The organism is Actibacterium sp. XHP0104 (assembly GCF_025751515.1).
GTDB lineage: Bacteria > Pseudomonadota > Alphaproteobacteria > Rhodobacterales > Rhodobacteraceae > Actibacterium_D.
Map to the genome: position 1 here is coordinate 54,914 of NZ_JAOWLE010000005.1, position 55,084 is coordinate 109,997.

56 protein-coding genes (2 of these 56 cut by a window edge) are annotated in these 55,084 nt (G+C 64.3%); 30 read left to right on the forward strand and 26 right to left on the reverse strand.

All coding sequences use genetic code 11. From position 1 onward, the window contains the following. Positions 1-98, forward strand: the end of a protein-coding gene (locus OE856_RS09305; protein WP_263715813.1) for a hypothetical protein. The gene continues 718 nt to the left of window position 1, outside the view; 98 of the gene's 816 nt are visible here — the last part of the coding sequence; the start codon falls outside the window, past its left edge; it ends in the stop codon at positions 96-98. Here OE856_RS09305 and OE856_RS09310 read toward each other — a convergent pair whose 3' ends face one another. Together OE856_RS09310 and OE856_RS09315 are read right to left on the reverse strand one after the other, a co-directional pair. Continuing rightward, positions 99-1,466, reverse strand: a complete 1,368-nt coding sequence (locus OE856_RS09310; RefSeq protein WP_263715814.1) for a phosphomannomutase — start codon at positions 1,464-1,466, stop codon at positions 99-101. An 84-nt stretch (positions 1,467-1,550) separates the two neighbouring features. Next, complete coding sequence (locus OE856_RS09315) at positions 1,551-2,306, reverse strand: metallophosphoesterase family protein (RefSeq protein WP_263715815.1); 756 nt, start codon at positions 2,304-2,306, stop codon at positions 1,551-1,553. 145 nt (positions 2,307-2,451) lie between these two features. On the opposite strand from OE856_RS09315, the gene OE856_RS09320 reads away from it, so the two are divergent. From OE856_RS09320 to OE856_RS09340, 5 genes are all read left to right on the forward strand, one after another. Then, complete coding sequence (locus OE856_RS09320) at positions 2,452-3,618, forward strand: nucleotide sugar dehydrogenase (RefSeq protein WP_263715816.1); 1,167 nt, start codon at positions 2,452-2,454, stop codon at positions 3,616-3,618. Further along, positions 3,618-4,628, forward strand: a complete 1,011-nt coding sequence (locus tag OE856_RS09325) for an NAD-dependent epimerase/dehydratase family protein (protein ID WP_263715817.1) — start codon at positions 3,618-3,620, stop codon at positions 4,626-4,628. The genes OE856_RS09320 and OE856_RS09325 overlap by 1 nt, the downstream gene beginning before the upstream one ends. 87 nt (positions 4,629-4,715) lie before the next feature. Then, positions 4,716-6,185 (forward strand): mannose-1-phosphate guanylyltransferase/mannose-6-phosphate isomerase, encoded by a 1,470-nt coding sequence (locus OE856_RS09330; RefSeq protein WP_263715818.1) that lies wholly within the window; start codon positions 4,716-4,718, stop codon positions 6,183-6,185. A 52-nt stretch (positions 6,186-6,237) separates the two neighbouring features. After that, the gene (locus tag OE856_RS09335; RefSeq protein ID WP_263715819.1) at positions 6,238-7,428 is read left to right on the forward strand and encodes an AMP-binding protein; all 1,191 of its coding nucleotides are present in this window, start codon (positions 6,238-6,240) and stop codon (positions 7,426-7,428) included. Beyond that, complete coding sequence (locus tag OE856_RS09340) at positions 7,425-8,519, forward strand: thiolase family protein (protein ID WP_263715820.1); 1,095 nt, start codon at positions 7,425-7,427, stop codon at positions 8,517-8,519. Before OE856_RS09335 ends, OE856_RS09340 begins: the two co-directional genes overlap by 4 nt. On the opposite strand, the gene OE856_RS09345 is transcribed toward OE856_RS09340, so the two are convergent. From OE856_RS09345 to OE856_RS09365, 5 genes are all read right to left on the reverse strand, one after another. Continuing rightward, positions 8,516-9,061 (reverse strand): biotin transporter BioY, encoded by a 546-nt coding sequence (locus tag OE856_RS09345; RefSeq protein ID WP_263715821.1) that lies wholly within the window; start codon positions 9,059-9,061, stop codon positions 8,516-8,518. The two genes, OE856_RS09340 and OE856_RS09345, sit on opposite strands and share 4 nt — an antisense overlap. Position 9,062: 1 nt before the next feature. Further along, positions 9,063-9,677 carry an energy-coupling factor transporter transmembrane component T family protein gene (locus OE856_RS09350; protein ID WP_263715822.1) on the reverse strand — a complete coding sequence of 205 codons (615 nt, stop codon included), beginning with the start codon at positions 9,675-9,677 and terminating at the stop codon, positions 9,063-9,065. Beyond that, positions 9,652-10,383, reverse strand: coding sequence for an energy-coupling factor ABC transporter ATP-binding protein (locus OE856_RS09355; protein WP_263715823.1), 732 nt, complete (start codon positions 10,381-10,383; stop codon positions 9,652-9,654). Before OE856_RS09355 ends, OE856_RS09350 begins: the two co-directional genes overlap by 26 nt. Before the next feature lie 94 nt (positions 10,384-10,477). Next, a complete protein-coding gene (gene dnaE, locus OE856_RS09360) occupies positions 10,478-13,978 on the reverse strand; it encodes a DNA polymerase III subunit alpha (protein WP_263715824.1) in 3,501 nt (1,166 codons plus the stop codon). 38 nt (positions 13,979-14,016) lie between these two features. Beyond that, positions 14,017-14,826, reverse strand: a complete 810-nt coding sequence (locus OE856_RS09365; RefSeq protein WP_263715825.1) for a DUF6544 family protein — start codon at positions 14,824-14,826, stop codon at positions 14,017-14,019. Between the two features lie 232 nt (positions 14,827-15,058). Between OE856_RS09365 and xdhA the strand changes: the two genes are divergently transcribed. The 7 genes from xdhA to OE856_RS09400 are packed head-to-tail and all read left to right on the forward strand — an operon-like array spanning position 15,059 to position 24,310. Continuing rightward, positions 15,059-16,441, forward strand: a complete 1,383-nt coding sequence (gene xdhA / locus OE856_RS09370; RefSeq protein ID WP_263715826.1) for a xanthine dehydrogenase small subunit — start codon at positions 15,059-15,061, stop codon at positions 16,439-16,441. After that, positions 16,438-18,711 (forward strand): xanthine dehydrogenase molybdopterin binding subunit, encoded by a 2,274-nt coding sequence (gene xdhB / locus OE856_RS09375; protein ID WP_263715827.1) that lies wholly within the window; start codon positions 16,438-16,440, stop codon positions 18,709-18,711. The genes xdhA and xdhB overlap by 4 nt, the downstream gene beginning before the upstream one ends. Then, positions 18,708-19,655 carry a xanthine dehydrogenase accessory protein XdhC gene (gene xdhC / locus OE856_RS09380; RefSeq protein ID WP_263715828.1) on the forward strand — a complete coding sequence of 316 codons (948 nt, stop codon included), beginning with the start codon at positions 18,708-18,710 and terminating at the stop codon, positions 19,653-19,655. Before xdhB ends, xdhC begins: the two co-directional genes overlap by 4 nt. Beyond that, entirely contained in the window at positions 19,652-21,172 is a 1,521-nt protein-coding gene (locus OE856_RS09385; protein ID WP_263715829.1) for an ABC transporter ATP-binding protein, read from the forward strand. The genes xdhC and OE856_RS09385 overlap by 4 nt, the downstream gene beginning before the upstream one ends. After that, positions 21,159-22,244: an ABC transporter permease gene (locus tag OE856_RS09390; protein ID WP_263715830.1), complete on the forward strand. Its 1,086-nt coding sequence runs from the start codon at positions 21,159-21,161 to the stop codon at positions 22,242-22,244. The genes OE856_RS09385 and OE856_RS09390 overlap by 14 nt, the downstream gene beginning before the upstream one ends. After that, positions 22,244-23,176: an ABC transporter permease gene (locus OE856_RS09395; RefSeq protein ID WP_263715831.1), complete on the forward strand. Its 933-nt coding sequence runs from the start codon at positions 22,244-22,246 to the stop codon at positions 23,174-23,176. Before OE856_RS09390 ends, OE856_RS09395 begins: the two co-directional genes overlap by 1 nt. 54 nt (positions 23,177-23,230) lie before the next feature. Beyond that, positions 23,231-24,310 carry a BMP family ABC transporter substrate-binding protein gene (locus OE856_RS09400; RefSeq protein ID WP_263715832.1) on the forward strand — a complete coding sequence of 360 codons (1,080 nt, stop codon included), beginning with the start codon at positions 23,231-23,233 and terminating at the stop codon, positions 24,308-24,310. A 52-nt stretch (positions 24,311-24,362) separates the two neighbouring features. On the opposite strand, the gene OE856_RS09405 is transcribed toward OE856_RS09400, so the two are convergent. Beyond that, positions 24,363-24,779, reverse strand: coding sequence for a CBS domain-containing protein (locus OE856_RS09405; protein WP_263715833.1), 417 nt, complete (start codon positions 24,777-24,779; stop codon positions 24,363-24,365). Positions 24,780-24,901: 122 nt separating this feature from the next. Between OE856_RS09405 and OE856_RS09410 the strand changes: the two genes are divergently transcribed. After that, complete coding sequence (locus OE856_RS09410; protein ID WP_263715834.1) at positions 24,902-25,240, forward strand: carboxymuconolactone decarboxylase family protein; 339 nt, start codon at positions 24,902-24,904, stop codon at positions 25,238-25,240. Between the two features lie 148 nt (positions 25,241-25,388). On the opposite strand, the gene OE856_RS09415 is transcribed toward OE856_RS09410, so the two are convergent. Continuing rightward, on the reverse strand, positions 25,389-27,878 hold the full coding sequence (locus OE856_RS09415) for a GcvT family protein (RefSeq protein ID WP_263715835.1): 2,490 nt from the start codon (positions 27,876-27,878) through the stop codon (positions 25,389-25,391). Between the two features lie 107 nt (positions 27,879-27,985). Beyond that, positions 27,986-28,972 (reverse strand): 2-hydroxyacid dehydrogenase, encoded by a 987-nt coding sequence (locus tag OE856_RS09420; protein ID WP_263715836.1) that lies wholly within the window; start codon positions 28,970-28,972, stop codon positions 27,986-27,988. A gap of 144 nt (positions 28,973-29,116) precedes the next feature. On the opposite strand from OE856_RS09420, the gene OE856_RS09425 reads away from it, so the two are divergent. Together OE856_RS09425 and OE856_RS09430 are read left to right on the forward strand one after the other, a co-directional pair. Beyond that, the gene (locus OE856_RS09425; RefSeq protein WP_166499719.1) at positions 29,117-29,581 is read left to right on the forward strand and encodes an SH3 domain-containing protein; all 465 of its coding nucleotides are present in this window, start codon (positions 29,117-29,119) and stop codon (positions 29,579-29,581) included. Between the two features lie 64 nt (positions 29,582-29,645). Next, the gene (locus OE856_RS09430) at positions 29,646-30,524 is read left to right on the forward strand and encodes a cation diffusion facilitator family transporter (protein WP_263715837.1); all 879 of its coding nucleotides are present in this window, start codon (positions 29,646-29,648) and stop codon (positions 30,522-30,524) included. Between the two features lie 6 nt (positions 30,525-30,530). Here the strand turns inward: OE856_RS09430 and OE856_RS09435 are convergent, their stop codons facing one another. Next, positions 30,531-31,031 (reverse strand): Lrp/AsnC family transcriptional regulator, encoded by a 501-nt coding sequence (locus OE856_RS09435; protein ID WP_263715838.1) that lies wholly within the window; start codon positions 31,029-31,031, stop codon positions 30,531-30,533. Positions 31,032-31,205: 174 nt separating this feature from the next. Between OE856_RS09435 and trxB the strand changes: the two genes are divergently transcribed. Both trxB and OE856_RS09445 read left to right on the forward strand, forming a co-directional pair. Then, the gene (gene trxB / locus OE856_RS09440; RefSeq protein ID WP_263715839.1) at positions 31,206-32,147 is read left to right on the forward strand and encodes a thioredoxin-disulfide reductase; all 942 of its coding nucleotides are present in this window, start codon (positions 31,206-31,208) and stop codon (positions 32,145-32,147) included. A gap of 202 nt (positions 32,148-32,349) precedes the next feature. Further along, positions 32,350-34,068, forward strand: a complete 1,719-nt coding sequence (locus tag OE856_RS09445; protein ID WP_263715840.1) for a bifunctional sulfate adenylyltransferase/adenylylsulfate kinase — start codon at positions 32,350-32,352, stop codon at positions 34,066-34,068. Between the two features lie 67 nt (positions 34,069-34,135). Here OE856_RS09445 and OE856_RS09450 read toward each other — a convergent pair whose 3' ends face one another. Both OE856_RS09450 and OE856_RS09455 read right to left on the reverse strand, forming a co-directional pair. Beyond that, entirely contained in the window at positions 34,136-34,363 is a 228-nt protein-coding gene (locus tag OE856_RS09450) for a DUF1150 domain-containing protein (RefSeq protein WP_263715841.1), read from the reverse strand. Positions 34,364-34,382: 19 nt separating this feature from the next. Continuing rightward, complete coding sequence (locus OE856_RS09455; RefSeq protein WP_263715842.1) at positions 34,383-34,796, reverse strand: Hsp20 family protein; 414 nt, start codon at positions 34,794-34,796, stop codon at positions 34,383-34,385. Between the two features lie 164 nt (positions 34,797-34,960). On the opposite strand from OE856_RS09455, the gene OE856_RS09460 reads away from it, so the two are divergent. Genes OE856_RS09460 through OE856_RS09470 form a run of 3 tightly spaced genes read left to right on the forward strand, consistent with a single transcriptional unit; the run spans position 34,961 to position 36,789 of the window. Continuing rightward, positions 34,961-35,182, forward strand: a complete 222-nt coding sequence (locus OE856_RS09460) for a YdcH family protein (protein ID WP_263715843.1) — start codon at positions 34,961-34,963, stop codon at positions 35,180-35,182. A 46-nt stretch (positions 35,183-35,228) separates the two neighbouring features. Further along, a complete protein-coding gene (gene purE / locus OE856_RS09465; RefSeq protein ID WP_263715844.1) occupies positions 35,229-35,717 on the forward strand; it encodes a 5-(carboxyamino)imidazole ribonucleotide mutase in 489 nt (162 codons plus the stop codon). Next, on the forward strand, positions 35,710-36,789 hold the full coding sequence (locus OE856_RS09470; RefSeq protein WP_263715845.1) for a 5-(carboxyamino)imidazole ribonucleotide synthase: 1,080 nt from the start codon (positions 35,710-35,712) through the stop codon (positions 36,787-36,789). Before purE ends, OE856_RS09470 begins: the two co-directional genes overlap by 8 nt. Here OE856_RS09470 and OE856_RS09475 read toward each other — a convergent pair. Then, entirely contained in the window at positions 36,786-37,616 is an 831-nt protein-coding gene (locus OE856_RS09475; protein ID WP_263715846.1) for a DMT family transporter, read from the reverse strand. The genes OE856_RS09470 and OE856_RS09475 overlap by 4 nt on opposite strands. Before the next feature lie 45 nt (positions 37,617-37,661). Further along, positions 37,662-38,462: an alpha/beta fold hydrolase gene (locus OE856_RS09480; protein ID WP_318527634.1), complete on the reverse strand. Its 801-nt coding sequence runs from the start codon at positions 38,460-38,462 to the stop codon at positions 37,662-37,664. Between OE856_RS09480 and OE856_RS09485 the strand changes: the two genes are divergently transcribed. After that, positions 38,461-38,913, forward strand: coding sequence for an NUDIX domain-containing protein (locus OE856_RS09485; protein WP_263715847.1), 453 nt, complete (start codon positions 38,461-38,463; stop codon positions 38,911-38,913). The genes OE856_RS09480 and OE856_RS09485 overlap by 2 nt on opposite strands. Before the next feature lie 57 nt (positions 38,914-38,970). On the opposite strand, the gene groL is transcribed toward OE856_RS09485, so the two are convergent. The 3 genes from groL to OE856_RS09500 all read right to left on the reverse strand — a co-directional run bounded on the left by groL (position 38,971) and on the right by OE856_RS09500 (position 41,812). Next, complete coding sequence (groL, locus tag OE856_RS09490) at positions 38,971-40,611, reverse strand: chaperonin GroEL (protein WP_263715848.1); 1,641 nt, start codon at positions 40,609-40,611, stop codon at positions 38,971-38,973. A gap of 47 nt (positions 40,612-40,658) precedes the next feature. Next, the gene (locus tag OE856_RS09495; protein WP_263715849.1) at positions 40,659-40,946 is read right to left on the reverse strand and encodes a co-chaperone GroES; all 288 of its coding nucleotides are present in this window, start codon (positions 40,944-40,946) and stop codon (positions 40,659-40,661) included. Between the two features lie 173 nt (positions 40,947-41,119). Then, on the reverse strand, positions 41,120-41,812 hold the full coding sequence (locus OE856_RS09500) for a DUF2161 domain-containing phosphodiesterase (protein ID WP_263715850.1): 693 nt from the start codon (positions 41,810-41,812) through the stop codon (positions 41,120-41,122). Between the two features lie 156 nt (positions 41,813-41,968). Between OE856_RS09500 and OE856_RS09505 the strand changes: the two genes are divergently transcribed. The 6 genes from OE856_RS09505 to OE856_RS09530 all read left to right on the forward strand — a co-directional run bounded on the left by OE856_RS09505 (position 41,969) and on the right by OE856_RS09530 (position 46,302). Beyond that, the gene (locus OE856_RS09505; RefSeq protein WP_263715851.1) at positions 41,969-42,889 is read left to right on the forward strand and encodes a manganese-dependent inorganic pyrophosphatase; all 921 of its coding nucleotides are present in this window, start codon (positions 41,969-41,971) and stop codon (positions 42,887-42,889) included. A gap of 63 nt (positions 42,890-42,952) precedes the next feature. After that, positions 42,953-43,315, forward strand: a complete 363-nt coding sequence (locus OE856_RS09510) for a DUF1294 domain-containing protein (protein WP_263715852.1) — start codon at positions 42,953-42,955, stop codon at positions 43,313-43,315. 106 nt (positions 43,316-43,421) lie between these two features. Beyond that, complete coding sequence (locus OE856_RS09515; protein ID WP_263715853.1) at positions 43,422-44,294, forward strand: TIGR01459 family HAD-type hydrolase; 873 nt, start codon at positions 43,422-43,424, stop codon at positions 44,292-44,294. Between the two features lie 122 nt (positions 44,295-44,416). Further along, positions 44,417-44,857 (forward strand): MaoC family dehydratase, encoded by a 441-nt coding sequence (locus tag OE856_RS09520; protein ID WP_263715854.1) that lies wholly within the window; start codon positions 44,417-44,419, stop codon positions 44,855-44,857. Between the two features lie 36 nt (positions 44,858-44,893). Next, positions 44,894-45,832, forward strand: a complete 939-nt coding sequence (locus OE856_RS09525) for a bifunctional riboflavin kinase/FAD synthetase (protein WP_263715855.1) — start codon at positions 44,894-44,896, stop codon at positions 45,830-45,832. Next, positions 45,829-46,302, forward strand: coding sequence for a YcgN family cysteine cluster protein (locus tag OE856_RS09530; protein WP_263715856.1), 474 nt, complete (start codon positions 45,829-45,831; stop codon positions 46,300-46,302). Before OE856_RS09525 ends, OE856_RS09530 begins: the two co-directional genes overlap by 4 nt. Here OE856_RS09530 and OE856_RS09535 read toward each other — a convergent pair. Next, entirely contained in the window at positions 46,299-46,898 is a 600-nt protein-coding gene (locus OE856_RS09535) for a 2-hydroxychromene-2-carboxylate isomerase (RefSeq protein WP_263715857.1), read from the reverse strand. The genes OE856_RS09530 and OE856_RS09535 overlap by 4 nt on opposite strands. Before the next feature lie 104 nt (positions 46,899-47,002). On the opposite strand from OE856_RS09535, the gene OE856_RS09540 reads away from it, so the two are divergent. Then, the gene (locus tag OE856_RS09540) at positions 47,003-48,025 is read left to right on the forward strand and encodes a ribose-phosphate pyrophosphokinase (RefSeq protein ID WP_263715858.1); all 1,023 of its coding nucleotides are present in this window, start codon (positions 47,003-47,005) and stop codon (positions 48,023-48,025) included. Positions 48,026-48,030: 5 nt separating this feature from the next. On the opposite strand, the gene OE856_RS09545 is transcribed toward OE856_RS09540, so the two are convergent. The 7 genes from OE856_RS09545 to OE856_RS09575 form a co-directional block, all read right to left on the reverse strand. Further along, positions 48,031-48,378 carry an H-type lectin domain-containing protein gene (locus tag OE856_RS09545; protein WP_263715859.1) on the reverse strand — a complete coding sequence of 116 codons (348 nt, stop codon included), beginning with the start codon at positions 48,376-48,378 and terminating at the stop codon, positions 48,031-48,033. A gap of 113 nt (positions 48,379-48,491) precedes the next feature. Continuing rightward, positions 48,492-48,887 (reverse strand): F0F1 ATP synthase subunit epsilon, encoded by a 396-nt coding sequence (locus tag OE856_RS09550; protein WP_263715860.1) that lies wholly within the window; start codon positions 48,885-48,887, stop codon positions 48,492-48,494. A gap of 10 nt (positions 48,888-48,897) precedes the next feature. Beyond that, positions 48,898-50,322 (reverse strand): F0F1 ATP synthase subunit beta, encoded by a 1,425-nt coding sequence (atpD, locus tag OE856_RS09555; protein ID WP_263715861.1) that lies wholly within the window; start codon positions 50,320-50,322, stop codon positions 48,898-48,900. An 18-nt stretch (positions 50,323-50,340) separates the two neighbouring features. Then, positions 50,341-51,213 (reverse strand): F0F1 ATP synthase subunit gamma, encoded by an 873-nt coding sequence (locus tag OE856_RS09560; protein ID WP_263715862.1) that lies wholly within the window; start codon positions 51,211-51,213, stop codon positions 50,341-50,343. A 21-nt stretch (positions 51,214-51,234) separates the two neighbouring features. After that, the gene (gene atpA / locus OE856_RS09565; protein ID WP_263715863.1) at positions 51,235-52,773 is read right to left on the reverse strand and encodes a F0F1 ATP synthase subunit alpha; all 1,539 of its coding nucleotides are present in this window, start codon (positions 52,771-52,773) and stop codon (positions 51,235-51,237) included. Continuing rightward, positions 52,774-53,334, reverse strand: a complete 561-nt coding sequence (locus tag OE856_RS09570) for a F0F1 ATP synthase subunit delta (RefSeq protein WP_263715864.1) — start codon at positions 53,332-53,334, stop codon at positions 52,774-52,776. A 225-nt stretch (positions 53,335-53,559) separates the two neighbouring features. Next, positions 53,560-54,324 carry a class I SAM-dependent methyltransferase gene (locus tag OE856_RS09575; protein ID WP_263715865.1) on the reverse strand — a complete coding sequence of 255 codons (765 nt, stop codon included), beginning with the start codon at positions 54,322-54,324 and terminating at the stop codon, positions 53,560-53,562. Between the two features lie 62 nt (positions 54,325-54,386). On the opposite strand from OE856_RS09575, the gene gloB reads away from it, so the two are divergent. Further along, positions 54,387-55,084, forward strand: partial view of a hydroxyacylglutathione hydrolase gene (gene gloB / locus OE856_RS09580; RefSeq protein WP_263715866.1) — the 5' portion only. Its footprint extends 70 nt past the window's final position; only the first 698 of its 768 coding nucleotides appear in the window; it begins with the start codon at positions 54,387-54,389; its stop codon lies beyond the right edge, outside the window.

A 55,084-nucleotide genomic window follows, 5' to 3' on the forward strand; every position in this document is an offset into this window, starting at 1 on the left:
TGCGGTTTTACGGCATGGTGGTGACGCCCACCGACGCCGATGCCCAGCGCCAGACGATCACCACCCATCTGGGCGGCAAGGTCGGGCTGGTGCTGTAATCAGGCGCTTGCGATAAGGGCCTCGAACTCGGCCAGCTTTGCGGCCACGAGGCCCCTATCGCCCCGCGCCTCGATATTGAGCCGCAACAGTGGCTCGGTATTCGATTTGCGCAGGTTCATCCGCCAGTCATCGAATGACAGAGACAGGCCATCCAGCCGGTCGATATCGCGGGCGTGGGCGGCATATTGGTCCTCGACCGCGCGGATCACCGCGTCGGCGTCGGCCACACGGAAATTGATCTCGCCCGATGAGGGGAAATTGCGCTGCATCTCGCCCACCAGCGCCGACAGGGGCAGGCCGGTCGACGACATCCGTTGCACCACCTTGACCCACGGGATCATGCCGCTGTCGCAGAACATGAAGTCGCGGAAATAGTGATGCGCCGACATCTCGCCGCCATAAAGCGCGTCTTCGGCACGCATGGTCTGCTTGACGAAGGCATGGCCGGTTTTCGACACCACCGCCTGACCACCCGCGGCTGCCACAACGGCCTGAGTATTCCACTGCACGCGCGGGTCATGCACGATTTTGGCGCCGGGGTGATCCTCGAGGAACGCGGCCGCCAGCAGCCCCACCACATATTCACCGTCGATAAAGGCGCCGGTTTCGTCGAACAGGAAGCAGCGGTCGAAATCACCGTCCCAGGCCACGCCCAGATCGGCGCCGTGGTCGCGCACGGCCTGCGCCGTGACGGGGCGGTTCTCCACCAAAAGCGGGTTCGGAATGCCGTTGGGAAAGCTGCCATCGGGGTCGTGATGCATACGGATAAAGGTCAGCGGCGCGCCTTGGTGTTCCAGCTCGGCGGCGATGGCGTCAAAGGCGGGGCCGGCGATGCCGTTGCCGGCATTGACCAGCACCTTGAGCGGGCGCAGACCCGCCGGGTCGCAAAACCCGGCCACGTGGCGGGCATAGGCGGCACGGGTGGCGTCCATCTCGTAGCCGCCCGGCGTCGCGGCTGGGGCCAGGTTGTCATCTTCGGCGGCGGCGCGGATCGCGGCCAGCTCGGTCGCGGGGTCGAGCGGACGGCTGCCCTCGCCCACGAATTTCATGCCGTTATAGTCGATCGGGTTGTGGCTGGCCGTCACCTCAACACCGCCGACGGCGCCCAGATGGGCGGTGGCGAAATAGACCTCTTCGGTGCCCGCATCGCCGATGTCGATCACGTCGCCGCCTTGGGCGCGGATGCCCTCGGTCAGCGCCAGCGCCAGCTCGGGCGAGGTCGCCCGGCAATCGCGCCCGACCACGTATTTGCCCGGACCCAGCACATGGGCAAAGCCCCGCCCGATACGCCGCGCGATATCGGCATCAAGGTTCACGCCGATCTGGCCGCGCACGTCATAGCCTTTGAAACAGGTCAGGGGCTGCATGAGATACCTTTCACACTGAGATCACCGGTTGTTCGGGCGCGACTGTAAAAGCCGCGCGGCCCAAGTTCTACAACCGAATTGCGCCTAAAGAAACGTGGCGCCACCGGGGGTGACATGCACCGCCGTCAGCCGCCCTGTCGCATAGGCGCCGGTGTCGATGGCGACACGGCCCTGATCGGCGCCGGGCTCGTCGGTGATGGTGTGGCCATGCACCACCCAGCGGCCATCCTGCCGGGGCAGGCGCAGGAAATCGGGGTGGCCCCAGGTCAGGGCGCGGTCGGTCTGCTGATCCATCGGCAGGGCCGGGTCTGCGCCCGCATGCACCACCGACACATTGCCCGAATGCCAGGCGCGCGGCAGCGATTGCAACCAGCCCAGCGCCCCCTCGCCCAGCGCGGCACGCAGATCATGCGCGGCGTCGCGCAGGGCCTCGGGGGTAGCGCGCTCATTCACCCAGCCCAGGCCGAAACTGGACAGCGTCGCCGCCCCGCCATAGCGCAGCCAATAGGCGCCGTATTTCTCGGGGTCACCCAGAAACAGCAGCAGCATTTCCTCGTGATTGCCGCGCAGGCAGGTGACCTGCGCCGGGCGGCTTTGCTGCATGTCTTGCAGGCGGGCCAAAACCTGGGCGCTATAGGCCCCGCGATCGACATAGTCGCCCACGAACACCAGCGGCGCCTGCCGATCATGTGCGGCAAGGCGATCCAGCAGCCCCGCCAACAGGTCGTCACAGCCGTGGATATCGCCCACCGCCACGAAGGGCGCTTCGGGCGATAGCGGCGCATCCCCGAAATCGGGTGGCGCGGCGGTCGGGCGAAACAGTCGTGTCAGGCGCTTCATGCGGTTTTCCGGTGTTGCTTGCTTAGGTTTAGGCCGCAAAGCCGCGCAGCACCAGACGTTTGCGCGGTTGCAAATACGCCTGCGCACGGCCTACAACCGGTGCATCGGGCGGCGTGCCGCCAGTTGGTTCAGACAGGTGACAGGCATGAAAATCGCGGTTTCGGGTATCGGCTATGTGGGCCTGTCGAACGCCGTCTTGCTGGCGCAACGCAACGAGGTTGTCGCGCTGGATATCTCGGCCCGGCGGGTCGAGATGCTGAACGCGCGCCAAAGCCCGATCATCGACCCCGAGATCGAAGACTTTCTGGCCAACCGCAAGCTGAACCTGCGCGCCACGCAGGACAAGGCCGAGGCCTATGCCGGCGCCGATTTCGTCATCGTGTCGACCCCTACCAACTATGACCCGCGCACCAACCATTTCGACACCTCTTCGGTCGAGGCGGTGATCGCGGATGTGACCGAGATCAACCCCGATGCGGTGATCGTGATCAAATCGACCATCCCCGTGGGCTATACCCGCCGTATCAGCGCCGAGACCGGCAATGACAACATCATCTTCTCGCCCGAGTTTCTGCGCGAAGGCCGGGCGCTTTATGACAACCTGCACCCCTCGCGCATCGTGGTGGGGGAACGGTCACGGCGGGCCGAAACCTTTGCCCGGCTGCTGCAAGAGGGCGCCGCGAAAGCCGATGTGCCGGTGCTGTTCACCGACCCGTCCGAGGCCGAGGCGATCAAGCTGTTCTCGAACACCTACCTTGCCATGCGCGTCGCCTATTTCAACGAGCTCGACACCTATGCCCAGGTGCATGGCATGAACACCCGCCAGATCATCGAGGGCGTCGGGTTAGACCCCCGGATCGGCAGCCATTACAACAACCCGTCCTTCGGCTATGGCGGCTATTGCCTGCCCAAGGACACCAAGCAGCTGCTGGCCAATTACGACCAGGTGCCCCAGACCCTGATCCGCGCCATTGTCGATGCCAACAGCACCCGCAAGGATTTCATCGCCGACAGCATCATTGCCCGCAATCCGGGCACGGTGGGCATCTATCGCCTGACGATGAAGGCCGGCAGCGACAATTTCCGGCAAAGCTCGATCCAGGGGATCATGAAGCGGATCAAGGCCAAGGGCATCGAGGTGATCGTCTACGAGCCCAACCTTGACGCGCCCGATTTCTTCAAATCGCCGGTGGTCAATGACCTGGCGGCCTTCAAGGCCCAGGCCGATGTGATCGTCGCCAACCGCGCCACGCCGGAACTGGACGATGTGATCGACAAGATCTTTACCCGCGACCTGTTCGGAGCAGACTGATGCGCACCGCCCTTGTCACCGGATCGGCCGGATTCATCGGGTACTTCCTGTGCAAACGCCTGTTGGATGACGGGTTTCGCGTCATCGGCCTGGATGCGATGACCGATTACTACGAGGTCGCGCTGAAGGAACGCCGCCAGCAGATGCTGCTGCAATCGCCGCAGTTCTGCGCGGTGAACGACCGGGTGGAAACGCCGGGCCTGCTGATGGATCTGTTTGCCACTGAGCAGCCCGACGTGGTGATCCATCTCGCCGCGCAGGCGGGGGTGCGCTATTCGATCGAGAACCCCCGGTCTTACCTCGAAAGCAACATCATCGGCACGTTCGAGCTGTTAGAGGCCGCGCGGGCCTATCCGCCGCAGCACATGCTGCTGGCCTCGACCAGCTCGGCCTATGGCGCGAATGACCAGATGCCCTATGCCGAGACCGACCGCGCCGACCACCAGATGTCATTCTACGCGGCGACCAAGAAATCGACCGAGAACATGGCGCATTCCTATGCCCATCTCTTTGACCTGCCGATCACCATGTTCCGGTTCTTTACGGTCTACGGTCCCTGGGGCCGGCCCGACATGGCGCTGTTCAAGTTCACCAAGGCCATCCTCAATGGCCAGCCGATCGACGTGTATAACCACGGCGATATGCGCCGCGACTTCACCTATATCGACGATCTGGTGCAGGGCATCCGCCTGCTGATCGACACGGTGCCCGAACGGCCCGAGGGCGGCGAGGTTCCGCCCGGCGACAGCCTGTCACCCGTCGCGCCCTGGCGGGTGGTGAATATCGGCAACGCGCAGCCCGTGCAGCTGACCGATTTCATCGCCGCAATCGAGGCCGCGACCGGCCTGCCCGCCCAGCGCAACCTGATGCCGATGCAGCCCGGCGATGTGCCCGCCACCTGGGCCGATACCGCTCTTCTGGAACGGCTGACCGGCTATGCCCCGCAAACGCCCGTGCCGCAGGGCGTCGCGCGGTTCGTGGAATGGTATCGCGACTATTACCGGGTGTAAGCGCCATGTTTTCTTGCGGCTTTGGTCCGATTGGCGCCGCAAATCGCCTGCATCCTTTGCCAGCCCGTTACCATGGGCTAATTATAAATGGGCCTTGTGACCAGTTTCGTTGAGGACAAACAGTTGAGCATCACCCCCGTTCTTCTTGCCGGTGGCTCCGGCACCCGCCTGTGGCCGCTGTCACGCAAGAGCTACCCCAAGCAGTTCTCGCGCCTGATGGGCAAGGAGACCCTGTTCCAGGGCTCGGCCCGGCGCCTGTCGGGGGGTGAGGGCGCGCTGAAATTCGCTGCACCGGTGACGCTGACAAACTCTGATTTCCGGTTCATCGTGACCGAGCAGCTGGCCGAGGCCGGGATCGACCCCGGCGCCATCCTGATCGAGCCCGAAGGCCGCAACACCGCCCCCGCCGTTCTGGCTGCGGCGCTCTATGTCGCGAAGACCAACCCCGAGGCGGTGCTGCTGGTCGCGCCCTCGGATCATGTCATTCCCGACACCGACGCCTTTCTAGCCGCTGTGAAACAGGGGCTGGGCGCGGTCGCCAATGGCGATCTGGTGACATTCGGCATCACGCCCGACCGGCCCGAAACCGGGTATGGCTATCTGGAACTGACCGCCCTGCCCAAGGGCGACGGCGCGCCGGTGAAACTGTCGAAATTCGTCGAAAAGCCCGACGCCGACACCGCCGCCAAGATGCTGGCCGCGGGCAACTACCTGTGGAACGCGGGCATCTTCCTGTTCCGCGCCGCTGACATCATCAGCGCCTTTGAGAAACACGCCCCCGGCCTGATGGTGCCTGTCGCCGCCGCCGTGGACGAGGCCAAGACCGATCTGGGCTTTCTGCGCCTGGCGCCCGAACCCTGGGCACGGGCCCAGGATATCTCGATCGACTATGCGGTGATGGAACGCGCCGACAACCTGTCGGTCGTGCCCTTCAGCGGCGCGTGGTCCGATCTGGGCGGCTGGGACGCGGTCTGGCGCGAAAGCGGTCAGACCAGCACCGGCGTCGCCCTGTCGGGCGAAGCGACCGAGATCGACTGTGCCAACAGCCTGCTGCGATCGGAAAGCGGCACGCAGCAGATCGTCGGCATCGGGCTGAAGAATATCATGGCCATCGCCATGCCCGACGCCGTGCTGATCGCCGATATGAGCCGCGCGCAGGACGTGAAAAAGGCCGTTGATGCGCTTAAGGCCAAGGGGGCCATTCAGGCCACGGCCTTCCCCAAGGATCACCGCCCCTGGGGCTGGTTCGAAAGCCTTGTGGTTGGCGGACGGTTCCAGGTGAAACGCATTCTGGTGCATCCGGGCGCGTCACTCAGCCTGCAAAGCCACTTCCACCGCTCTGAGCATTGGATCGTGGTCGAGGGCACGGCCAAGGTCACCATCAACGACGATGTGCGGCTGGTTGCGGAAAATGAATCCGTCTACATCCCGCTGGGCGCCAAGCACCGGATGGAAAACCCCGGCAAGGTGCCGATGGTGCTGATCGAGGTGCAGACCGGCGCCTATGTCGGCGAGGATGACATCGTGCGCTACGAGGATGTCTACGCCCGCGGCTGATGCTTTCGTTTGCCGCCCCGCCGCGCTAATGCTGGGCGGCAAGGGGGATCGCGTGACATCTGACAGGTTCACATATGACGGGCGCGCCGGCATCACGGTGGGCGGCGTGGCGCTGGATCAGGCCGGGCTGGGCGCCGATCCGGTGAGGGTGCTGTTACAGGCGCTGACGACTGGCCACAGCTTTCGCGCCTCGACCGATCCCGCCACGCCGATCACCGTTCTCGCGCCCTTTGCCGACAGCCCCGATTTCCAGTGCCAAAGCTCTGGCAGCAGCGGCCGCGCCAAAACCATCCGGCGCACGCAGGCCTCGTGGGTCCGCAGTTTCGAGCAAACCGCCCAAAGGTTCGGCATTGGCCCTGCCGATATCGTCGCTGTTCCCGGCACGCTGACGCATTCGCTGGCGCTTTACGGGCTGGTCGAAGCGCTGCACCTGGGCGCGCGGGCCGAGCTGCTGTTCCCCCTGCGCCCCGACAGGCAGTGGCGTCGGATGCACGAGGCGGGGGTGAGCGTCCTTTATGCCACGCCGACCCAGCTGCGGCTGATGCTGGTGGGCGATGCGCCCGCCCTGCCCGCGTTGCGCCATGTGTTCTGCGGCGGTGGCAAGCTTGACCCCGAGTGCCGCGCCGATCTGGCCCGCCACGCGCCCGATGCGCAGATCCTTGAATTCTATGGCGCGACCGAAACCAGTTTCATCACCATGGCCGATGCCGACACGCCCGAAGGCTCTGTCGGGCGGCCCTATCCCGGCGTCGAGATGCAGATCCGCGATGCGGATGCGGGCGGCGTGGGCGAGATCTGGCTGCGCAGCCCCTATCTCTTTTCCGGCTATGCCACGGGCAGCTCTGCCGACACCCGCTGGGATGACAGGTTTCTCAGCATCGGCGAGATGGGCTATCTTGATGCGCAGGGCAATCTTTTCCTGAAGGGCCGCAAGAACCGCATGGTCACCGTCGCCGATCACAACGTCTTCCCCGAGGATATCGAGGCCGTTCTGATCGCCACCAGCGGTCGGCTGAGCGCCGCCATCCCGGTGCCTGATGCACAGCGCGGCCATGCCATCGTGGCGGTGATCGCGGGGGCGGCGGATGACGCGCTGCCCGCACGCCTGCGTCAGGCCTGTTCCCGGGCGCTGGGCCCGCATGCCGCGCCCCGCCGGGTGCTGTTTGCCGATCCGTTCCCGCTGTTGCCCGCCGGTAAACCCGACCTTGTGGCGCTGCGCGAGTTCGCACTGGGGGTCGCATGAGCAGCCATATCATCGCCGCCCGCCGCACCGCCGTCGCCCCCCGTGGCGGCGCCTTTGCCGCGTTGCAGCCGCATGAGCTGACCGCGCCGGTGATCAAAGCTCTGTTGGCCGATGCGGGTCTGCCCGCCGATCAGGTTGACGAGATCATCGCCGCCAACGCCATGGGGCCGGGCGGCAACGTGGCGCGGGTTGCGGCGCTGGCGGCGGGCCTGCCTGAACGGGTTGCCGGGTTGACCATCGACCGGCAATGCGTCGGCGGGCTGGATGCGCTGATCCTGGCCGATGCGATGATCCGCGCCAGGCAGGCCGAGGTGGTGATCGCCGGCGGGGTCGAAAGTTATTCGCGCCGGCCCCATCGCCTGCACACCCATGCCGATGGCCGCGCGCCCACGCCCTATGACCAGGCCCCCTTTACGCCTTGGCCCGACCGCGACCCGGCCATGGCCGATGCCGCGCAGGCCTTGGCCGACCGGCTGGGCATCGACCGTGCCGCGCAAGATGACTGGGCCGTCGAAAGCCACCGCAAGGCCCGCTCCGCGCAGCCGATGCGTGAAATCGTGCCGCTGGCGGGGCTGTCGCACGACGCCTTTACCCGCAGCCTGTCGCCCGCCCTTTGCGCCCGCGCCACGGTGGTCAGCGGAACGATCACCAGCGCCAACAGCGCCGTGGCGGCGGATGCAGCGGCATTCTGTCTGGTGGTGTCAGACCGGGTGGCGGCGCGCCTGGGCAAGCCGGGTCTGCGCATCGGCGCCGGGCGCAGCATCGGCGGCGACCCGACCCTGCCGGGCCTTGCGCCGGTTGCGGTCATTCAATCGGTTTTGGAACACGAAGGGCTGGCCCCCACCGATCTGGCCCGCGCCGAGATCATGGAGGCCTATGCCGTGCAGGCCATCGCCTGTGTGCAGGGGGCGAACCTGCCTGCCGCCATCGTCAACCCCGGCGGCGGGGCGTTGGCCCGAGGCCACCCCATCGGGGCCTCGGGCGCTGTTCTTGCGGTGCGCCTGTTTCACGACCTGCGCCCCGGCGAGGCGGGTCTGGCCGCCATTGCCGCCGCGGGCGGGCTGGGCACCGCGCTGGTGTTGCGGGCCTAGGCGCGCGACAGCACGTAGGCCGGGCGCGCCTTGGCCAGCGCCGCCGTCAGCATGCCAGCGATCGCGGCTTTCAACACGTCACCCGGAATGAAGGCCGTGACCAGCATCGCGGCCTCGGACAGAGATTTGTCCAGCGTGACCGACATGCCCACGATGCCAAAGGCATACATTACAATAATACCACCGATGACCGAGGCGATACCCGCCGCGAGAGCCAGCGGCGCGCCGCGCCATTTCTCGGTGATCAGGCCAGTGACAAAGGCCGCGACCGGGAAACCGATCAGAAAGCCTGCGGTGGGCGAGGCGAACAGGCCCAGGCCACCACGGCCACCAGCCAAGAGCGGCAGGCCGAGCGCCACCAGCAGCAGGAACAACAGCACCGCCAGCGCGCCACGGCGCGCGCCCAGAACGGTGCCACATAGCATGACACCCAGGCTTTGCGCTGTGATCGGCACGCCAAAGGCCAGCGTGATTTTAGGGATCAGCCCCAGCGCCGCGATCAACGCGGCGTAAAGGGCGATATGAGCGACATTCTTTTCCATGTCAGGACTCCATAACATTTTGCAGACCACCGCGTGCGCGCAGCGCATCGGCAACATGGTCCGCGTCATCCATTGCGAGGATTGTAAACGGTAGTATGATACGCCATCCTGGCGTACGGCCCGAGCGCGCGCGCCAGGCCTGGGTGAGGGTCGTTCCTTTGTCGATCAGCACGGGGGTGAACCGGATCACCAGCGCAATCGCCAGCTCCAGCGCCTGCGTTTTCACCCCAAAGCGGCGCAGCGGCGAGGCCAGCCAGCGCACAACGGCGATCATGTCATCAAGTCGGGTGGTCATCGTGACCAGGTTGGCAAAGGCCACAGCACTGACCAGGCGCAGCGCAATCACCGCACCCTGCACCGGCGTTCCGGTCAGCCCGTGCCACACCACGATCAGCGCCAGAAACGGCCACAGCATCCGCAGGCGCCGCAGGCCGGTCAGCAAGAACACCCGCCCCGGCAGGGCATAAATCCCGCCGATCCCGGCCAGCACGGCCAGATGCACCCAGATATCCTGCACGCGGAACAGCACCACGGTGACAACGCACAGCGCCGCCAGCTTGGCCCCGGCGGGCCAGTCATGCGCCCGGGTCTTAACCGGCGAGGTCAGAGATATCATCGCCCCCTCCGATCCGCGTCATTTCCTGCGTGAACCTTTCTAGCACATCTGCCGCCGGTCCGTCGTGACGCAATTGCCCCTGGTCCAGCCACAGCACCCGGTCATAGCCGGCCAGATCCTGCGGATCATGGGTGACATGCACCAGCACCGCCTGCGAGCGGCCCAGATAGCGCGACAGTTGCATCCGGGTCGGAATGTCCAGCCCGGCAAAGGGTTCATCAAGGATCAGCACCTGCGGGCGCATCGCCAGAATGGCCATCAGGCAGACCAGCTGGCGCTGGCCCTGTGACAGGGTCTGGATCGAGGCATCATACCAATGCGCCTTGCCGAACCCGTCGAGCGTGGTGCGCACCTCGGCGTCGGCGACATCCTTGGCCCGGCCCTGCTGGCGCAGACCGAATGCCAGTTCCTCGGCCACGGTGGGAAAGATGATCTGGTGGTCGGGGTTTTGAAACAGGATGCCCACGGCGCCCAGAGCCGCCTTGCGGTCGCGCGCCACATCGACGCCCGCCACCCGAACCGAACCTGCGGACGGCGTGATCAGCCCCGCCATCAGCCGCGCCAGGGTCGACTTGCCAGAGCCGTTGCGCCCGATCACGCCCAGCCGCGCCTCATCGGTGCGAAAGCTGACGCCCGACAGGATCGGCTTGTGCTCGATCACACAATCCAGGGCATCGACCTCGATCTGGGCGGTGGGGTTGGTCATGGGCGGCGGCGCGGTTCCGAATTTCGATCCGAACACCCATATCGCAGTTGCAGAAAGATGAGAAGATGCCGAATAGGACGCGCACTGATCCAGGTCAGATCTCTTCGACCTGCACCACGCCGGGCAGCGACTTGATCGCGCTTTTGATCTGGGGGTTCACCGGGAAAGGCTCGGGCAGGTCCAGCGACACCTCGCCCGGCAGGTCGGGCGCCATCAGGCAGAACTGCACCGGGCCGCGCCCGCGAATGCGGATCTCGGCCTTGGCGCGTTCCAGAACGGCGGCCACGGCTGGCACGGCCTGGGGCGCGTCGATGAACACCTTCAGCCCCATGTCACCGGCATCCGCGATCTCTTCATCAATGGGGCGCACCGACTGGGCCAGCAGCTTCAGCTGATCGGATTCCAGCTCTGCCTTGACGGTCAGAACAACGTTCGCGCCGGTTTCCAGATGCTCGCGCGCCTTTTCCAGAACGTCCGAGAAAATGGTGATTTCGTAAAGGCCGGTGGGGTCGGACAGCTGGGCAAAGGCGAACCGGTTGCCGCGCGCCGACTTGCGTTCCTGCCGCCCGGCGACCGAGCCGGCCAGCTTGGCGATAAAGGGCCCCGCCTGCGCCTTTTGCGCGACCTCTTCCAGGGTCATCACCCTCTTGCGCTTCAGCGCGGCCATGTAGTCATCCAGCGGGTGGCCCGACAGGTAGAAACCGATCGCCTTGTGTTCTTCGGCCAGACGCTCATTGGGCAGCCAGTCACCCACGGCCGACAGGCGCGGCTCTGGCAGGTCATCGCCGGCCTCGCCGAACAGCGATACCTGGTTGCTGGCGCGCTGGTCGTGGATGGCCGCCGAATAGGCCACCAGCGCATCCAGACTGTCGAACACGCGATGGCGGTTGGCGTCGAGTTGATCGAACGCCCCGGCGCGGGCCAGCATTTCCATGGGGCGCTTGCCGATGCGTTTCAGATCGACCCGGCGGGCGAAATCGTAAAGCGTGGCAAAGGGTTTGCCGTCGCGCCCCTCCTCGATCAGCTTCATCGCCTCGGCGCCGACGTTTTTCAGCGCGCCCAAGCCGTAAACCAGCTTGCCGTCCTGCACCTTGAACCGCGCGTCCGAACGGTTGACGCATGGCGGCACGATTTCCAGATCCAGCCCGCGCCGCACTTCCTCGGCATAGACCGACAGCTTGTCGGTCAGGTGGATATCGCAGTTCATTACCCCGGCCATGAACTCGACCGGGTGGTTGGCCTTTAGCCAGGCGGTCTGATAGCTAACCACCGCATAGGCGGCGGCGTGCGATTTATTGAAACCGTAGTTGGCGAATTTTTCCAGAAGGTCGAAAACCTCGGAGGCCTTTTTCTTGTCGACCCCGTTGGCCGCCGCGCCCTTTTCGAACTTGGGGCGCTCGGCATCCATGGCCTCTTTGATCTTTTTGCCCATGGCGCGGCGCAGCAGGTCGGCGCCGCCCAGCGTATAGCCGGCCATTTCCTGCGCGATCTGCATCACCTGTTCCTGATAGACGATGATGCCCTGGGTTTCCTCAAGGATATGGTCGATCAGCGGGTGAACGGATTCGCGTTCCTTGACGCCGTTCTTGACCTGACAGTAGGTCGGAATGTTTTCCATCGGGCCGGGACGATAGAGCGCCACCAGCGCCACGATATCCTCGATACAGGTGGGCTTCATCTGGCGCAGGGCATCCATCATGCCCGTGCTTTCCACCTGGAACACGGCGACCGTTTTCGCACTGGCGTAGAGTTTATAGGTCGGCTCGTCATCCAGCGGGATATGACCGATATCGTTCTCGGCCCCCGGCGCGGGTTGATAAAGCTGCCGGCCATCGGCGGCCATGTGCAGATCGCGCCCCTGGGCATGGATCTGTTCGATCGCGCCCTGAATGACGGTCAGGGTTTTGAGGCCCAGAAAGTCGAATTTCACCAGCCCCGCCTGTTCGACCCATTTCATGTTGAACTGGGTCGCGGGCATGTCGGACCGCGGATCCTGGTAAAGCGGCACCAGCGCATCCAGCGGCCGGTCGCCGATCACCACGCCCGCCGCGTGGGTCGAGGCGTTGCGCAACAGGCCCTCGATCTGCTGGCCGTAATTCAACAGGCGGTCGACCACCTCTTCGGCGCGGGCCTCTTCGCGCAGGCGCGGCTCGTCGATCAGGGCCTGAGCGATCGACACGGGCTTGACCCCTTCGACCGGGATCAGTTTTGACAGGCGATCCACCTGCCCATAGGGCATCTGCAACACCCGGCCCACATCGCGCACGGCGGCCTTGGACAACAGCGCGCCAAAGGTGATGATCTGCCCCACCTTGTCGCGGCCATATTTCTCTTGAACGTAGCGGATCACCTCTTCGCGGCGGTCCATGCAAAAATCGATGTCAAAGTCGGGCATCGACACGCGTTCGGGGTTGAGGAACCGCTCGAACAGCAGGCTGTAGCGCAGCGGATCAAGGTCGGTGATAGTCAGCGCATAGGCCACCAGGCTGCCCGCGCCCGAGCCCCGCCCCGGCCCCACCGGGATGTCGTGATCCTTGCCCCATTTGATAAAGTCGGCAACGATCAGGAAATAGCCGGGAAAGCCCATGCCCTCGATAATGCCCAGCTCGAAATCAAGCCGCTGCTGGTATTCCGCGACGGGCACCGCGTGGGGGATCACGGCCAGCCGCGCCTTTAGCCCCTCATTGGCCTGACGGCGCAGCTCCTCGACCTCGTCATCGGCGAATTTCGGCAGGATCGGGTCGCGGCGATAGGCCATGAAGGCGCAGCGCCGCGCGATTTCAACGGTGTTTTCCAGCGCCTCGGGCAGGTCGGCGAACAGCGTCGCCATTTCCTCGGGCGTCTTGAAATAGTGCTGCGGGGTCAGCCGGCGGCGCGGGGCGGATTGGTCGACATAGGCGCCCTCGGCGATGCAGATCAGCGCATCGTGGGCCTCGAACATGTCGGATTTGGGGAAATAGACATCGTTGGTGGCCACCAGCGGCAGGTTCATCGCATAGGCCATTTCCACATGGCCGCGCTCTGTCTGGGCCTCGGCCTCGGGCAGGCCGTTTTCGCCGGGGTGACGTTGCAGTTCGACATACAGGCGGTCGGGGTAGATCTGCGCCAGCCGGGTCATCAGCGCCTCGGCCTTGGGGCGCTGACCGGCGCGCAGCAGCCGCCCGATGGGGCCGTCCGGCCCGCCCGACAGGCAGATCAGCCCGTCGGAATACTGCGCCAGCTCATCCACCGAAACCTTGGGCAGCTCACCCCCCGCATCGACATAGAGGCAGGTGTTCAGCTTCATCAGGTTTTCATAGCCGGCCTCGTTCTGGGCCAGCAGCACCAGACCCGCCGCCGGGCGCGGTTTCTCGCCCGGCTGGGGCGGGTCGTAATCGACATCGACCTGGCAGCCGATGATCGGCTGCACGCCCGCGCCCGAGGCGGTGACGGAAAACTCCAGCGCGGCGAACAGGTTATTCTTGTCGGTGACGGCCACGGCGGGCATGCCGGCGGCCTTGCACATGTCGGGCAGCTTTTTCACCCGCATCGCGCCTTCCAGCAGCGAATACTCGGTGTGCACGCGAAGGTGGATGAATCGGGGCTGGCTGCTCATGCCGGGCATCCTAGTCAGGGCGCCGCGGGTCGGAAAGACTAATTAGCGCAGCGTTCCAGCCGCAGATCCAGGATCGTGCCGTCGAAATAGACCTCGAACCCGTCGTCATAGACATAGCCCACCTGCCCGCGTGTCGGGATGCGACGCGGCCCGATCTTGCGGTAATCCGAGAACAGCCCGCGCCAGTCGCGCAGCACCATCTTGTCCCCCTCGACGGCGGGGCGGTCCTGGGCGCTGATCTCGGTGATGTCGCCCGCCGCGTCAAAGCCCAGCACCACCCTCGCCACGCCGCCCGATGTGGCAAGCGAGGCGGCGACGTGGCTGTCATCGACCTGTTCCCAGGCAATATCGGCGTTCAGCATGATCGCATCCGGCATCCAGGGCAGTTCGGCCAGATAGCGCATGGCCTCGGACAGGTTGGTCTGATCTCCGTGCGCCTCGGCCACCTGCACCAGGCCAAAGACCCAGACATCCAGCACACCGGTGCCTTCGGCATAGCGATCGATCACCCGGAGCAGAGGCAGCCCGCCCAGGGTTCCACGCGCCGACCAGACGAAACCGGGCGCGCCCAGCGTCATGCGCTGGCTGGCCTGCACGCGGCTGAACGCCCCGCCCGGCGTCTTGCGCAGCGCACCAACCTGCGTCAGCCGCTGAGCGCACAGCCCCGCCTGCCCCGCGCCATTGCGGCGGGCAAAACGTTCGACGATGGGGGGAAGATCAGTGCGAAGCGCGGCTATGGGGGTCGGCAGTGCCGCCTCCATTCCGGCAACCGAGCGCGACAACCGCCCATTTCCGACTGCGATTGCGCCACCGGCCAGCAGCGCCAGAACCAAAATTACCAGACCCATTACCCTAACCATGCCCCCAGCATGGCAGATTCTCGCGAAACTACCAAATGCGGCATGTGCAATTTTTTTGACCAATCGGTGAAAAATGGATTACGCTCTTGCTCACGATCCTTGCCAAAGGGCGCAGGCCCGGCTTTGCTGATCGCCAGAATATAAACCCCGCGCGCCTTCTACGCCGCATCGAGGGCGCATCGCGGGGCAACAGGACGGTAAGGCGGCGGGTAGCGCGCGAATGGAGATCGCGTTTCTTCTGAACGGAGAACAGGTGCGCATCACGGATGCCGCGCCGACGGTGACGCTGCTGGACTGGCTGCGCGAGACGCGCGGGCTAACCGGCACCAAGGAAGGCTGTGCCGAGGGCGATTGCGGCGCCTGCACGGTGATGGTCGCGCATCAGCCCGGCACCGAGAAGGGCGCGCAGGCGATCAATGCCTGCATCACCTTCCTGCCGCAGGTTCACGGGCTGGCCCTGCGCACGATCGAGGGCATCAGCGGCCCCGACGGCGCGCTGCACCCGATCCAACAGGCGATGGTCGATCATCACGGCTCGCAATGCGGGTTCTGCACGCCGGGCATCGTCAATTCGCTGGTCGCGGCGCAAATTCGCGGCGACCGCGGCTTTGATCGGGTGCTAGCGGGGAACCTCTGCCGCTGCACCGGCTATGCGCCGATCATCCGCGCGGCGGAAAGCGTGGGCGATGACATCGAGGATATTCCCCACTGGCTGCACGAATTTCCCGACGATGATCTGGGCGGCTCGCTGACTATCGCGCCCGAAAGCGCGGATGCGCTGGCAGACTGGTATGCCGCCAACCCCGATGCCACGCTGATTGCGGGTGCCACGGATGTGGGGCTGTGGGTGACCAAGGGGCTGCGCGAGCTGCCGCAGGTCTGTTTCCTGCATCGCTGCCGGGATCTGCAAAGGATCGAACAGACCGACGCGGGCCTGCGGATCGGCGCGGGTGTTACCATCGAGGAATTGCGACTGGCGATGGCGGGCCGTTTCCCGTCTTTCGCTGCCATGCTGGCCCGGTTCGCCAGCCAGCAGGTGCGCAGCACCGCCACGATCGGCGGCAATATCGCCAATGGCTCGCCTATCGGCGACGCCCCGCCCGCGCTGATCGCGCTGAACGCCCGGCTGCACCTGCGCAAGGGTGACGCGCGGCGCGAGATCGCACTGGAAGATTTCTTTATCGACTACGGCAAGCAAGACCGCGAACCGGGCGAGTTCGTCGAGGCCGTGACCATCCCCGATCAGCCCGACCGGCTGCGGTGCTACAAGCTGTCGAAACGGTTCGATCAGGATATCTCAGCCGTCTGCGGCTGTTTCAACGTCACCGTCGAAAACGGCGCCGTCACCGCGGCCCGCATCGCCTTTGGCGGCATGGCGGGCACCCCGAAACGGGCCAGCGCCGTCGAGGCCGCCCTGACCGGCCAGCCCTGGGGCGCCGGCACCATCGCCGCCGCCGCACAAGCGTGGGAGGCCGATTTCAAACCGATGACCGATATGCGCGCCAGCGCCAAATACCGGCTGGACGCCGCCCGCAACATGCTGACGCGCTATTACCTCGAGGACATGGGCAAACCCGTCAACGTGCAAGAGGTGCGGGCATGAGCGTGACCAAACCCCTGCCCCATGACGCCGCGCCGCTGCATGTCACCGGCCAGGCGCGCTATGTCGATGACATCCCGGCCCCTGCGAACACGGTTCATTTGGCCTTTGGCCTGTCGGAGATTGCCCATGGCAGCATCACCGACATGGACCTGTCCGCCGTCCGCGCCACGCCCGGCGTAATCGCCGTGCTGGGGCCGGATGATTTCGACGAGATGCCCGATTGCTCGCCCTCGAACCATGACGAGCCGCTGCTGGCCACGGGCGACGTGCAGTATCTGGGCCAGCCGATTTTCCTTGTCGTGGCCGACAGCCATTTGGCCGCCCGCAAGGCCGCGCGACTGGGCAAGGTAACCTATCAGGAACTGCCTGCCCTTTTGACCATCGAAGACGCGCTGGATGCGCAGGAATGGTTCGAAGGCGGCCCGCGCATTTACGCGACCGGCGATGCGGCCACGGCGATTGACGGCGCGCGGCACGTGATCAGCGGCGTTCTGGAAATGGGCGGGCAAGAGCATTTCTACCTTGAAGGACAGGCCGCAATGGCCCTGCCGCATGAGGGTGGCGATGTGCTGGTGCACAGCTCGACCCAGCATCCCAGCGAGATCCAGCACAAGGTCGCCCACGCGCTGCACAAGCCGATGAACGCCGTTCGCGTCGAGGTGCGCCGCATGGGCGGCGGCTTTGGTGGCAAGGAAAGCCAGGGCAATGCTCTGGCCATCGCCTGCGCGGTTGTGGCCACCCGGCTGAACCGCCCAGCGCGGATGCGCTATGACCGCGACGACGACATGATGATCACCGGCAAGCGGCACGACTTCCGCATTGATTACCGCGTGGGCGTCGACGACATGGGCCGCATTCAAGGGATCGAGTTCAAGCAATATGCCCGTTGTGGCTGGTCGATGGACCTGTCGCTGCCAGTGGCCGACCGCGCCATGCTGCATTCGGACAACGCCTATTTCCTGCCTCACGCCCGGATAGAAAGCTATCGCCTGCGCACGCATACCCAATCGGCCACCGCGTTTCGCGGCTTTGGTGGCCCGCAGGGCGTGCTGGGGATCGAGCGGGTGATGGATCACATCGCCCATTACCTCGGCCGCGATCCGGTCGATGTGCGGCGCGACAATTTCTATCGCAACGGCCAGATTACCCCCTATCACCAGACGGTCGAAGACTTTGTTCTGCCCGAGATGCTGGAGGAACTGCTGGCCAGTTCCGACTATGCCGCGCGGCGCAAGGCGGTGGTAGAATGGAACGCGCAAAACCCGGTGCTGAAACGCGGCATTGCGCTGACCCCGGTGAAATTCGGCATCAGTTTCACGCTGACGCATCTCAACCAGGCGGGCGCGTTGGTGCATGTCTATCAGGATGGCTCGATCCACCTGAACCACGGCGGCACCGAGATGGGTCAGGGCCTGTTCCAGAAGGTCGCGCAAGTGGCCGCCAGCGCCTTTGGCGTGCCGCCCGAGATGGTCAAGATCACCGCGACCGATACGGCCAAGGTGCCCAATACCTCGGCCACGGCGGCGTCGTCGGGCAGCGATCTGAACGGCATGGCGGTCAAGGCGGCCTGCGATACGATCCGCGCCCGCATCGCCACGCATCTGGCCGACACCCACCAGACCGAACCGGCGCGCGTACATTTCGACGGCGGCAAGGTGTTTGTGGGCGATGACGAGATGACATTCGCCCAGGCCGCCGCCAGCGCTTACCTCGCGCGGGTCAGCCTGTCGTCGACCGGGTTTTATGCCACGCCCAAGCTGGAATGGGACCGCATCAAGGGCCGGGGGCGCCCGTTCTTCTATTTCGCCTATGGCGCCGCCGTGACCGAGGTGGTGATCGACACGCTGACAGGCGAAAACCGCATTCTGCGTACTGACATCCTGCATGACGCGGGCGCCTCGCTGAACCCGGCGCTGGATATCGGCCAGATCGAGGGCGGCTATGTGCAGGGCGCGGGCTGGCTGACGACCGAGGAACTGGTCTGGGATCACAAGGGCCGCCTGCGCACCCATGCGCCCTCGACCTACAAGATCCCCGCCTGTTCCGACCGGCCCGAGGTATTCAACGTCGCGCTCTGGTCGAAAGGCCGCAATGTCGAGGATACGATCTATCGATCAAAAGCCGTGGGAGAGCCGCCGTTCATGCTGGGCATTTCGGCGCTGATGGCCCTGTCGGACGCGGTATCGGCCTGTGGCCCGCTTTACCCCGCGCTGAATGCGCCGGCCACGGCCGAGAAGGTTTTGAAAGCCGTTCAAAAGGTGCGCGGATGAGTTTTGACCGCGATCATATCGCCCGCATGATTGCCGAATATGGCCCGGTGGCGCGGGTGGTCGTGGCCCGCGTCGAAGGCTCGGCCCCGCGCGAGGTTGGGGCGGCGATGCTGGTCTGGACCGACGGGCAGGACGGCACGATCGGTGGCGGCGCGCTGGAACTGCAAGCCACCCAAACCGCCCGCGCCCTGCTGGCGGGGGATCGTGCCGCGCGGCTGGACCTGATCCCGCTGGGGCCTGCTGTGGGGCAATGCTGCGGAGGGGCGGTCAGCCTTGTGACAGAGGTCTTTACCAAGGACCGGCTAAACGATCTGCACGGCGATCTCTTTGCCCGCCCCATCAATGGCCCCGCCGACCCGCCCCTGCCGGTGCAGCGTCTGTTGGCCACGGCCCGCAGCACCGGGCAGATGCCTGCACCGCAGTTGATACAGGGCTGGATGGTCGAACCCTTTGCCGCCCCGCGCAGCCATGTCTGGATCTGGGGGGCCGGGCATGTGGGCCGCGCGATCATGGGTGTGCTGGCTCCGCTGCCGGGTATGCAGATCACCTGGGTCGATACCGCCGCCGACCGGTTTCCCGCGCAGATGCCCGACAATGTCGACCGTCTGATCGCACCCAACCCCGCACAGGTCGCCCATTACGCCCCGCGCCAGGCGCAGCATCTGATCCTGACCTATTCTCACCCGATCGACCTGGCGATCTGCGATGCCCTGCTGCGGCATGACTTTGCCTTTGCCGGGCTGATCGGATCGCGCACCAAGCACGCCCGTTTCCGCCATCGCCTGGCGCAGCTGGGTCATGGGCCGCACCAGATCGCGCGCCTGACCTGCCCCATCGGGAACCCGGATCTTGGCAAGCATCCGCAGGCGATTGCCATTGGCGTCGCCGCACAAATTCTGCAACAAGAACAAGTGATAACAGCCAGAAGGGACGCGACCGGATGACGACACTTCTGAACATTGACGGGCTGACCAAGGCCTATCCGGGCGTTGTCGCGAATGACAACGTGTCGTTCTCGATCCAGCCGGGCGAGGTGCACGCGCTGTTGGGCGAAAACGGTGCGGGCAAATCGACGCTGGTGAAAATGATCTATGGGCTGGTGAAACCCGACAAGGGCCGCATGACCCTGCACGGCCAGCCCTATGAACCCGCCGAGCCGCGCGCGGCGCGGGCCGCCGGTGTGGCCATGGTGTTTCAGCATTTCAGCCTGTTCGATGCGCTGAACGTGGCCGAGAATATCGCGCTGGGCATGGAAAAGCCGCCCGCGATGCGTGACCTGGCCGCGCGTATCCGCGAGGTGTCGGAAAACTATGGCCTGCCGCTGGACCCGTCGCGCACGGTCGGCGACCTGTCGGCGGGCGAGCGGCAGCGGGTCGAGATCATCCGTTGCCTGCTGCAAGACCCCAAGCTGCTGATCATGGACGAGCCGACCAGCGTTCTGACCCCGCAAGAGGTTGAGATTCTGTTCAAGACCCTGCGCAAACTGTCGGCCGAGGGCACGGCGATTTTGTATATCAGCCACAAGCTGGAGGAGATCCGGACGCTCTGCGATGGGGCCACGATCCTGCGGCTGGGCAAGGTCGTTGACAGCTGCAACCCGCGCGAAAAATCCGCCTCTGAGCTGGCCGAGATGATGGTGGGCACCAAGCTGACCCCGCCGTCGCGCCCCGAGGCCGAGCCGGGCGAGGTGGTGCTGGAGGTGACGAACCTGTCGGTGAAATCGGCCAACCCGTTCGGCACGTCGCTGAAAGACATCTCGTTCACTGTGCGCGAGGGCGAGGTTCTGGGCATCGGCGGTGTCGCCGGCAACGGGCAGGATGAATTGCTGTCGGCCCTGTCGGGCGAAACGCTGGCGCCAAATGATGCGGTGCGGCTGCGCGGCGAAAGCATCGGCCATATGGGCCCCAACCCGCGCCGCCACATCGCCGTGCTGACCGCGCCCGAGGAACGCCTGGGCCACGCCGCCGCCCCTGACATGAGCCTGATCGAAAACGCCCTGCTGACCGGTGCGATCCGCCAGGGGCTGGTGCGCAACGGGTTCCTGAACTGGCCCGCGACACGGATCTTTGCCGAAAGCATCATCAAGCAGTTCGACGTGCGCACCCCCGGCGCGGGCAATGCGGCGCGGTCGCTGTCGGGCGGCAACCTGCAAAAATTCGTCATCGGTCGCGAGGTGCTGCAAAAACCCGAGGTTCTGGTGGTGAACCAGCCAACCTGGGGCGTCGATGCTTCGGCCGCGGCGGCGATCCGGCAATCCATCCTGGATCTGGCCGAAAACGGCACCGCTGTGATCGTCATCAGCCAGGACCTGGACGAGCTGATGGAAATATCCGACCGGTTCGCCGCGCTGAACGAGGGCCGCCTGTCGCCGCCCCGCCCGGCGCGCGGACTGACGATGGAGGAAATCGGTCTGATGATGGGCGGCGCCCACGATATGGAGGTCGCCCATGCTGAGGCTTGAAAAACGCCCCACCCCGTCGCGGTTCTGGACGGCGGCAACCCCGGTTCTGGCGGTGCTGCTGACGATGATCGCGGGCGGGCTGCTGTTCATGATTCTGGGCAAGGATCCGTTCGCCGCCATCCGCACGATTTTCTGGGATCCGCTGTTCAACGAGCAGTTCGCCAGCTATTCGCGCCCGCAGCTGTTGGTGAAATCGGGGCCGCTGATCCTGATCGCGATCGGGCTGTCGCTGGGCTTTCGCGCCGGTATCTGGAACATCGGCGCCGAGGGGCAATATATCATCGGCGCGCTGTGCGGCGCGGGGGTCGGCCTAGCCCTATACCCGATGGATGCGTGGTTCATCTTTCCGCTGATGGTGATTGCCGGGGCGCTGGGCGGGTTGCTTTGGGCGATGATCCCGGCGCTGCTCAAGACTCATTTTAGAACCAATGAGATCCTCGTGTCGCTGCTGTTGGTCTATGTGGCCGAGCAGCTGCTGGCCTCGATGGCGCTGGGGCTGATGCGCAACCCCGAGGGCGGAGGCTTTCCCGGCTCGCGCAACCTGCAACAATACCCGTCGGCCTCGAACCCCGAGCTGATCGCCGGCACCGGCATGCATTGGGGCATCGTCGCGGCATTCATCGCGGTGATTGCGTCCTATGTGCTGCTCAACCGGCATCTGCTGGGGTTCCAGATCCGCCTGACCGGTCAAAGCCCCCGTGCCGCGCGGTTCGCGGGCGTCAATCCGAATGCGTTGATCCTGTTCTGCCTGGGCACCTCGGGCGTTCTGGCCGGGCTGGCCGGGCTGTTCGAGATCGCGGGCCCTGCCGGGCAGGTCAGCATCGATTTCAACCAGGGCTACGGGTTCACGGCGATCATCGTGGCCTTTCTGGGCCGGCTCAACCCGATCGGCATCCTGCTGGCGGGGCTCTTGATGGGGCTGACCTATATCGGCGGCGACCTGGCGCAGTTCATGCTGGGCCTGCCCGCCGCAGCTATCCAGGCCTTTCAGGGGATGCTGCTGTTCTTCTTGCTGGGCGTGGATGTGCTTAGCAATTTCCGCATTCGCATTGGCAAGACGGAGGCCGCGTGATGGATCTTTCTGCAATCAATCCGCTGGTGCTGATCGCCTCGCTGATGGTGGCGTCGACGCCGATCCTGCTGGCGGCGCTGGGCGAGCTGGTCGTCGAAAAGGCCGGGGTGCTGAACCTGGGCGTCGAGGGCATGATGATCACCGGCGCCATCTGCGGCTTTGCCATCGCGGTGGAAACCGACAACCCGGCGCTGGGGTTCGTGGCGGCCATGGCAGGCGGCGCGATCCTGTCGCTGATATTCGGGGTCATGACGCAGGTACTGCTGTCGAACCAGGTGGCCAGCGGCCTTGCGCTGACGCTGTTCGGGCTGGGGCTGTCGGCGCTGATGGGTCAGGGCTATGTCGGCATCAAGCCACCCGCCACCCATGACCTGAATTTTGGGCCGCTGGCCGATATCCCGGTGCTGGGGCCGGTTCTCTTTAGCCATGACGCGGTGGTTTATATCTCGCTGGCGCTGGTGGTCGCGGTCTGGGCGGTGCTGAAGTTCACCCGGCTTGGCCTGATCCTGCGCGCCGTGGGGGAAAACCACGATGCCGCCCATGCGCTGGGCTATAAGGTCGTGCGCATCCGTATCCTGGCGATCATGTTCGGCGGCGCCTGCGCCGGGCTGGGCGGGGCCTATATCAGCCTGATCCGCGTGCCACAGTGGACAGAGGGCATGACCGCCGGCGCCGGCTGGATCGCCCTGGCCATCGTGGTCTTTGCCAGCTGGAAACCGGTGCGGGTGCTGATCGGCGCCTATCTCTTTGGCGGGATCACGGTGTTGCAGCTGAACCTGCAGGCCGCGGGCGTCGCCATTCCGGTCGAATACCTGTCCATGTCACCATACCTGATAACCATCCTTGTGCTGGTCATCATGTCCGCCGACCGGTCTCGCGCCGCGCTGAATGCGCCCGCGTCGCTGGGTCGCGTCTTCCATGCCTCGTCATGAGGTAATATCGTCAACCAAGGGCGCAAAGCCCACACTCAACACGGGAGCAACCATATGAAACGCAGAACCCTGCTTGCCGCATCCGTCGCGGCATTGGGTCTGGCCTCGGCCGGGGCCGCATTTGCCGCCGACAAGACCAAGGTCGGCTTTGTCTTTGTCGGACCCATCGGCGATGGCGGCTGGACCTATGAACACAACGAAGGCCGCCTGGCGGTCGAAGAACATTTCGGCGATGCCGTCGAGACCATCTATCAGGAAAGCGTGCCCGAGGGCGCCGACGCCGAGCGCGTGCTGACCCAGATGGCCCTGTCGGGTGCCGACCTGATTTTCACCACCTCGTTCGGCTATATGGATCCGACGCTGAACGTGGCCGCGAAATTCCCGGATGTGAAATTCGAGCACGCCACCGGCTATAAACGCGCCGATAACGTCAGCACCTACAGCGCCCGCTTCTACGAGGGCCGCGCCGTGCAGGGCACCATCGCCGGCCACATGACCAAATCGAACGTGGTGGGCTATATCGCCTCCTTCCCGATCCCCGAGGTCATCCGCGGCATCAACTCGGCCTATATCCACGCCAAGAAGGTGAACCCGGATGTCGAGTTCAAGGTGATCTGGGCCTATACTTGGTTCGACCCGGCGAAAGAGGCCGACGCCGCCAACGCGCTGATCGAACAGGGCGCCGACGTGATCTTGCAGCACACCGACTCGACCGCGCCGCAGGCGGCCGCCGAGAAGGCTGGCAACGTCATCACCTTTGGCCAGGCCTCGGATATGGGCGAATACGCCCCGATGCCGCGCGTCAGCTCGATCATCGACAACTGGGCGCCCTATTACATCGCCCGCACCCAGGCCGTGATCGACGGCAGCTGGACCTCGGTCGATACCTGGGATGGCATCGGCGCCGGGATGGTCGGCATCGGCGAAATCTCGTCGGCGGTGCCCGAGGATGTCAAAGCCGAGGCCCTGGCCCTCAAAGACGCCATCGCCAATGGCAGCTACCACCCGTTCACCGGCCCGCTGAAAAAGCAGGACGGCAGCGACTGGCTGGCCGAAGGTGAAACTGCCGATGACGGCACGCTGGCTGGCATGAACTTCTACGTCGAAGGCATCACCGGCGACATCCCGCAATAAGCGCGACGAAACCCCCGAAAGCCCCGCCCTGCGCGGGGCTTTTCTTATGCGGTCAGTGCGACAACTCCTGAAACCGCTCGAACATCATCCGGTAGTCCGCCGGGATCTCGCGCGCCGACAGAATGCCCACGGGCACACCGTCGTCCAGAACCGGCAAATGCCGGAACGACCCACCGATCCGGGCCGCAAGGGCATCGCTGAGCGCATCGTCGATATCGACCGACACCGGATCGCGCGTCATCACCTGCGCAACCGGCAACTCAGCCGCGTCCCGCCCCTCGGCCACAACGCGGCAAACCACGTCACGCTCGGTGAGAACACCCGCCAGCACCCCGCCCGGCCCCAGCACCAGAACCGCGCCGGTGGCATGCTCGGCCATCTGCCGGCAGGTTTCTGCCACGCTTGCATCCTCGGGCACCGAATAAAGCGGTCGCCCGGCCAGAATCTCACGAATGGATGTGATCAGCATGTCGCCCCCCTGCATGGCCAACCCCGAAAATATCGCGTTTCGCGCATGTGTATTTGACGCGGATCAAAGTCTGGCATTACACGAAGTGTTTTAGGCGAATGAGCACAGAACAGGAGACCCCCATGAGCTGGACCGACAAAAGCGCAGAAACCAAGAACCAACTGCGCGCGCTGAACAAATGCATCCCCGAGGCAACCAAGGGCTTTCAGATCCTCAGCAAAGGCGTCAAGGAGGGCGGCGTTCTCAGCTTCAAGGAAAAGGAATACGTGGCTCTGGGCATCGCCGTCGCCACCCGCTGCGACGCCTGCATCGTCCTGCATGTCGAGGCCCTGATCCGCGCCGGCGCCACCCGCGAAGAGGTCGGCGACGTGCTGGCCATGACCATCCAGATGGGCGGCGGCCCGGCCATGATGTATGCCGCCAAGGCGCTGGAGATCTTTGACGAGTTCAGCGCGGCCTGATCACATTGCGCGCGCTGTCGCGCGCAAGAGATACCTCCTCGCCTGCGGCTCGTCAGGGTGCCTCCGGCGGGGATATTTTCGCGAAGAAGAAACCCCCTTCTTTTTCGCATAAATATCCCGGGGTCCGGGGCAGAGCCCCGGCCCTGCCCTAACCGTCTACGCGAATGGTGGCGTTGCTGGGGTCATAGGGGCTGTCGTCGGTCACGGTGGCCGTCCACAACTGGTCGAACATCTTGACCTGCAACACGGTTCCCGGCGTCGCCAGATCGGGCCGCACATAGCCCATGCCGATGCTTTTACCGAACGCCACCGAATAGCCGCCCGAGGTCAGGCGCCCGACGCGGGCATCACCGTCATAAAGCGCCTCGCGCCCCCAAGGGTCGGCATCCGTAGGCCCGTCGATCAACAGCGTCACACAAGAGCTGCGGATGCCGGTGTCCTGCATCTCGGCCTTGCCGTGGAACTCTTTCGACAGGTCGACAAAGCGATCGAGCCCGGCCTCGAACGGGGTGGCATCGCGGCCCAGTTCGGTGCCGAAGGCGCGATAGGATTTTTCCTGACGCAGCCAGTTCTGCGCCCGGGCGCCGACCAGTTTCAGCCCGTGTGCCTCGCCTGCCTGCATCAGTTTGTCCCACAGGTAGGTCTGCATTTCGATCGGGTGGTGCAGCTCCCAGCCCAGCTCACCGGTATAGGCGACGCGGATCGCACGAACCGGGCACATGCCCAGTTCGATCTCGCGCATCGACAGCCAGGGGAAGCGTTTGTTCGACAGCGCTGTCTCGGGGTCGGCGTCGCGCACCAGCTCGCGCAGGATGGCGCGGCTGTTGGGGCCGGCGATGGCGAAGACGCCCCATTGGGTGGTGACGTCGTGGATGTCGATCCAGCCGAATTCGGCGCGTTTGTCCTCGGCCGCCTTGATCAGGTAGTCGTGGTCATAGGCCTGCCATGCGCCTGCCGACACGAGGTAGTATTCGCCCTCGGCCAGGCGCACGATGGTGTATTCGGTGCGGGTGGTCCCGGCCGAGCTAAGGGCGTAGGTCAGGTTGATCCGTCCGACCTTGGGCAGTTTGTTGGTGGTGAACCAGTCAAGGAAGGCCGTCGCCCCCGGCCCGCGCACCAGGTGTTTGGTGAATGCGGTCGCGTCGATCAGGCCGGCGGTTTCGCGGATGGCCTTTGCCTCGTCCACGGCATATTGCCACCAGCCGCCGCGGCGGAAACTGCGGGCGTCATGGTCGTTGAAGCCCTCAGGGGCGTAATAGTTCGGGCGTTCCCAGCCGTTGACCTGCCCGAACTGCGCGCCACGGGCTTTTTGCCGATCATAGGCGGGCGAGGTGCGCAGGGGCCGTGCGGCGGGGCGTTCCTCGTCGGGGTGGTGCAGGATATAGACGTGCTCGTAGGCCTCTTCGTTCTTGGCCACGGCATAGTCGGTGGTCATCCAGCCGCCGAACCGTTTCGGGTCAAGCGAGGCCATGTCGATCTCGGCCTCGCCCTGGGTCATCAGCTGCGCCAGGTAATAACCGGTGCCGCCCGCGGCGGTGATGCCAAAGCTAAAGCCCTCGGCCAGCCACATGTTGCGCAGGCCCGGCGCGGGGCCAAGCAGCGGGTTGCCGTCGGGCGTGTAGCAGATCGGGCCGTTGAAATCGTCCTTTAGCCCCACCGTTTCCGAGGACGGGATGCGATGGATCATCGACATGTATTCTTCTTCGATCCGCTCCAGATCAAGCGGGAAGAGATCGGCGCGAAAGCTGTCGGGCACGCCGTAGGCAAAGCGCGCGGGGGCGTTACGCTCATAGGGGCCAAGGATCCAGCCGCCGCGTTCCTCGCGCACATACCATTTGGCGTCAGCATCGCGCAGCACGGGATGTTCGGGGTTGCCCGCCTTGCGCCATGCGACCAGCGCCGGGTCGGGTTCGGTGACGATGAACTGGTGTTCCACCGGGATGGCCGGGGTCTTGAGACCCAGCATCCGCGCGGTGCGTTGCGAATGGTTGCCGGTGGCGGTGACGACATGTTCGGCGGTGATCACGACCTGTTCGTCCGAGGGCACGAGGTTGCCGCCCTTTTCCACCATCTTGGTGCAGGTCACGCGCCATTCCGACCCGGTCCATTCATAGGCATCGACCTGCCAGCGGCGTTCGATGGTCACGCCGAACTGGCGCGCGCCCTTGGCCATGGCCTGGGTCACATCGGCCGGGTTGATGTAGCCATCGGTGGGGTGATAGATCGCGCCCTTCAGATCCTCGGTGCGGACCAGCGGCCAGCGGTCCTTGATCTGCGCCGGGGTCATCCATTCATAGGGCACGCCGCAGGTTTCGGCGGTGCTGGCGTACAGCATGTATTCGTCCATGCGATCCTGCGTCTGGGCCATGCGCAGGTTGCCGACGATGGAAAAGCCGGGGTTCAGGCCGGTTTCGGCCTCGAGCGTCTTATAGAACTTGATCGAGTAGTCGTGGATATGCGTCGTCGCAAAGGACATGTTGAAATAGGGCAATAGGCCCGCCGCATGCCAGGTGCTGCCCGCGGTCAGCTCGTCACGCTCCAACAGCATCGTGTCCCAGCCCGCGCGGCCAAGATGATAGGCAACAGAGGCGCCGACAGCACCGCCACCGACGACCAGGGCTTTGACATGGGTTTTCATGGCGGCGACTCTCCTGCGCTGGGGCTGCTGATCACATTAATGCAGCAGCCCGCGCGCGCCGGAGAAATCAGCCCGACATTTAGAGGCGGAAAAGCGACATGGGTCGCTTAAAGCATCGCCGGAACGACCTGATCGGGCGGGCGGTGGCCGTCGGCAAAGGTCTTGATGTTCAACAGAACCTTTTCGCCCATCTCGACACGGCCTTCGACCGTGGCCGAGCTCATATGCGGCAAGAGCACCACGTTGGGCAGCTCGCGCAGCTCGGTGTTGACGCCAGAGCGGCCTTCGAACACGTCCAGACCGGCACCGGCGATCGAGCCGGCGCGCAGCTGGCGCACCAGGGCGTTCTCGTCGATCACCTCGCCGCGCGACGTGTTCACGATGACCGAGTTCTCTTTCATCATCCGCAGGCGACGCGCATCCATCAGGTGGAAGGTGTCGGGCGTATGCGGGCAGTTGATCGAGATGACATCCATGCGCTGGACCATCTCGTCGAGGTCGTCCCAATAGGTGGCGTTGGTCTCGGCCTCGATCTCGGGGCGCAGGCGGCGGCGGTTGTGGTAATGGACCTCAAGGCCAAAGGCCACGGCGCGGCGGGCAACGGCCTGGCCGATGCGGCCCATGCCGATGATGCCCAGACGGCGGCCACCCACACGGTGGCCCAGCATCGCGCCGGGGGCCCAGCCGCCCCATTCGCCCTTTTGCATCACGGCCAGACCTTCGGGAATGCGGCGGGTCACGGCCAGCAGCAGCGCCATGGTCATGTCGGCGGTGTCATCGGTGACAACGCCGGGGGTGTTCGACACCAGAATGCCGCGCTGACGGGCGCTGTGAACGTCGATGTGGTCGACGCCGGCGCCATAGTTGGCGATCAGGCGCAGGCGCTCGCTGGCGCGAGCCAAGAGGCCGGCGTCAATGCGGTCGGTGATGGTGGGCACCAGCACGTCACAGCGCTGCATCGCGTCGGCCAGCTCTTGCTGAGTCATCGGCTCGTCTGTCTCGCGCAGCTCGACATCGAACAGCTCTTTCAGCCGGGCCTCAAAGACCCCGGGCAACCGTCGCGTAACAACAACAGTCAGGCGTTCTGCGGGCATTCACATTCTCCCTGTTCTTTTCAACCCATCTCCGTAGTGGCAAAGTGTCGGAAGATCAGGGGATGCACAAGACCCCGTCACCGACAAAACCCTGCGACAAAGGGAACAAGAGGCATAATGCGGGCAGTTTTTCTGGCAGTTCTGATGACTGCCCTGTCACTGGGCGTGGCAGGGGCGCAGGAACGTGGGTCGGTGACGAACCTGCCAATCCCGCGATACGTGTCGCTGAAGGCCGCCGAAGGCTATGCCCGGCACGGCCCCGGCCAGACCCATCGCATCGACTGGGTCTATAAACACCGCAACCAACCGCTGGAAATCACGGGCGAATATGGCCACTGGCGCCGGGTGCGCGATCAGGACGGCATGGGCGGCTGGATGCATTATTCATTGCTGTCGGGCGTGCGCACCGTGCTGATCGAGGCCGAGATGCAGAACCTGCATCGCAGCCCCAGCGCCGAGTCGCAGGTCGTGGCCCATGCCGAACGCGGCGTGATCGCCTGGCTAGAGCAATGCACGCTGGACTGGTGCCAGGTCAAAGCCGGGCGGGTAAAGGGCTGGGTGCAGAAATCGACCCTGTGGGGCGTGCGCACAGACGAGGTGTTCGAGTAAACGCGCCGCGTTGCCCGGCCGGGCGGCTTGGGCTAGATGGATAGGGCCTAGATCGGAACGCCCCATGTCTGAAAAACCGCATCTGATGAACATGTCCGCCGGGCTGGCCTCGGTCGGGGTCGCCGCGACGCTGGTGGTGCTGAAACTATGGGCGCTGGGCGAGACCCACGCCCTGTCGATCGCGGCCTCGCTGGCCGACAGCGCGATGGATCTGATGATCTCGCTGGGGGGGCTTGCGGCGATCATCTATGCCGCCCGCCCCGCCGATGAAGACCACCATTTCGGGCACAGCTCGGCCGAGGATCTGGCGGCGCTGGGCCAGGCGCTGTTCATCCTTGTTTCGGCCGGCGTGATCTTTTGGGCCGGGCTGCGGCGCATCGTGTCGGACGCGCCCGTGCAGCTGATGTCCGAGGGGCGCGGCATGGTGGTGATGGCCGTGTCGGTGGTGCTGACGCTGGGGCTGGTGCTGTGGCAGCGCCGCGTCGCGGCCCGCACCGGCAGCCGCGTGGTCAAGGCCGATCAGTTGCATTACCTGGGCGACCTGCTGCCCAACCTGGGGGCGATTCTGGCGCTGTGGGCCTCGGCCCAGTTCGGGCTGCAGGGCGTCGACAGCGTGGTCGCGATGGGTGCGGCTGTGATGCTGGGCGTGGGGGCGGTGAATATCGGCTCGGGCGCGTGGCATGCGTTGATGGATCGCTCGGCCGACCCCGAGATCGTCGCCGGCATTGCCGAGATCGCCCGCAACTGGCCCGGCCTTTACGGGTTTCACGACCTGCAGACCCGCACCGCCGGCAGTCAGCTGTTCATCAATCTGCATATCGAGCTGGACGGCAATCAAAGCCTGCACGACGCCCATGCCATCGGCGCCGGGCTGAAACGCGCGCTGATCGAGGCCTATCCGAATGCCCAGGTGATCATTCACAAGGACCCGGTGCGCGACTAGGTGGTCCTAGGCCTGGCGGTTGATCCGCGCCTCGAGCACGTCAAAAGGCACGCCCGGCTGATCCTTGGCGCAGCGGATCACCAGCGAGGTCTTGACGCTGGCCACATTGTCGGCGGCGGTCAGCTGCTCGGTCAGAAAGCTTTGAAAGGTGCTGAGATCGGGGGCCACGCATTTCAGGATGAAATCGACCTCGCCGTTCAGCATGTGACATTCGCGTACAAGGGGCCACCCGCGGCAGCGTGCCTCAAAGGCCGACAGGTCGGCCTCGGCCTGGCTTTGCAGGCCAACCATGGCGAAAACCTGAACCTCAAAGCCCAGCTCGCGCGCATCGACATCGGCGTGATAGCCCTTGATATAGCCGGTTTCCTCCAGCGTACGCACGCGCCGCAGACACGGCGGCGCAGAAATGCCCACGCGCTTGGCCAATTCGACGTTGGTCATCCGGCCATCCGCCTGAAGCTCGGCCAGAATCTTTCTGTCGATCGGATCGAGTTTCGCGCCCGCCATGACTGCCCTCCATTTTCGCGAATAATACGCGCGGGTCAGATGGTGCGCAATAATATTTCGCACTTGAGTAATTTTTTGAACCGCTCTATCGAGGCCGGTCATAGGCGCACAGGGGGCTTTCACCCCGCGCGGCGGGTGTCTATATCCGACATGTCACAATTGAGGGGGCCGATCATGGGCGAGACGAAACACAGCAAGGTTCTGATTATCGGGTCGGGCCCGGCGGGCTATACGGCGGCTGTCTATGCCTCGCGCGCGATGCTGGAACCGGTGCTGATCCAGGGCATTCAGCCGGGCGGCCAGCTGACCATCACCACCGAGGTCGAGAACTGGCCCGGCGAGGTCGAGATCCAGGGCCCCGAGCTGATGATCAAGATGGAAGAGCACGCCCGCTCTGTCGGGACCGAGATCATCGGTGACATCATCACCAGCCTCGACCTGTCGAAACGCCCGTTTACCGCCCATGGCGACAGCGGCACCACCTACACCTGCGACGCGCTGATCCTGGCGACCGGCGCCCAGGCGAAATGGCTGGGCCTGCCCTCTGAAGAGAAATTCAAAGGCTTTGGCGTCTCGGCCTGCGCCACTTGCGACGGGTTCTTCTATCGCGGGCAAGAGGTGGTCGTGGTCGGCGGCGGCAACACGGCCGTCGAAGAGGCGCTGTTCCTGACCAATTTCGCCTCCAAGGTCACGCTGATCCATCGCCGCGACAGCCTGCGGTCGGAAAAGATCCTGCAGGACCGCCTGTTCAAGAACCCCAAGGTCGAGATCCTGTGGAACCACGCCATCGACGAGATCACCGGCGGCGACAATCCGTTGGGGGTCGAGGCCGTGCGCGCCAAGCATGTCGAAACCGGCGAGATCACCGAAGTGCCCTGCAAGGGCTTTTTCGTCGCCATCGGCCATGCCCCGGCATCCGAGTTGGTCAAGGATCAGCTGGAAACCCACATGGGCGGCTATGTCGTGACCAAGCCCGACAGCACCGAAACCAGCATCCCCGGCGTCTTTGCCGCGGGTGACCTGACCGACCACAAATACCGTCAGGCCGTCACCAGTGCCGGCATGGGCTGCATGGCCGCACTCGAGGCCGAGCGCTGGCTGGCCGAAAACGAATAATTCCCGCGAAAGCGACTCTGGCCCCTGTTTGTCGGGGCCGGAGTTTTGATTGCCGAAGCTTTTCGAAACAATTTTCCCGAAAACGCTGGCTTTAGCGTTCATTTCGCCGCAGTTGCAAAATAAACGTCGCCGAAGGTTGATATTCCGGCCCAAACGGCGTTACCCAGCGCCGAAACCGCCCCTTCTTATTCCGAGTGACGATATGCCCATAAACAATAATCTCGCCCCGATCACAGAGCTTTACGTGAGCCATGAAAGCGCGCTGAAGCTGAAAGACGAAGCCGGCAACCTGCCCAGCTGGGATCTGACCCCGCGCCAGATCTGCGATCTGGAACTGCTGATGAATGGCGGGTTCAACCCGCTCAAGGGGTTCCTGGGCGAAGAAGATTACAACGGCGTTGTCGAGAACATGCGCCTGGCCGACGGCTCGCTGTGGCCGATGCCGATCACGCTGGACGTGTCCGAGAAATTCGCCGAGGGCCTCGAACCGGGCCAGGACATCGCGCTGCGCGACCAGGAAGGCGTGATCCTGGCGATCATGAGCGTCACCGACCGCTGGACGCCCAACAAGGCCCGCGAGGCCGAAAAGGTATTCGGCGCCGATGATCAGGCCCACCCGGCCGTCAACTACCTGCACAACGTCGCCGGCCCCGTCTATCTGGGCGGCCCGATCACCGGCATCCAGCAGCCCGTGCATTATGATTTCAAGGCCCGCCGCGACACCCCGAACGAGCTGCGCGCCTATTTCCGCAAGCTGGGCTGGCGCAAGGTCGTGGCCTTCCAGACCCGCAACCCGCTGCACCGCGCCCACCAGGAGCTGACCTTCCGCGCCGCACGTGAGGCCCAGGCCAACCTGCTGATCCATCCGGTTGTCGGCATGACCAAGCCGGGCGATGTCGATCACTTTACCCGCGTGCGCTGCTACGAGGCCGTGCTGGACAAATACCCGCAATCGACCACCACCATGTCGCTCTTGAACCTGGCGATGCGCATGGCCGGCCCGCGCGAGGCTGTGTGGCACGGTCTGATCCGCAAGAACCACGGCTGCACCCATTTCATCGTCGGCCGCGACCACGCCGGCCCCGGCAAGAACAGCGCCGGTGACGATTTCTATGGCCCCTATGATGCGCAGGACCTGTTCCGCCAGCATCAAGAGGAAATGGGCATCGAGATGGTCGACTTCAAACACATGGTCTATGTGCAGGAACGCGCCCAGTACGAACCCAATGACGAGATCGCGGACAAGGACAATGTCACGATCCTGAACATCTCGGGTACCGAGCTGCGCCGCCGTCTGCGCGAAGGTCTGGAGATCCCGGAATGGTTCTCGTTCCCCGAAGTGGTGAAAGAACTGCGCCGCACCTCGCCGCCGCGCTCGCAGCAGGGCTTTACCGTGTTCTTCACCGGTTTCTCGGGCTCGGGCAAATCGACCATCGCCAACGCGCTGATGGTCAAGCTGATGGAGATGGGCGGCCGCCCGGTGACGCTGCTGGACGGTGACATCGTGCGCAAGAACCTGTCGTCCGAGCTGGGCTTCAGCAAGGAACACCGCGACCTGAACATCCGCCGCATTGGTTACGTGGCCAGCGAGATCACCAAGAATGGCGGCATCGCCATCTGCGCCCCGATCGCGCCCTATGCCACCACCCGCCGCGCGGTTCGCGAAGACATCGAACAGTATGGCGCCTTTGTCGAAGTGCATATCGCCACCACGATCGAGGAATGCGAACGCCGTGACCGCAAGGGCCTGTATAAACTGGCGCGCGAAGGCAAGATCAAGGAATTCACCGGCATCTCTGACCCCTATGATGTGCCTTTGAACCCCGAGCTGCGCCTCGAGACCGAAAGCACCGATGTCGACCATTGCGCGCATCAGGTTCTGCTGAAGCTGGAATCGCTGGGTCTGATCGGCCTGCAATAAGGCCCGCCCCCGAAACGACAAAGGCCCCGGCGATTGCCGGGGCCTTTTGCATTTCTGGCGTCTGTTGTCAGTGCACGGTCACGGGCGACAGGTCGTTCTGTCGCGCCAGGATGAAGGCCAGCGTCCGGTCGCGCACCAGCGCCAGGCGCTCGCCGTTCGAATCATGCACGGCGTAAAGTTCTTCCATGCCCTGGGCCTGTTCCTGCACCTCTTCGGGCAGGTCGGCCACAGCCACCGGGCGCACATAGACGATCCGGTCGCCGTCATCGGGCAGGAACTCGTATTTCGTGTTCATCGCGTTTCCCCTTTGCCTGTCAGGCCTTGTTGATGCGGATCGTCTGCACCACCGTTTGAGGGTCGGTGCGGCTGAGATCGACATGCAACAGCCCGTTCTCCATGGTCGCGCCGGCGACCTCGACCCCATCGGCCAGCACAAAGCTGCGCTGGAACTGCCGCGCGGCGATGCCACGGTGCAGAAAGACGCGGGTCTCGTCCTCGTCGGCCTGACGGCCGCGAATGACCAGTTGCCGGTCTTCGACGGTGATCGACAGATCCTGCTCGCGGAACCCCGCCACGGCCAGCGTGATGCGGTATCCGCGCTCGGATGTCTGTTCGATGTTGAACGGGGGATAGCCTTCGTTGCCAGATTTCGCGTTGCGCTCCAGCAGGCGTTCAAGCTGCTCGAAACCCAGCATGTAGGGGTGCGAGCCAAGGGTCAGTTTCGTCATCTCCGCAAGTCCTTGAGTAAGCGACCTGAATTCCACGGTCCCGTTCAACGGCGACCTTGATGGAAATATGGGAACCCGCCCGCCGATGCGCAAGGGCGCTCTTCCCGAATGGCCCCCGAGTGACTATGTTACGGGTCAGAGGCACCTGATTCAGCCGAGCACATATGAACATCGCCAGCGAGATGAACACCGAAGAAGTCCTGCGGCTAAAGCTGGAGGTTCTCAAGCGCGAGCATCGCGATCTTGACGAGGCCATTCGTGCGCTCGAGGAAAAGGGCGGCGTGGCCGATCAGTTCACCGTGCGGCGGCTGAAAAAGCAGAAACTGACACTGAAAGATCGCATTGCCGCGCTCGAAGACCAGCTGACCCCCGACATCATTGCGTAAGCCCGCGTTCCCGCTATAGTGCCGCCTCCAAACAAGCGAGGGCAGCATGAGCGACGTCAAAGTGGGCATCATCATGGGCAGTCAATCGGACTGGCCGACCATGAAACTGGCCGCCGATATTCTGGATGAACTGGGCATCGCCTATGAGGCCAAGATCGTCTCGGCCCACCGCACCCCCGACCGTTTGTGGAGCTATGGAAAAACCGCCGTCGACCGCGGCTTGCAGGTGATCATCGCCGGTGCTGGTGGCGCCGCGCATCTGCCCGGCATGATGGCCAGCAAGACCCGCGTGCCGGTGATCGGCGTTCCCGTGCAAACCAAGGCCCTGTCGGGTGTCGACAGTCTCTATTCCATCGTGCAGATGCCCAAGGGCTTTCCGGTGGCGACCATGGCCATCGGGGCTGCGGGCGCGTCGAATGCCGGGCTGATGGCCGCGGGCATTCTGGCGATCAACGACCCGGCGCTGGCCGCGCGGCTGGATGCCTGGCGCGACGCCCTGTCAGCCTCTATCCCGGACGAGCCCAGCGATGACTGAGATGCTGCAAACCGGCGCAACAATCGGCATTCTGGGCGGCGGCCAGCTGGGCCGGATGCTGTCGGTCGCGGCCTCGCGGCTGGGGTTCAAATGCCACATCTATGAACCGGGCGCCAACCCGCCCGCCGCCGATGTGGCCCATGCCGTTACCACCGCCCCCTATGATGACCACGACGCCCTGCGCGCCTTTGCCGCCGCCGTCGATGTCATCACATATGAATTCGAGAACATCCCGACCTCGGCGCTGGACGTGCTGGAATCGATCCGCCCGATCCGCCCCGGCCGCGAGGCGCTGCGCGTCAGCCAGGACCGGCTGACCGAAAAGGAATTCCTGGCCGGGCTGGGCCTGAAAACCGCGCCCTTTGCCGCCGTTGATACGCGCGATGACCTAACCGCCGCATTGGCCAGTGTCGGCGCGCCCGGCATTCTGAAAACCCGCCGCTTTGGCTATGACGGCAAGGGCCAGGCGCGGATCATGTCGCCCGATCAGGCCGATGCCGCCTTTGACGCCATGGCCGGTGCGCCCTCGATCCTGGAAGGGTTCGTCGAGTTCAGCCACGAGGTGTCGGTGATCGCCGCGCGCGGCGTCACCGGAGAGGTCGCCTGTTTCGACCCGGGCGAGAACGTCCACAAAGACGGCATCCTGCACACCACCACCCTGCCCGCCAATCTGACCGGCGCCCAGCGCACCGATGCGGTGCTGCTGGCCGGGCGCATCCTGAACGCGCTGGATTATGTTGGCGTGATGGGGGTCGAGCTGTTCGTGACCCGCGCGGGGCTGATCGTGAACGAGATCGCACCGCGTGTGCACAACTCGGGCCACTGGACGCAAGACGGCTGCATGATCGACCAGTTCGAACAGCATATCCGCGCCGTGGTGGGCTGGCCGCTGGGCGACGGATCGCGGCACTCGGATATCCAGATGCTGAACCTGATCGGCGATGACATGGGCCTGGTGCCCGATCTGGCGCGCGATCCGGCCGTGGGGCTGCATCTCTATGGCAAGGCCGATGTCAAACCGGGCCGCAAGATGGGCCACGCCAACCGGCGCCTTGGCCCGGCGCGCGGCTAACGCCGCATCAGCGACACGCCCACCCCGCCCAGCACCAACGCGGCGGCGATGACGAACCGCGTGGTCAGCGGCTCGGCCAGAAAGGCCATGCCGCCGGCCATGGCGATGATCGGCACGGTCAGCTGCGCCACCGCCGCGCGCGAGGCGCCCAGTGACGGCAGAATCGCATACCACAGCGCATAGCCCATCCCCGAGGTGATCGCGCCCGAGGCCACCGCCAGCGCCATGCCCTGGGCGCTGACCTGATCGGGGCGCAGGGCAAAGACGATCACCGCCAGTGGTGCGGCCAGCAGGAAATTCGCCGCGGTCGATTGCAGCGGGTCGGCCGCGCCACGACCAACCAGCGAATAGATGCCCCAGCCCAGCGCCGCCGCCGCCATCAGCAGCGCAGGCACCAGCGGCGGGGCCGACACGCCTGCCGGCCACAGCAGCCACGCCAGCCCGGCAAATGCCACGCCCGCGCCCAGCCAGCGCAGGGGCGGCACCTCGTCACCTCCGATCACCGCGCCCGCGAACATCGTCACCTGCACGCCGCCGAACAGCAGCAACGCGCCCAGCCCGGCGGGCAGGCTGACATAGGCAAAGGAAAACCCCAGCATATAGAGGGTCAGCGACAGCACTCCGGTGGCGCGTCCCGGCCCAAACAGGCCCATGCCGCCGCGCCGCGAGGTCAGCACCAGCACGGCCAGCATCACTGCCCCCGCCCCCAACCGGATCGCCGCAAAGGCCGCTGGCCCCATGGCGCCGTCAGTTAGCGCCAGCCGGTTCAGAACCGAGTTGGCGGCAAAGGCGATCATGGTCAGAATGGTCAGCAGGATCAGGCGCATGGCGCCACCCTGCCTTGTTCCCCGCATCCGCGCAATCGGTGATCGCTAGGGCAGGATCACGCCCACGGCATCGGCATAGCCCATCGCGGGGTCGAAATGGCCGGTCTCGATAAAGGTGATCACCTGCGCGATCACCAGCGGGTTGTTGGCCATATAGGTATGCGTGACCGGCAGCGCGATATGGGCCTGCATCCCCGCCACGCGGGTCGAGGCGACCGAGACCTTGCCGTCATCGGGTCCGGGGATCATCTGCGAATAGGCCGGGTTCAGGCTGCGATAGCCGGCGATCACGCCCAGCGGAAACGCGACGTCGGGCAGCCGGTTCGGCACGGCGCCGGGGCCGGTGCCCAGCTGCATCCCCGCCGGGCCGTTGACCACCTGGAACAGCCGCCAGGCGCCCATCTTGTCGACCAGCTCCGACCCGTGATTGGGCGGGCCCAGCATCACCGCGCGGCCCATCCGGTCGAACTCGGCACCTGCCAGCCATTGCCGCAGCAGGATGCCCCCCATCGAATGGGTCACGAAATGCACCTTGCCGGGCGGGCAGCTTTCCACCGCCTTGGGCAACAGCGCGGCCAGATCGGCGATCGGGGCGCTGGTCGAGGGATAGCCCACGCGCCGCACATCATAGCCGCGCGCCTTGACCGCCTCGGCCATCACCGCGAATGACCCGGTCGAGCGCGCCAGCCCGTGCACCATTACCACGCAGTCGGCCCACAGGGCCGACGGCACCAGCATCAGGACAAGGGTCGCAATCCACCGCATCCCGCCGATATAGGCATGGCTTTGCCATAGTGCGAGGTCGGGCTTTCCTGACCCGCCGCGCAGGGCTAGGATGCGCGTCATGACCTCGCGTAGCCCCCGACTAGCCGCCCGAGCCCTGATCGTGCATGACGACCGGGTGTTGCTGGTCAATGCCTTTCCCAATGGCAAAAGCGATCTGTGGTGCGCACCCGGCGGCGGGGTCGAGCGCGGCCAGTCGATTCCCGACAATCTGATGCGCGAGGTGCATGAGGAAACCGGGCTGACGATCACCGTGGGCGCGCTGGTTCTGGTCAATGAATTTCACGATCCCAAAAGCGGCTTTCACCAGGTCGAGCTGTTCTTTCGCTGCGGCCTGGTTGGCGGCACGGTCGATCATCGCTGGACCGATCCGGCCGGCGTGGTGACCGACCGGCAGTTCTTTAGCCGCGCCGGGCTGAACACGATCCGCTACAAGCCCGACAGCCTGCCGCGGGTGGTGTTCGAGTGGGACGGCTGCACCAGCTATGACCCGCTGGAACGGCTGGTGATGTAACCGGCCACGAAAAAGGGGGCCCGAAGGCCCCCTTTCCCAAGTCTTGTGCCGGGTGGCTTACATCATGCCGCCCATGCCGCCCATGTCGGGCATGCCGCCACCGGCGGCGCCTTCTTTTTGCGGCTTGTCGGCAACCATGGCCTCGGTGGTGATCAGCAGACCGGCAACCGAAGACGCATCCTCCAGCGCGGTGCGGGTCACCTTGGCCGGGTCGATCACGCCGAATTTGAACATGTCGCCATATTCTTCGGTCTGAGCGTTGAAGCCAAAGGTCAGGTCGGTCGATTCACGCACCTTGCCGGCAACCACGGCACCGTCAACGCCGGCGTTCTCGGCGATCTGGCGCAGCGGGGCCTCGAGGGCACGGCGCACGATGGCGATACCGGCGTCCTGGTCGGCGTTGGCACCGGTCAGGCCATCCAGCGATTTGCCGGCCTGCACCAGGGCAACACCACCGCCGACGATCACGCCTTCCTGCACGGCAGCGCGGGTGGCGTTCAGAGCGTCATCGACGCGGTCCTTGCGCTCTTTCACTTCGACTTCGGTCATGCCGCCAACGCGGATGACGGCCACACCGCCAGCCAGCTTGGCCACGCGTTCCTGCAGCTTTTCACGGTCGTAGTCCGAGGTGGTTTCCTCGATCTGGGTGCGGATCTGGGCGACACGCGCCTGGATCTCGGCTTTCTCGCCAGCACCGTCAACGATGGTGGTTTCCTCTTTCGAGATGGCCACTTTCTTGGCCGAACCCAGCATGTCGATGGTGACGTTTTCCAGCTTCATGCCCAGGTCTTCGCTGATCACCTGACCGCCGGTCAGGATAGCGATGTCCTGCAGCATGGCCTTGCGGCGATCGCCAAAGCCGGGGGCCTTGACGGCAGCGATCTTGAGACCGCCGCGCAGCTTGTTCACGACCAGGGTGGCCAGGGCTTCGCCTTCGACATCCTCGGCAATGATCAGCAGCGGCTTCTGCGACTGGATCACCGATTCCAGCAGCGGAACCATCGGCTGCAGCGACGACAGTTTCTTTTCGTGCAGCAGGATGATGCAGTCTTCCAGCTCGGCGATCATCTTGTCGGGGTTGGTGACGAAATAGGGCGACAGGTAGCCACGGTCGAACTGCATGCCTTCGACGACGGTGGTCTCGGTTTCCAGACCCTTGTTTTCCTCGACGGTGATCACGCCTTCGTTGCCGACTTTCTGCATCGCATCGGCGATCTGACGGCCGATTTCGGATTCGCCGTTGGCCGAGATGGTGCCGACCTGGGCAACTTCGTCGCTGTCGGTGACGGGGCGGGCAGCGGCCTTGATGGCCTCGACGACCTTGGCGGTGGCCAGGTCGATGCCGCGCTTGAGATCCATCGGGTTCATGCCAGCGGCAACCGATTTCATGCCTTCCTTGACGATGGCCTGGGCCAGTACGGTGGCGGTGGTGGTGCCGTCGCCGGCCTCGTCATTGGTGCGCGAGGCGACTTCTTTCACCATCTGCGCGCCCATGTTTTCGAACTTGTCTTCCAGTTCGATTTCCTTGGCAACCGACACACCGTCCTTGGTGATGCGCGGGGCACCGAACGATTTGTCGATGACAACGTTGCGGCCTTTGGGGCCGAGGGTCACCTTGACGGCATCCGCAAGGATGTTCACGCCTTTCAGCATGCGGTTGCGGGCATCGGTGTTGAACTTGACGTCCTTAGCAGCCATTTGCTTGCTCCTGAACTAAATTGGAATTTCGTGAAAAGGCGGCTGTCTTACGACAGGATGCCCATGATGTCGGACTCTTTCATCATCAGCAGCTCTTTGCCGTCGATGGTGACTTCCTGACCGTTCCATTTGCCGAACAGCACGCGGTCGCCAACTTTCACGTCCATGGCGATGCGGTCGCCGTCTTCATCCTTGGCGCCGGCGCCAACGGCCACGATCACGCCCTCGGCGGGCTTTTCTTTGGCGCTATCGGGGATGATCAGACCACCCGAGGTTTTTTCGTTGCTCTCAACGCGCTCGACCAGCACGCGGTCGTGAAGCGGAGTGAATGCCATTTCTGAACGCTCCTTGGTTCATGTTAATCCCTGATTAGCACTCATCCTTATCGAGTGCTAACGGAGCGTAGTTAAGGGTGGCCCATGGGTGAGTCAACAGTGCCCCCCGGAAAAAATTCCGGCAAATTTCCGGGGCGCCGGAATGCTGCACAGCAGCATTTTCTGCCGTGTTTTCAGGGGCTCTGTTCAAGCATTGCCAAAGTGTCGGAATAGACGCCCAAAGCCTCGGTGCCCTTGGGGGTCAGGTCATAGATGCCGGGGCTGATCCGGTGGAACCAGCCATAGTGATCGGTCGCCATGATCCGCGTGGCATTGGGCACTTCGCAGGCGCGGGCCACATGCGCGCCCTTGGTCGGGCCGTTCGCCCGCAGATGCGCGGCACAGCGCAGCGCATCCTGGCGATAGGCGGTCACCAGCTTGGCGCGGGTCATGCCGCCGGTATTGGGGTCACCCACCCTGCGGGCGAACTCGCGCAGCATCAGCTGCTGGTGCGCCACCGATTTGCGCGGCTGGTAGGGCGCGGGGTCGAGATGGGGCTCGACCAGCCCGTCGCGCAGCCGCACCGTCAGCAGACCCAGGCCCAGGCGCCGGCACATCGCGCGGTTCTCGGCCAGCGACCGGGAATAGCGGCGCCCGGTGCCGCGCGGCACCGCGATATAGACCAGATCGGAAATCGCCTGCCGGGCCACGGCCTGGTGAAACAGGCTGAGGGTAAAGCCGGTTTTCATCTCGACGATGACCGGCTCTTCGTCGCCGCGACAGGCCACCAGATCGGCGGCGGCGACCTCGGCCTTGACCTCATAGCCCTGCGCCACAAGGAACGCCTTGAGCGGCGCGTAGAGGTCTGTTTCGCGGGGTTTGCTCATGTCACCACTATTTCGCGCCCTGCCCCGCCGCGCAAGGCGCTCGATTTTCGCGGCAGTGCAGCATTTGCACCACATCTGTCAGCGCTAGCGTGCGTGACAACCGCGCCCGCGCCGCCTATAAGAACGCCGAAATCGACACATAACCGGACAATCATCATGACCATCCAAGTATTCGGCCACAAATCCCCCGACACCGACTCGACCGGCTCGCCCATCGTCTGGGCCTGGTATCTGACCGAGGTGAAAGGCACCCCCGCCGAAGCCAAGCTGCTGGGCGAACCCAACACCGAGGCCGCCTTTGTTCTGGAACGCTGGAACCTGGACAAGCCCGAGATCATCAGCGGCGTCGAGGCCGGCGCCCCGGTCGTGATCGTTGACACCAACAACCCCGCCGAGTTGCCCGACGCCATCAACGACGCCGACATCCAGGCGATCATCGACCACCACAAGCTGGTCGGCGGCCTGGAAACCAAGGGCCCGATCGACATCACCATCCGTCCGCTGGCCTGCACCGCCACCATCATGGTCGACCTGATGGGCGACGACGCCGCCAAGATGCCCGACGCCATCAAGGGCGCCGCTCTGTCCTGCATCATCTCGGACACGCTGGAATTCCGCTCGCCCACCACCACCGACCGTGACCGCGAAGTCGTGGCCGCGCTGGCCGCCGATCTGGGCGTGAACGTCGCCGACTATGCCGCCGAGCTGTTCGCCGCCAAGTCGGACGTGTCGGCCTTTTCGGATGCCGAGCTGATCCGCATGGATTCGAAGGAATACGAAGTGGGCGGCAAGAAATTCCGCGTCTCGGTTCTGGAAACCACCGCGCCGCAGATCCCGCTGGACCGCAAAGCCAGCCTGATGGAAAGCTTCAAGACCGTCGCCGCCGAAGATGGCGTGGACGAGGTGCTGCTGTTCGTCGTCGACATCATCAAGGAAGAGGCCACCCTGCTGGTGCCCAACGACCTGGTGAAAACCGTGGCCGAGAAATCGTTTGGCGCGACTGTCAGCGGCGACACCGTTGTCCTGCCCGGCATCATGTCGCGCAAAAAGCAGATCATTCCGAACCTGACTCTCTGATCCGGGTCTGACCATGTTTTAGGCGCGCCCGATCGGGCGCGCCTTTTTTCTTACGAGTATCATATGAATATCATGCTCTGGCCGCTGGCCCTGCTTGGTGTCAATCTCTGGTCGTTCGTGCTGTTCGCATGGGACAAACACCAGGCCCGTCAGCGCGGATGGCGCGTGTCGGAAACCACCTTCCTGACGCTGGCCGCTTGCGGGGGCTGGCCCGCACTAAAGCTGGGCCAGCGGATGATCCGCCACAAGACCCGCAAACAGCCCTTTGGGTGGATGCTGAACACCATGATCGGGGTGAACCTGTTTCTGGCACTGATGCTGTGGCTGCTGGTGACGTTCGGAGGTGGGCTGCCTATTCCCGACCTCACCCCCTCTGCCCCGGACAGAGGTACAACACCCCGGTTTTTCAAAAGCGTCGGCGGCTAAAGGCGCGCCCGGGCCGGATGTTTCCGCCTCGGCCATATTTGCCATGGCTTGGCGTCCCCGGGAATGGCATACGGAGAGCAACAAGCGACTGTCGAAAGGCCCTGACATGACCCAGATCATCAACGCCCTGTCCGATATCTCTGCCCCCTACGAGGCATTGTTTGTCGATCTGTGGGGCTGTGTGCATGATGGGCGCCGCCCCTTTGCCGAGGCGGTCGAGGCGCTTAAGGCCTATCGTGCCAAGGGCGGTATCGTGGTGCTGGTCACCAACTCTCCGCGCCATCGCGGTGCGGTCGAAAAGCAGTTGGACATGATCGGCGTCGACCGCGGCGCCTGGGATACGATCGCCACCTCGGGCGACAGCGCACGCGCCGCGATGTTTCGGGGCGTGGTCGGGAATAAGGTCTATTTCATCGGCGACCCGACCGAGACCAGCTTTTTCGACCCGATCCAGATCATCGAGAACCCTGCCCAGATCACCCGCGTCGATCTGACCGAGGCCGAGGGCATCGTCTGCACCGGCCCGTTCGATCCGCTGGCCGACCCGCGCGCCGTCGAGCCGCAGTTGCTCTATGCCAAGCAAAAGCGGATGAAACTGCTGTGCGCCAACCCCGATATCGTGGTCGATCGCGGCGAGACCCGCGAATGGTGCGCCGGCGCCATCGCGCAGCTTTACACCGAGATGGGCGGCGAGAGCCTCTATTTCGGCAAGCCGCATCCGCCGATCTATGACCTGGCGCGGCGGCGGCTGTCGCAGATCGCCAAGATCCCCGACGACAGCATCCTGTGCATCGGCGACGGCATCGGCACCGATATTCAGGGCGCGCAGGGCGAGGATCTGGATTGCCTGTTCATCACCGGCGGCCTGGCGGCAGAGGACACCCGCACCCGCGACGGGCAGCCCGACCCGCAGGCGCTGGAGGCCTATCTGGCGGAACGTCAGATCTCGCCGACCTATTCAATCGGGATGCTGCGCTAGGATCGGCCGCGCAACATAGTTGCGCCCTTTTCGCCACATCCGATCAATCATTGCGCGGCGGATTGCCGAGACTGCCGGTTTCGGTTATGCGCTGCGCATCTGCTCAAGAACGGGAACGACCTATGACCACCGATACCATCACCCGCGGCACCATCTATCTCGAAGACCTCGAGGTCGGGCTGACGCGCTCTTTGTCCAAGGAAGTCACCGACAAGGACATCGAGATGTTCGCCGAGGTTTCCACCGACCGGAACCCGGTGCATCTGGATGACGACTATGCCAATGCCACCATGTTCAAGGGCCGCATCGCCCATGGCATGCTGACCGCTGGGCTGATCTCGGCGGTGATCGGTGAACAGGTGCCGGGCCATGGCACGATCTATCTGGCCCAGTCGCTGCAGTTCAAGGCGCCGGTGCGGCCGGGTGACGTGGTCGTCACCACCGTGACCGTCACCCAGATTGACCCCGCAAAAGGCCGCGTGACCCTTGATTGTCGCTGCGCGGTGGGCGATACGGTCGTCCTGAAGGGCGAGGCACAGGTTCTGGCGCCGCGCCGCAACTAGGCTGACACGCTGCCGGATCCGGCAGGTCGGGGGATGATGAAGACCTTTACCTCCTGGAACGGCTTGAAACCGGCTGATCGCGGCGCCGCTGTCGCGATCGGCAATTTCGACGGTGTGCATCTGGGCCACCAGCGGGTGATCGACATTGCCCGCGCGGCCGCCACGGATGCCGATGCGCCGCTGGGCATCCTGACGTTCGAGCCCCACCCGCGCGAATTCTTTGCCCCCGACGCCCCGCCCTTTCGGCTGATGAATGCCGAGGCCAAGTCGAACCGGCTGGCCAAGCTGGGGGTCGAGCATCTGTATCAGTTCCCCTTTGACGCCCGCATGGCCGCCTTTACCCCCGAGGATTTCGCCCGCGAGGTTCTGGCCGATGGCATGGGCGCCGCGCATGTGGTCGTGGGGGCCGATTTCTGTTTCGGCAAGGGCCGCAAGGGCGCGGTGCGCGACCTGGAACGGTTCGGCGCGCAGATGGGCTTTGGCGTCACGGCCGTCGAGCTGCTGGAAGGCCAGTCGGGCGCGGTGTCCTCCACGGCGATCCGCAACGCGCTGTCGCAGGGCGAGACCCGCGAGGCCGCCGCGATGCTGGGCCATTGGCACCGGATCGAGGGCGAGGTGATCCATGGCGAAAAGCGTGGGCGCGAGCTGGGTTTTCCCACCGCCAACATGTCGATCACCGGCCTGCACCCGCCGCGGTTTGGCGTCTATGCGGTCAAGGTCGATATCCTGACCGGCCCGCAGGCGGGCAGCTATGACGGCGCCGCCTCGATCGGGGTACGGCCGATGTTCGGGCAGAACATGCCCAACTGTGAAACCTTCCTCTTTGATTTCGACGGCGATCTCTACGGCCAGCACCTGTCGGTTGCGCTGGTCGAGTTCCTGCGCCCCGAGATGGCCTTTGACGGGCTGGACGCGCTGATCGCTCAGATGACTGACGACTGCGCCCGCGCCCGCGACATCCTGGCCGCGCTATGAGCCGCGACCCGATCCGCCGCGACGGGCTGCGCGACAGGTTCTGGGAACGGGTGCCGCTGCGCAACCTCACCCCGCGCGAGTGGGAGGCCCTGTGCGACGGCTGCGGCAAATGCTGTCTGAACAAGCTGGAAGACGAGGACACGCGCGAGGTGGTCTTTACCCGCGTGGCCTGCCGGCTGCTGGATGACGACAGCTGTCGCTGCGCCCATTACGAGGTGCGCAAATCCATCGTGCCCGAATGCGTGGTTCTGACGCCCGCCACCCTGCCCGACATCGCCTATTGGATGCCCCGCACCTGCGCCTATCGCCTGCTGCATGAGGGCAAGGCCCTGCAAGACTGGCACCCGCTGATTTCGGGCGACGCGGACAGCGTGCATCGCGCGGGCATTTCGGTGCGCGGCTGGACCGTGCCCGAGATGGATATTCCCGTCGAGGAATGGGAAGATTACGTGATCGAGGACGATCTTTAAGACGCGCCCCGCAGGTGATCGTCGAGATCATTCAGGCGGTCCTGGCCCCAGAACGGTTCTGCCCCATCCACCACATAAAAGGGCGATCCGAACACACCGGCGGCGACGGCATCCTCAAGGTTGCGGGCATAGGTTTCGGCGCCCAGCAACAGGCCCTTGTCGGCCACACCGGCGTCAAACCCCGCCTGTATCAGGCACGCACGGATCACTTGGTCATCGGCGATGTCCTTGTCCTCGGCCCAGCAGGCGCGCAGCACCGCACGCACCAACGCACCGGTATCACCGCCGCCCGCCGCCTGCGCGGCGATGATCGCATAAGAGGCGGGCGCGGCGTTGGTGGGGAAATGCGCGGGCTGCAGGGTCAGCGGCATTGCCAGCCGCGCCGACTGGCGTTGCAGGTCTTTCAGGCGATAGGCGCGCCGGGCCTCGGGGCGCTGGGGCAAGGGCACGCCGCCGCTGCGCGGGAAAAGCGCGCCGATATCGATCGGTTTGTAGGTGATCGTAGCCCCATGCGCGGCGGCAATGGTTTCCATGCGGTCGCCGGCCAGGTAGGCAAAGGGCGACAGGACCGAAAAGTAGTAGTCAATATGGGACATTTTTCCGCCTCGTTCCGGGTCAAGGTTTGCAAGACCGTAACCGGGTGGTAAGCGGTGTCAAACTCACGATTCTGTCACATCCTCTGACATCTGGACCTGCCGCAATGCCCACCATGAACGAACCCAAGCTGATCTCCGGTAACGCCAACCGCCCGCTGGCCACGTCCATCGCGCGCCGCATCTCTATGCATCGCGGCAAGAACATCGACCTGGTCGATGCCCGGGTCGAGCGGTTCAACGACCAGGAGATCTTTGTCGAGGTTTACGAGAACGTGCGCGGCGAAGACATGTTCATCATCCAGTCGACCTCGCGCCCGGCGAATGACAACCTGATGGAACTGCTGATCATCTCGGACGCGATGAAACGCTCGTCCGCTGGTCGCGTCACCGCCGTGATCCCCTATTTCGGCTATGCCCGCCAGGATCGCCGCACCAAGGCCCGCACGCCGATCTCGGCCAAGCTGGTGGCCAACCTGATTGCCGAGGCCGGCATCGAGCGGGTTCTGACCATGGATCTGCACGCCGCCCAGATCCAGGGCTTCTTCGACATCCCCGTCGACAACCTCTATGCCTCTCCGATCTTTGCGCTGGACATCAAGCACCACTTCAAGGGTCAGATGGACGACCTGATGATCGTGTCGCCCGACGTGGGCGGCGTGGCCCGTGCCCGCGAGCTGGCCCAGCGCATCGGCGCGCCGCTGTCGATCGTCGACAAGCGCCGCGAAAAGCCGGGCGAAGTGGCCGAGATGACCGTGATCGGCAATGTCACCGGCAAGAAATGCATCATCGTCGATGACATCTGCGACACCGCCGGCACGCTGTGCAAGGCCGCAGAGGTGCTGATGGATGCCGGCGCGACCGAGGTGCACGCCTATATCTCGCACGGCGTCCTGTCGGGCCCCGCCGTCGAACGCATCAGCAACTCGGTCATGAAAAGCCTGGTCATCACCGACTCGATCGAACCGACCGACGCGATCCTGAACACCCCGAACATCCGCATCGTGCCGACCGCACCGATGTTCGCCCAGGCGATCCTCAACATCTGGCACGGCACCAGCGTGTCGTCGCTGTTCGACACCAATACCCTGGTGCCGATCTACGAGGGGCTCTACCAGGTCAATTCCTGATCGCGTTATAGCGTCCAGTCATCATCGAACCCCACCGGGCCGATCGCCATCCAGTCGGCCCGGATGCGCGCCACGCGCGTGTCGCCCCAGGTCTTGAACACGATGGTGAATCCGTCGGCGGCGATGTCCTCGGCCGAGATATCGGCGCGGAAATTGGTTTTCTGATCCATATCCCACATCGACACGCTGACCTGCACGCTGGGGATGGCGATGAAGGCCTGGGCAAAGTCGACACGGCGGCGCACGGCGCGCGCGCCGGTGCCTGACCACATCTCGCCATCATCCTCGAAATCCGAAAACAGGATATGGCTGCCCTGATCCACGCCGACACAGCGGCCGTCAATCTTCTTCATCATCTTCCTCCGATACCCAGAGTAGAAAACGATTTCGCCGAGAATAGGCAATAAAAAAGGCAAAGGCCCCGCCAAAGCGGGGCCTTTTCAATACTTTGAGCCGAATATTCGGATCAGTCCATGTCGTCCAGCAGGTGAACCAGGTCGGCGACGAACTTTTCGGCACCGTCCTTGTCCTCGGCTGCGGCGGCCTGGGCCCGCGCGCGGGCTTCGGCGATCACGTCCTCGAGATCGGCCTTGGTCACCTCAGAGCCGGCATGCGCCCGCTCTGCGATCACCGACACCGACGAGGCGGTCACTTCGACGAAACCGCTGGTGACGACATAGTTCTTGTCGCCGTCCGCCGCCTTGACCCGGACAACGCCCGGACGCAGCGTGGTGATGACCGGGCTGTGACCCGGCATCGCGGTCATGTCGCCTTCGGCGCCAGGGATCTGGACTTCGGTCGCGGCGAACGAAGCAAGGCTCCGTTCGGGCGACACCAGATCGAATTGCATGGTCTCAGCCATCAATCACTCCTTAAGCTGCTTCAGCAGCCATTTTCTCGGCTTTAGCGATCACTTCGTCGATGTCACCGACCATGTAGAACGCAGCTTCGGGCAGGTGGTCATATTCGCCGGCCACAACCGCCTTGAACGAGGCGATGGTTTTCTCCAGCGGAACCTGCACACCATCCGAACCGGTGAACACTTTCGCAACGTCGAAGGGCTGCGAGAGGAAACGCTGGATTTTCCGGGCGCGGGCCACGGTCAGCTTGTCCTCTTCCGACAGTTCGTCCATGCCCAGAATGGCGATGATGTCCTGCAGCGACTTGTACTTCTGCAGGATGCCCTGGACTTCACGAGCCACACCATAGTGCTCTTCACCCACAACGGCGGGGTCAAGAATACGCGAGGTCGAGTCGAGCGGGTCAACGGCCGGGTAGATACCCAGTTCCGAGATCGCACGCGACAGAACGGTCGTGGCGTCGAGGTGGGCGAACGAGGTTGCCGGCGCGGGGTCGGTAAGGTCGTCCGCGGGAACGTAGATGGCCTGCACCGAGGTAATCGAGCCAGCTTTGGTCGAGGTGATGCGTTCCTGCAGGGCGCCCATGTCGGTGGCCAGCGTCGGCTGGTAGCCCACGGCCGAGGGGATACGACCCAGCAGAGCCGACACTTCCGAACCAGCCTGGGTAAAGCGGAAGATGTTGTCGACGAAGAACAGAACGTCGGTACCGGACTGGTCGCGGAACTGCTCGGCCAGGGTCAGGCCGGTCAGAGCAACACGGGCACGGGCCCCCGGAGGTTCGTTCATCTGGCCGTAAACCAGGGCCACCTGCGATTCTTCCAGGTTGTCCGGCTTGATAACGCCCGATTCAATCATCTCGTGATACAGGTCGTTGCCTTCACGGGTCCGTTCACCAACACCAGCGAACACCGAGAAGCCCGAGTGCACTTTGGCGATGTTGTTGATCAGTTCCATGATGAGAACGGTCTTGCCCACGCCGGCGCCGCCGAACAGGCCGATCTTACCACCCTTCGAGTAGGGGGCCAGCAGGTCGATGACCTTGATGCCGGTCACCAGGATGTCCGAGCTGGTCGACTGCTCGGCGAATTCCGGTGCGGGCTGGTGGATCGCGCGTTTCTCAGAAGCGCTGACCGGGCCCTTTTCGTCAACGGGCTCGCCGATGACGTTCAGGATACGGCCCAGGGTGGCGTTGCCAACCGGCACCGAGATCGGTGCGCCGCTGTCGACCACAGCCGCGCCACGGACCAGACCTTCGGTCGCGTCCATAGCGATGGTGCGGACGGTGTTCTCGCCCAGGTGCTGGGCCACTTCGAGAACCAGCGGTTTGCCGTTGTTGTCAGTTGTCAGCGCGTTCAGAATCTCCGGCAGCTGATCTTCGAACTGCACGTCCACAACGGCGCCAATGACCTGGGTCACTTTGCCTTTTGCGTTTGCCATGTCTTGTCTCCGGTTCCTTTAGAGCGCCTCGGCGCCCGAAATAATTTCGATAAGCTCGTTGGTGATGACCGCCTGACGCGAACGGTTGAACTCGATGGTCAGTTTGTCGATCATCTCGCCAGCGTTGCGCGTGGCGTTGTCCATCGCGCTCATCCGGGCGCCTTGTTCGGACGCACCGTTTTCCAGCAGGGCGGCGAAGATCTGAGTTGCCACGCCACGCGGCAACAGATCGGCCAGGATGCCCTCTTCCGACGGTTCATAGTCGTAAAGGGTGCTCTCGGCGCCTTCGGCGGTTTCGAACTTTGCGGGGATGATCTGCTGAGCGGTCGGGATCTGGCTGATCACCGACTGGAACTCGTTGTAGAAGATCGTCGCAACGTCGAATTCACCTGCGTCAAAACGGCTCAGCACATCTGCGGCGATGTCCTGCGCGTTGGCATAGCCCACACGCTTGACCTCGCTCAGATCGACGTGACCGACGGACAGATCAGCGTAGTCACGCTTGAGCTGCTCGCGGCCTTTCTTGCCGACCGTCAGGATTTTCACCGTTTTTCCAGCGGCTTGCAGTTCGGCGATCTTGGTGCGGGCCAGGCGCACGATCGTCGAGTTGAAGCCACCGCAAAGACCACGCTCGGCGGTCATCACGATGAGAAGCTGAACCTTGTCGCTGCCGGTCCCCGAAAGAAGTTTCGGGGCGCTGTCCGACCCACCGACCGAGGCCGCAAGACCGCCCATAACGGCGTTCATGCGTTCGGCGTAGGGCCGGGCGCTTTCGGCAGCGTCCTGGGCGCGGCGGAGCTTAGCCGCCGCGACCATCTGCATGGCCTTGGTGATCTTCCGCGTCGACTTGACGCTTTCGATCCTGTTTTTGAGATCCTTAAGGCTTGGCATCTATCCAGTCCTTACCCGCCCTCAGGCGAAGTCTTTCGCGAATTCGTCGAGCGCTGCTTTGATCTTGTCTTCCAGTTCACCTTTGACCTTACGGTCGTTGTTGGTGATGTCGGCCAGCAGGGCGGCGTGTTTCTGACGCAGATGCGCCAGCAGACCGGCCTCGAAGCGGCCAACCTGTTTCACCGGAACCTTGTCCAGGTAACCCTTGGTGCCAGCGTAGATGACACAGACGATCTCGGCGTTGGTCAGCGGCGAATACTGCGGCTGTTTCATCAGCTCGGTCAGACGGGCACCACGGTTCAGCAGGCGCTGGGTGGCGGCGTCGAGATCCGAACCGAACTGCGCGAAGGCAGCCATTTCGCGGTACTGAGCCAGTTCCAGTTTAACCGGGCCGGCGACCGACTTCATGGCGTCGGTCTGAGCCGACGAACCCACGCGCGAAACCGACAGACCGGTGTTCACGGCGGGGCGGATGCCCTGGTAGAACAGCTCGGTTTCCAGGAAGATCTGGCCGTCGGTGATCGAGATCACGTTGGTCGGAATAAAGGCCGACACGTCGCCGCCCTGGGTTTCGATGACCGGCAGAGCCGTCAGCGAGCCCGAACCATTGTCTTCGTTCAGCTTCGACGAACGCTCCAGCAGGCGGGAGTGCAGGTAGAACACGTCGCCCGGATAGGCTTCGCGGCCCGGCGGGCGGCGCAGCAGCAGCGACATCTGGCGATAGGCCACAGCCTGTTTCGACAGGTCATCATAGATGATCAGGGCGTGGCGGCCGTTGTCGCGGAAGTACTCGGCCATCGCGGTGGCGGCGTAGGGAGCCAGGAACTGCATCGGAGCCGGGTCGGACGCGGTGGCGGCCACGACGATCGAGTAGTCGATCGCGCCGGTTTCTTCCAGTTTCTTCACCAGCTGGGCAACGGTCGAACGCTTCTGGCCGACGGCGACATAGACGCAGTACAGCTTTTTCGATTCGTCGTCGCCGGCGGCGTCGTTGTACGATTTCTGGTTCAGGATGGCGTCCAGAGCAACGGCGGTTTTGCCGGTCTGACGGTCACCAATGATCAGCTCGCGCTGGCCGCGGCCGATCGGGATCATGGCGTCAACCGATTTCAGGCCGGTTGCCATCGGCTCGTGCACCGATTTACGCGGGATGATGCCCGGGGCCTTGCTGTCAGCGACGCGGCGCTCGGTGGCCGCGATCGGGCCTTTGCCGTCGATCGGGTTACCCAGACCATCAACCACGCGGCCCAGCAGGGCTTCGCCGGCGGGAACGTCCACGATCGAGTTGGTGCGCTTGACGGCGTCACCTTCTTTGATGTCACGGTCCGAACCGAAGATAACGACACCAACGTTGTCGACCTCGAGGTTCAGTGCCATCCCGCGGATGCCACCGGGGAATTCGACCATCTCACCGGCCTGGACGTTATCGAGGCCGTGCACACGGGCGATACCGTCACCGACCGAGAGCACACGGCCCACTTCGGCGACTTCGGCCTCTTGGCCAAAGTTTTTGATCTGCTCCTTGAGGATCGCAGAGATCTCAGCTGCTTGGATACCCATTTATCCGACCTCTTTCATGGTGTTCTGAAGTGCGGCGAGCTTGGAGCGGATCGAGGTATCGATCATCTTCGAGCCCACTTTGACGATAAGACCGCCGATGAGGGATTCATCAACAGCCATGCTGATCTTTACATCCTTGCCAACGCTGCTCTTGAGCGAGGCGGCAAGTTTGTTCTGCTGGTCCTTGGTCAGCGCCTTGGCGGCGGTAACTTCGGCCGTAACTTCGCCCTTTTCGTCGGCAATCATGCCGCGAAGCGCGGCCGCAAGCTGCGGCAGCACGAACAGGCGGCGCTTGGAAGCCATCAGGGCCAGCGAGTTGGCCACCAGGGTCGACAGACCCATCTTGGCCGCGATCGCGGAAATGGCCTTGCCCTGATCATCGCGCGAATAAACGGGCGAGCTGATCAGGTCACGAAACTCGGCGTTTTCGGCCAGGGTGGCCTCCAATGCATCGAGATCGCCTTCAAGCGCTTTGAGTTGTTTATCTTCTTTGGCCAGGTCGAAAATGGCCTTGGCATAGCGCGCGGCAATGCCACCTGAGATCGAAGCTGGTTCGGACACGTCCACCCTTCCGATGTCTTAGGCCCCCCCTTTTTGCCGCGGGCGCAGCAGGGGGGCGGCTCAAGTGTCGCGCCCGGACGGGCACGCTCCCGAAATCGGCGTGGGTGTAGCAGAGCGATTGCGACCTAGCAACCTTCAAGAACACCGCTTTGCGCTTATTTGGCGCTAACATCGTGATCACAAATGACCTTACGGCACTTTTGACTGCTCAGACAGGGAAATCCGTCATCTGAGATTCGTTTTTATCGTTCGGCCGGTCGCAGGCTGAGACAGGCCTTCGAGCACGCGCAGGGGGCGCCGGACGGCCTCGGGCAGGCCAGGGCCCTCGGGGCGATAGACCCGTTTCGACACCTCGACCATCAGAACCCCGCCGGCATAGAAGCCACTGATCCGGCGACCGACTTTCTCGGCCATGGTCGATGTCTTGAGCCAGAATCGTTTGTGGCTGGGCGGGGCGAACAGGGCGGCGGTGTGCTGCTCGGGCTGAAAGCCGTGCGATTTCAGCTGCGCCTCTAGCTGGCTTAGCGAATAGGGCCGCCCGAATCCAAAGGGCGTGCCATCGCCCCGCGCCCACAGGCCCGACCGGTTGGGCACGATGAACAGCGCCCTGCCCCCCGGCCCCAGCACCCGCGACACCTCTTCCAGAACGGCGGCGGGGTTTTCGCTGGTTTCCAGCCCGTGCATCAGGATCAGCCGATCCACCATGCCCGTGCCTAGCGGCCAATTGGTTTCCTCGCACAGGACCGACACGTTCGGCTGGCCCGCGGGCCAGGGCATCACCCCCTGCTGACCCGGCATCAACCCGATCACCCGCCGCGCCTCGCGCAGATAGGGGCGCAGCAGCGGCACGGCAAAGCCGAACCCGGCCACGCACTGGCCCTTGGCCTCGGGCCAGATCTGGGTCACCTGATCGCGGATCGCACGCTGAGCCACCCGGCCCAGATTGGTCCGGTAGTAGAAATTCCTCAGGTCCAGCACGTCCAGATGCATTGCAGCCCGTCCCAGGATCGGCAACAGTCGGGGGCAGTTTAGCCATGCGGAGGAAGAAAGCCATGCCCCTTGAGATCGTGACCGTCCCCTGTCTAAGCGACAACTACGCCTATCTCCTGCACAACGCCGCCACCGGCGAGACCGCCCTTGTCGATGCGCCCGAAGAGGCCCCGATCCGCGCCGCGCTGGCCGAACGGGGCTGGCGGCTGACCGATATCCTGATCACGCATCACCATTATGACCATACCGATGCGGTCGATGCCCTGCGGGCCGACAGTGGCGCCCGCGTGGTCGGGGCGGCGGCCGATGCGCATCGCCTGCCCGCGCTGGATCTGACCGTTGCCGAGGGCGATCCGCTGACCGTCTGTGGCGAGCCCGCGCAGGTGATCGAGGTGCATGGCCACACGATCGGCCATATCGCCTTTTACCTGCCCGAGACCGGCGCCGCCTTTACCGCCGACAGCCTGATGGCACTGGGATGCGGGCGGCTGTTCGAGGGCGACGCTGACACCATGTGGGCCAGCCTGTCGAAACTGGCCGCCCTGCCCGCCGACACGGTGATCTGCTCGGGCCATGAATACACCCAGTCGAATGCAAAATTCGCGCTGACCATTGAACCGGACAATCCTGATCTTATCTCTCGGTCAGAGGCTGTTGCCGCGGCACGCGCCAAGGGGCAGCCGACCGTTCCCTCCACCCTGTCGGAGGAGCTGGCGACCAATCCGTTCCTGCGTGCTTCCCTTCCGCAGGTCAAAGAAAA

What these genes read in the sequence shown, in the direction of transcription:
- OE856_RS09310 (WP_263715814.1), bottom strand. Translation starts at nt 1,466, where the DNA reads ATGCAGCCCCTGACCTGTTTCAAAGGCTATGACGTGCGCGGCCAGATC.
- OE856_RS09315 (WP_263715815.1), bottom strand. Translation starts at nt 2,306, where the DNA reads ATGAAGCGCCTGACACGACTGTTTCGCCCGACCGCCGCGCCACCCGAT.
- OE856_RS09320 (WP_263715816.1), top strand. Translation starts at nt 2,452, where the DNA reads ATGAAAATCGCGGTTTCGGGTATCGGCTATGTGGGCCTGTCGAACGCC.
- OE856_RS09325 (WP_263715817.1), top strand. Translation starts at nt 3,618, where the DNA reads ATGCGCACCGCCCTTGTCACCGGATCGGCCGGATTCATCGGGTACTTC.
- OE856_RS09330 (WP_263715818.1), top strand. Translation starts at nt 4,716, where the DNA reads ATGGGCCTTGTGACCAGTTTCGTTGAGGACAAACAGTTGAGCATCACC.
- OE856_RS09340 (WP_263715820.1), top strand. Translation starts at nt 7,425, where the DNA reads ATGAGCAGCCATATCATCGCCGCCCGCCGCACCGCCGTCGCCCCCCGT.
- OE856_RS09345 (WP_263715821.1), bottom strand. Translation starts at nt 9,061, where the DNA reads ATGGAAAAGAATGTCGCTCATATCGCCCTTTACGCCGCGTTGATCGCG.
- OE856_RS09350 (WP_263715822.1), bottom strand. Translation starts at nt 9,677, where the DNA reads ATGATATCTCTGACCTCGCCGGTTAAGACCCGGGCGCATGACTGGCCC.
- OE856_RS09355 (WP_263715823.1), bottom strand. Translation starts at nt 10,383, where the DNA reads ATGACCAACCCCACCGCCCAGATCGAGGTCGATGCCCTGGATTGTGTG.
- dnaE (WP_263715824.1), bottom strand. Translation starts at nt 13,978, where the DNA reads ATGAGCAGCCAGCCCCGATTCATCCACCTTCGCGTGCACACCGAGTAT.
- OE856_RS09365 (WP_263715825.1), bottom strand. Translation starts at nt 14,826, where the DNA reads ATGGGTCTGGTAATTTTGGTTCTGGCGCTGCTGGCCGGTGGCGCAATC.
- xdhA (WP_263715826.1), top strand. Translation starts at nt 15,059, where the DNA reads ATGGAGATCGCGTTTCTTCTGAACGGAGAACAGGTGCGCATCACGGAT.
- xdhB (WP_263715827.1), top strand. Translation starts at nt 16,438, where the DNA reads ATGAGCGTGACCAAACCCCTGCCCCATGACGCCGCGCCGCTGCATGTC.
- xdhC (WP_263715828.1), top strand. Translation starts at nt 18,708, where the DNA reads ATGAGTTTTGACCGCGATCATATCGCCCGCATGATTGCCGAATATGGC.
- OE856_RS09385 (WP_263715829.1), top strand. Translation starts at nt 19,652, where the DNA reads ATGACGACACTTCTGAACATTGACGGGCTGACCAAGGCCTATCCGGGC.
- OE856_RS09390 (WP_263715830.1), top strand. Translation starts at nt 21,159, where the DNA reads ATGCTGAGGCTTGAAAAACGCCCCACCCCGTCGCGGTTCTGGACGGCG.
- OE856_RS09395 (WP_263715831.1), top strand. Translation starts at nt 22,244, where the DNA reads ATGGATCTTTCTGCAATCAATCCGCTGGTGCTGATCGCCTCGCTGATG.
- OE856_RS09400 (WP_263715832.1), top strand. Translation starts at nt 23,231, where the DNA reads ATGAAACGCAGAACCCTGCTTGCCGCATCCGTCGCGGCATTGGGTCTG.
- OE856_RS09405 (WP_263715833.1), bottom strand. Translation starts at nt 24,779, where the DNA reads ATGCTGATCACATCCATTCGTGAGATTCTGGCCGGGCGACCGCTTTAT.
- OE856_RS09410 (WP_263715834.1), top strand. Translation starts at nt 24,902, where the DNA reads ATGAGCTGGACCGACAAAAGCGCAGAAACCAAGAACCAACTGCGCGCG.
- OE856_RS09415 (WP_263715835.1), bottom strand. Translation starts at nt 27,878, where the DNA reads ATGAAAACCCATGTCAAAGCCCTGGTCGTCGGTGGCGGTGCTGTCGGC.
- OE856_RS09420 (WP_263715836.1), bottom strand. Translation starts at nt 28,972, where the DNA reads ATGCCCGCAGAACGCCTGACTGTTGTTGTTACGCGACGGTTGCCCGGG.
- OE856_RS09425 (WP_166499719.1), top strand. Translation starts at nt 29,117, where the DNA reads ATGACTGCCCTGTCACTGGGCGTGGCAGGGGCGCAGGAACGTGGGTCG.
- OE856_RS09430 (WP_263715837.1), top strand. Translation starts at nt 29,646, where the DNA reads ATGTCTGAAAAACCGCATCTGATGAACATGTCCGCCGGGCTGGCCTCG.
- OE856_RS09435 (WP_263715838.1), bottom strand. Translation starts at nt 31,031, where the DNA reads ATGGCGGGCGCGAAACTCGATCCGATCGACAGAAAGATTCTGGCCGAG.
- trxB (WP_263715839.1), top strand. Translation starts at nt 31,206, where the DNA reads ATGGGCGAGACGAAACACAGCAAGGTTCTGATTATCGGGTCGGGCCCG.
- OE856_RS09445 (WP_263715840.1), top strand. Translation starts at nt 32,350, where the DNA reads ATGCCCATAAACAATAATCTCGCCCCGATCACAGAGCTTTACGTGAGC.
- OE856_RS09450 (WP_263715841.1), bottom strand. Translation starts at nt 34,363, where the DNA reads ATGAACACGAAATACGAGTTCCTGCCCGATGACGGCGACCGGATCGTC.
- OE856_RS09455 (WP_263715842.1), bottom strand. Translation starts at nt 34,796, where the DNA reads ATGACGAAACTGACCCTTGGCTCGCACCCCTACATGCTGGGTTTCGAG.
- OE856_RS09460 (WP_263715843.1), top strand. Translation starts at nt 34,961, where the DNA reads ATGAACATCGCCAGCGAGATGAACACCGAAGAAGTCCTGCGGCTAAAG.
- purE (WP_263715844.1), top strand. Translation starts at nt 35,229, where the DNA reads ATGAGCGACGTCAAAGTGGGCATCATCATGGGCAGTCAATCGGACTGG.
- OE856_RS09470 (WP_263715845.1), top strand. Translation starts at nt 35,710, where the DNA reads ATGACTGAGATGCTGCAAACCGGCGCAACAATCGGCATTCTGGGCGGC.
- OE856_RS09475 (WP_263715846.1), bottom strand. Translation starts at nt 37,616, where the DNA reads ATGCGCCTGATCCTGCTGACCATTCTGACCATGATCGCCTTTGCCGCC.
- OE856_RS09485 (WP_263715847.1), top strand. Translation starts at nt 38,461, where the DNA reads ATGACCTCGCGTAGCCCCCGACTAGCCGCCCGAGCCCTGATCGTGCAT.
- OE856_RS09480 (WP_318527634.1), bottom strand. Translation starts at nt 38,462, where the DNA reads ATGACGCGCATCCTAGCCCTGCGCGGCGGGTCAGGAAAGCCCGACCTC.
- groL (WP_263715848.1), bottom strand. Translation starts at nt 40,611, where the DNA reads ATGGCTGCTAAGGACGTCAAGTTCAACACCGATGCCCGCAACCGCATG.
- OE856_RS09495 (WP_263715849.1), bottom strand. Translation starts at nt 40,946, where the DNA reads ATGGCATTCACTCCGCTTCACGACCGCGTGCTGGTCGAGCGCGTTGAG.
- OE856_RS09500 (WP_263715850.1), bottom strand. Translation starts at nt 41,812, where the DNA reads ATGAGCAAACCCCGCGAAACAGACCTCTACGCGCCGCTCAAGGCGTTC.
- OE856_RS09505 (WP_263715851.1), top strand. Translation starts at nt 41,969, where the DNA reads ATGACCATCCAAGTATTCGGCCACAAATCCCCCGACACCGACTCGACC.
- OE856_RS09510 (WP_263715852.1), top strand. Translation starts at nt 42,953, where the DNA reads ATGAATATCATGCTCTGGCCGCTGGCCCTGCTTGGTGTCAATCTCTGG.
- OE856_RS09515 (WP_263715853.1), top strand. Translation starts at nt 43,422, where the DNA reads ATGACCCAGATCATCAACGCCCTGTCCGATATCTCTGCCCCCTACGAG.
- OE856_RS09520 (WP_263715854.1), top strand. Translation starts at nt 44,417, where the DNA reads ATGACCACCGATACCATCACCCGCGGCACCATCTATCTCGAAGACCTC.
- OE856_RS09525 (WP_263715855.1), top strand. Translation starts at nt 44,894, where the DNA reads ATGAAGACCTTTACCTCCTGGAACGGCTTGAAACCGGCTGATCGCGGC.
- OE856_RS09530 (WP_263715856.1), top strand. Translation starts at nt 45,829, where the DNA reads ATGAGCCGCGACCCGATCCGCCGCGACGGGCTGCGCGACAGGTTCTGG.
- OE856_RS09535 (WP_263715857.1), bottom strand. Translation starts at nt 46,898, where the DNA reads ATGTCCCATATTGACTACTACTTTTCGGTCCTGTCGCCCTTTGCCTAC.
- OE856_RS09540 (WP_263715858.1), top strand. Translation starts at nt 47,003, where the DNA reads ATGCCCACCATGAACGAACCCAAGCTGATCTCCGGTAACGCCAACCGC.
- OE856_RS09545 (WP_263715859.1), bottom strand. Translation starts at nt 48,378, where the DNA reads ATGAAGAAGATTGACGGCCGCTGTGTCGGCGTGGATCAGGGCAGCCAT.
- OE856_RS09550 (WP_263715860.1), bottom strand. Translation starts at nt 48,887, where the DNA reads ATGGCTGAGACCATGCAATTCGATCTGGTGTCGCCCGAACGGAGCCTT.
- atpD (WP_263715861.1), bottom strand. Translation starts at nt 50,322, where the DNA reads ATGGCAAACGCAAAAGGCAAAGTGACCCAGGTCATTGGCGCCGTTGTG.
- OE856_RS09560 (WP_263715862.1), bottom strand. Translation starts at nt 51,213, where the DNA reads ATGCCAAGCCTTAAGGATCTCAAAAACAGGATCGAAAGCGTCAAGTCG.
- atpA (WP_263715863.1), bottom strand. Translation starts at nt 52,773, where the DNA reads ATGGGTATCCAAGCAGCTGAGATCTCTGCGATCCTCAAGGAGCAGATC.
- OE856_RS09575 (WP_263715865.1), bottom strand. Translation starts at nt 54,324, where the DNA reads ATGCATCTGGACGTGCTGGACCTGAGGAATTTCTACTACCGGACCAAT.